Origin of the sequence: Neisseria dentiae (assembly GCF_024580525.1) — a bacterium.
In the GTDB taxonomy this organism is placed as follows: domain Bacteria; phylum Pseudomonadota; class Gammaproteobacteria; order Burkholderiales; family Neisseriaceae; genus Neisseria; species Neisseria dentiae_A.
On the sequence record NZ_JANIKQ010000008.1, the window covers coordinates 1 to 57205 of the forward strand.

51 protein-coding genes and 2 pseudogenes are annotated in these 57205 nt (G+C 56.1%); 27 read left to right on the forward strand and 26 right to left on the reverse strand.

All coding sequences use genetic code 11. The features are described 5' to 3' along the window. The coding region (locus NQ012_RS06180) for a DUF3458 domain-containing protein (RefSeq protein ID WP_257066738.1) at nucleotides 1-1574 on the forward strand (1574 nt) is incomplete at its 5' end. Nucleotides 1575-1846: 272 nt separating this feature from the next. Here the strand turns inward: NQ012_RS06180 and ileS are convergent. From ileS to fdhD, 5 genes are all read right to left on the reverse strand, one after another. Further along, entirely contained in the window at nucleotides 1847-4633 is a 2787-nt protein-coding gene (gene ileS / locus NQ012_RS06185; protein WP_257066740.1) for an isoleucine--tRNA ligase, read from the reverse strand. A 255-nt stretch (nucleotides 4634-4888) separates the two neighbouring features. Then, a complete protein-coding gene (rbsK, locus tag NQ012_RS06190) occupies nucleotides 4889-5794 on the reverse strand; it encodes a ribokinase (RefSeq protein ID WP_257066741.1) in 906 nt (301 codons plus the stop codon). Between the two features lie 279 nt (nucleotides 5795-6073). After that, nucleotides 6074-6331, reverse strand: coding sequence for a GNAT family N-acetyltransferase (locus NQ012_RS06195; RefSeq protein WP_257066742.1), 258 nt, complete (start codon nucleotides 6329-6331; stop codon nucleotides 6074-6076). 239 nt (nucleotides 6332-6570) lie between these two features. Next, the gene (locus NQ012_RS06200; protein WP_257066743.1) at nucleotides 6571-7479 is read right to left on the reverse strand and encodes a formate dehydrogenase accessory protein FdhE; all 909 of its coding nucleotides are present in this window, start codon (nucleotides 7477-7479) and stop codon (nucleotides 6571-6573) included. Nucleotides 7480-7503: 24 nt separating this feature from the next. Continuing rightward, nucleotides 7504-8307 carry a formate dehydrogenase accessory sulfurtransferase FdhD gene (fdhD, locus tag NQ012_RS06205; protein WP_257066744.1) on the reverse strand — a complete coding sequence of 268 codons (804 nt, stop codon included), beginning with the start codon at nucleotides 8305-8307 and terminating at the stop codon, nucleotides 7504-7506. Between the two features lie 174 nt (nucleotides 8308-8481). Between fdhD and NQ012_RS06210 the strand changes: the two genes are divergently transcribed. Both NQ012_RS06210 and NQ012_RS06215 read left to right on the forward strand, forming a co-directional pair. Then, nucleotides 8482-9963, forward strand: a complete 1482-nt coding sequence (locus NQ012_RS06210) for a subtype B tannase (protein WP_257066745.1) — start codon at nucleotides 8482-8484, stop codon at nucleotides 9961-9963. Nucleotides 9964-10118: 155 nt separating this feature from the next. Next, nucleotides 10119-10772 (forward strand): FABP family protein, encoded by a 654-nt coding sequence (locus NQ012_RS06215; protein ID WP_257066746.1) that lies wholly within the window; start codon nucleotides 10119-10121, stop codon nucleotides 10770-10772. A 422-nt stretch (nucleotides 10773-11194) separates the two neighbouring features. Here the strand turns inward: NQ012_RS06215 and NQ012_RS06220 are convergent, their stop codons facing one another. Beyond that, on the reverse strand, nucleotides 11195-11884 hold the full coding sequence (locus NQ012_RS06220; RefSeq protein ID WP_257066747.1) for a S24 family peptidase: 690 nt from the start codon (nucleotides 11882-11884) through the stop codon (nucleotides 11195-11197). A gap of 302 nt (nucleotides 11885-12186) precedes the next feature. Between NQ012_RS06220 and NQ012_RS06225 the strand changes: the two genes are divergently transcribed. Next, a complete protein-coding gene (locus NQ012_RS06225; RefSeq protein ID WP_257066749.1) occupies nucleotides 12187-12462 on the forward strand; it encodes a hypothetical protein in 276 nt (91 codons plus the stop codon). Between the two features lie 102 nt (nucleotides 12463-12564). Here NQ012_RS06225 and NQ012_RS06230 read toward each other — a convergent pair whose 3' ends face one another. Continuing rightward, on the reverse strand, nucleotides 12565-13089 hold the full coding sequence (locus NQ012_RS06230) for a thioredoxin family protein (RefSeq protein WP_257066750.1): 525 nt from the start codon (nucleotides 13087-13089) through the stop codon (nucleotides 12565-12567). A gap of 392 nt (nucleotides 13090-13481) precedes the next feature. Between NQ012_RS06230 and NQ012_RS06235 the strand changes: the two genes are divergently transcribed. From NQ012_RS06235 to NQ012_RS06245, 3 genes are all read left to right on the forward strand, one after another. Beyond that, nucleotides 13482-14219: a methionine ABC transporter ATP-binding protein gene (locus NQ012_RS06235; RefSeq protein WP_257066751.1), complete on the forward strand. Its 738-nt coding sequence runs from the start codon at nucleotides 13482-13484 to the stop codon at nucleotides 14217-14219. A gap of 1 nt (nucleotide 14220) precedes the next feature. Then, nucleotides 14221-14907, forward strand: coding sequence for a methionine ABC transporter permease (locus NQ012_RS06240; protein WP_257066752.1), 687 nt, complete (start codon nucleotides 14221-14223; stop codon nucleotides 14905-14907). A gap of 104 nt (nucleotides 14908-15011) precedes the next feature. Further along, nucleotides 15012-15929 (forward strand): MetQ/NlpA family ABC transporter substrate-binding protein, encoded by a 918-nt coding sequence (locus NQ012_RS06245; protein ID WP_257066753.1) that lies wholly within the window; start codon nucleotides 15012-15014, stop codon nucleotides 15927-15929. A 135-nt stretch (nucleotides 15930-16064) separates the two neighbouring features. Here NQ012_RS06245 and NQ012_RS06250 read toward each other — a convergent pair whose 3' ends face one another. Together NQ012_RS06250 and NQ012_RS06255 are read right to left on the reverse strand one after the other, a co-directional pair. Next, nucleotides 16065-17240 (reverse strand): LD-carboxypeptidase, encoded by a 1176-nt coding sequence (locus tag NQ012_RS06250; RefSeq protein WP_257066754.1) that lies wholly within the window; start codon nucleotides 17238-17240, stop codon nucleotides 16065-16067. A gap of 133 nt (nucleotides 17241-17373) precedes the next feature. Then, nucleotides 17374-17769, reverse strand: a complete 396-nt coding sequence (locus NQ012_RS06255) for an HIT family protein (protein WP_257066755.1) — start codon at nucleotides 17767-17769, stop codon at nucleotides 17374-17376. Nucleotides 17770-18049: 280 nt separating this feature from the next. On the opposite strand from NQ012_RS06255, the gene NQ012_RS06260 reads away from it, so the two are divergent. Beyond that, complete coding sequence (locus NQ012_RS06260) at nucleotides 18050-20140, forward strand: calcium-binding protein (RefSeq protein WP_257066756.1); 2091 nt, start codon at nucleotides 18050-18052, stop codon at nucleotides 20138-20140. A gap of 316 nt (nucleotides 20141-20456) precedes the next feature. Here the strand turns inward: NQ012_RS06260 and NQ012_RS06265 are convergent, their stop codons facing one another. Beyond that, the gene (locus tag NQ012_RS06265) at nucleotides 20457-21992 is read right to left on the reverse strand and encodes an AmpG family muropeptide MFS transporter (protein ID WP_257066758.1); all 1536 of its coding nucleotides are present in this window, start codon (nucleotides 21990-21992) and stop codon (nucleotides 20457-20459) included. Nucleotides 21993-22200: 208 nt separating this feature from the next. Between NQ012_RS06265 and NQ012_RS06270 the strand changes: the two genes are divergently transcribed. Together NQ012_RS06270 and argA are read left to right on the forward strand one after the other, a co-directional pair. Next, a complete protein-coding gene (locus tag NQ012_RS06270; RefSeq protein ID WP_257066759.1) occupies nucleotides 22201-22626 on the forward strand; it encodes an MJ0042-type zinc finger domain-containing protein in 426 nt (141 codons plus the stop codon). Nucleotide 22627: 1 nt separating this feature from the next. Beyond that, entirely contained in the window at nucleotides 22628-23953 is a 1326-nt protein-coding gene (gene argA, locus NQ012_RS06275) for an amino-acid N-acetyltransferase (RefSeq protein WP_257066760.1), read from the forward strand. A 142-nt stretch (nucleotides 23954-24095) separates the two neighbouring features. On the opposite strand, the gene hemL is transcribed toward argA, so the two are convergent. Then, on the reverse strand, nucleotides 24096-25385 hold the full coding sequence (hemL, locus tag NQ012_RS06280; RefSeq protein WP_257066761.1) for a glutamate-1-semialdehyde 2,1-aminomutase: 1290 nt from the start codon (nucleotides 25383-25385) through the stop codon (nucleotides 24096-24098). A gap of 363 nt (nucleotides 25386-25748) precedes the next feature. On the opposite strand from hemL, the gene NQ012_RS06285 reads away from it, so the two are divergent. Next, a complete protein-coding gene (locus NQ012_RS06285) occupies nucleotides 25749-26606 on the forward strand; it encodes a mechanosensitive ion channel family protein (RefSeq protein WP_257066762.1) in 858 nt (285 codons plus the stop codon). After that, complete coding sequence (locus tag NQ012_RS06290) at nucleotides 26599-27108, forward strand: protein disulfide oxidoreductase (RefSeq protein ID WP_373566643.1); 510 nt, start codon at nucleotides 26599-26601, stop codon at nucleotides 27106-27108. The genes NQ012_RS06285 and NQ012_RS06290 overlap by 8 nt, the downstream gene beginning before the upstream one ends. 183 nt (nucleotides 27109-27291) lie before the next feature. On the opposite strand, the gene ribF is transcribed toward NQ012_RS06290, so the two are convergent. Together ribF and tal are read right to left on the reverse strand one after the other, a co-directional pair. Beyond that, nucleotides 27292-28221 carry a bifunctional riboflavin kinase/FAD synthetase gene (gene ribF, locus NQ012_RS06295; protein ID WP_257066765.1) on the reverse strand — a complete coding sequence of 310 codons (930 nt, stop codon included), beginning with the start codon at nucleotides 28219-28221 and terminating at the stop codon, nucleotides 27292-27294. Nucleotides 28222-28463: 242 nt separating this feature from the next. Then, entirely contained in the window at nucleotides 28464-29519 is a 1056-nt protein-coding gene (tal, locus tag NQ012_RS06300) for a transaldolase (protein ID WP_257066767.1), read from the reverse strand. A gap of 83 nt (nucleotides 29520-29602) precedes the next feature. Here tal and NQ012_RS06305 point away from each other — a divergent pair, with 83 nt between their 5' ends. Next, nucleotides 29603-30577: a KpsF/GutQ family sugar-phosphate isomerase gene (locus NQ012_RS06305; protein ID WP_257066768.1), complete on the forward strand. Its 975-nt coding sequence runs from the start codon at nucleotides 29603-29605 to the stop codon at nucleotides 30575-30577. 32 nt (nucleotides 30578-30609) lie between these two features. On the opposite strand, the pseudogene NQ012_RS06310 reads toward NQ012_RS06305, so the two are convergent. Beyond that, nucleotides 30610-30756 (reverse strand): annotated as a pseudogene (locus NQ012_RS06310) (lipoprotein signal peptidase). Between the two features lie 55 nt (nucleotides 30757-30811). On the opposite strand from NQ012_RS06310, the gene NQ012_RS06315 reads away from it, so the two are divergent. From NQ012_RS06315 to hpf, 7 genes are all read left to right on the forward strand, one after another. Beyond that, a complete protein-coding gene (locus tag NQ012_RS06315; RefSeq protein ID WP_257066769.1) occupies nucleotides 30812-31564 on the forward strand; it encodes a hypothetical protein in 753 nt (250 codons plus the stop codon). Nucleotides 31565-31684: 120 nt separating this feature from the next. After that, nucleotides 31685-32221: a KdsC family phosphatase gene (locus NQ012_RS06320; RefSeq protein WP_257066770.1), complete on the forward strand. Its 537-nt coding sequence runs from the start codon at nucleotides 31685-31687 to the stop codon at nucleotides 32219-32221. Next, nucleotides 32218-32796, forward strand: a complete 579-nt coding sequence (lptC, locus tag NQ012_RS06325; protein ID WP_257066771.1) for an LPS export ABC transporter periplasmic protein LptC — start codon at nucleotides 32218-32220, stop codon at nucleotides 32794-32796. The genes NQ012_RS06320 and lptC overlap by 4 nt, the downstream gene beginning before the upstream one ends. Further along, entirely contained in the window at nucleotides 32777-33313 is a 537-nt protein-coding gene (gene lptA, locus NQ012_RS06330) for a lipopolysaccharide transport periplasmic protein LptA (RefSeq protein ID WP_257066773.1), read from the forward strand. Before lptC ends, lptA begins: the two co-directional genes overlap by 20 nt. A gap of 226 nt (nucleotides 33314-33539) precedes the next feature. Then, nucleotides 33540-34268: an LPS export ABC transporter ATP-binding protein gene (gene lptB, locus NQ012_RS06335; protein ID WP_257066774.1), complete on the forward strand. Its 729-nt coding sequence runs from the start codon at nucleotides 33540-33542 to the stop codon at nucleotides 34266-34268. Between the two features lie 78 nt (nucleotides 34269-34346). Then, the gene (gene rpoN / locus NQ012_RS06340; protein WP_257066775.1) at nucleotides 34347-35696 is read left to right on the forward strand and encodes an RNA polymerase factor sigma-54; all 1350 of its coding nucleotides are present in this window, start codon (nucleotides 34347-34349) and stop codon (nucleotides 35694-35696) included. Between the two features lie 256 nt (nucleotides 35697-35952). Beyond that, nucleotides 35953-36273 (forward strand): ribosome hibernation-promoting factor, HPF/YfiA family, encoded by a 321-nt coding sequence (hpf, locus tag NQ012_RS06345; RefSeq protein WP_257066776.1) that lies wholly within the window; start codon nucleotides 35953-35955, stop codon nucleotides 36271-36273. Between the two features lie 440 nt (nucleotides 36274-36713). Here hpf and clpA read toward each other — a convergent pair whose 3' ends face one another. Both clpA and clpS read right to left on the reverse strand, forming a co-directional pair. Then, nucleotides 36714-38993, reverse strand: a complete 2280-nt coding sequence (gene clpA, locus NQ012_RS06350; RefSeq protein ID WP_257066777.1) for an ATP-dependent Clp protease ATP-binding subunit ClpA — start codon at nucleotides 38991-38993, stop codon at nucleotides 36714-36716. Then, nucleotides 38994-39308 (reverse strand): ATP-dependent Clp protease adapter ClpS, encoded by a 315-nt coding sequence (gene clpS / locus NQ012_RS06355; RefSeq protein WP_257066778.1) that lies wholly within the window; start codon nucleotides 39306-39308, stop codon nucleotides 38994-38996. A 241-nt stretch (nucleotides 39309-39549) separates the two neighbouring features. On the opposite strand from clpS, the gene NQ012_RS06360 reads away from it, so the two are divergent. Both NQ012_RS06360 and NQ012_RS06365 read left to right on the forward strand, forming a co-directional pair. Continuing rightward, nucleotides 39550-39753, forward strand: coding sequence for a cold-shock protein (locus NQ012_RS06360; protein WP_002217533.1), 204 nt, complete (start codon nucleotides 39550-39552; stop codon nucleotides 39751-39753). Nucleotides 39754-39849: 96 nt separating this feature from the next. Further along, the gene (locus NQ012_RS06365; protein WP_257066779.1) at nucleotides 39850-40056 is read left to right on the forward strand and encodes a DUF1653 domain-containing protein; all 207 of its coding nucleotides are present in this window, start codon (nucleotides 39850-39852) and stop codon (nucleotides 40054-40056) included. Here the strand turns inward: NQ012_RS06365 and NQ012_RS06370 are convergent. Continuing rightward, a pseudogene (locus tag NQ012_RS06370) lies at nucleotides 40034-40208 on the reverse strand (lipoprotein signal peptidase). The gene NQ012_RS06365 and the pseudogene NQ012_RS06370 sit on opposite strands and share 23 nt — an antisense overlap. Between NQ012_RS06370 and smpB the strand changes: the two are divergent. The 3 genes from smpB (at nucleotide 40185) to guaA (ending at nucleotide 43052) form a co-directional block, all read left to right on the forward strand. Beyond that, nucleotides 40185-40724 carry an SsrA-binding protein SmpB gene (gene smpB, locus NQ012_RS06375; RefSeq protein WP_257066780.1) on the forward strand — a complete coding sequence of 180 codons (540 nt, stop codon included), beginning with the start codon at nucleotides 40185-40187 and terminating at the stop codon, nucleotides 40722-40724. The pseudogene NQ012_RS06370 and the gene smpB sit on opposite strands and share 24 nt — an antisense overlap. 318 nt (nucleotides 40725-41042) lie before the next feature. Then, nucleotides 41043-41384, forward strand: coding sequence for a hypothetical protein (locus NQ012_RS06380; protein WP_257066781.1), 342 nt, complete (start codon nucleotides 41043-41045; stop codon nucleotides 41382-41384). Nucleotides 41385-41486: 102 nt separating this feature from the next. Further along, entirely contained in the window at nucleotides 41487-43052 is a 1566-nt protein-coding gene (gene guaA / locus NQ012_RS06385; RefSeq protein ID WP_257066782.1) for a glutamine-hydrolyzing GMP synthase, read from the forward strand. A 114-nt stretch (nucleotides 43053-43166) separates the two neighbouring features. Here the strand turns inward: guaA and uhpT are convergent, their stop codons facing one another. From uhpT to NQ012_RS06420, 6 genes are all read right to left on the reverse strand, one after another. Next, nucleotides 43167-44561 carry a hexose-6-phosphate:phosphate antiporter gene (gene uhpT / locus NQ012_RS06390; protein ID WP_257066783.1) on the reverse strand — a complete coding sequence of 465 codons (1395 nt, stop codon included), beginning with the start codon at nucleotides 44559-44561 and terminating at the stop codon, nucleotides 43167-43169. A gap of 321 nt (nucleotides 44562-44882) precedes the next feature. After that, a complete protein-coding gene (gene kdsA, locus NQ012_RS06395) occupies nucleotides 44883-45725 on the reverse strand; it encodes a 3-deoxy-8-phosphooctulonate synthase (RefSeq protein ID WP_257066784.1) in 843 nt (280 codons plus the stop codon). Between the two features lie 61 nt (nucleotides 45726-45786). Next, nucleotides 45787-46170 carry an aspartate 1-decarboxylase gene (gene panD / locus NQ012_RS06400; protein ID WP_257066785.1) on the reverse strand — a complete coding sequence of 128 codons (384 nt, stop codon included), beginning with the start codon at nucleotides 46168-46170 and terminating at the stop codon, nucleotides 45787-45789. Nucleotides 46171-46465: 295 nt separating this feature from the next. Beyond that, nucleotides 46466-47590 (reverse strand): aminotransferase class V-fold PLP-dependent enzyme, encoded by a 1125-nt coding sequence (locus tag NQ012_RS06410; RefSeq protein WP_257066786.1) that lies wholly within the window; start codon nucleotides 47588-47590, stop codon nucleotides 46466-46468. Nucleotides 47591-47793: 203 nt separating this feature from the next. Beyond that, nucleotides 47794-48216, reverse strand: coding sequence for a DUF721 domain-containing protein (locus NQ012_RS06415; RefSeq protein WP_257066787.1), 423 nt, complete (start codon nucleotides 48214-48216; stop codon nucleotides 47794-47796). Continuing rightward, nucleotides 48207-48437, reverse strand: coding sequence for a hypothetical protein (locus NQ012_RS06420; protein WP_257066788.1), 231 nt, complete (start codon nucleotides 48435-48437; stop codon nucleotides 48207-48209). The genes NQ012_RS06415 and NQ012_RS06420 overlap by 10 nt, the downstream gene beginning before the upstream one ends. Nucleotides 48438-48561: 124 nt before the next feature. Between NQ012_RS06420 and secA the strand changes: the two genes are divergently transcribed. Further along, the gene (gene secA, locus NQ012_RS06425; protein ID WP_257066789.1) at nucleotides 48562-51318 is read left to right on the forward strand and encodes a preprotein translocase subunit SecA; all 2757 of its coding nucleotides are present in this window, start codon (nucleotides 48562-48564) and stop codon (nucleotides 51316-51318) included. A gap of 395 nt (nucleotides 51319-51713) precedes the next feature. On the opposite strand, the gene NQ012_RS06430 is transcribed toward secA, so the two are convergent. Beyond that, a complete protein-coding gene (locus tag NQ012_RS06430) occupies nucleotides 51714-53012 on the reverse strand; it encodes a M23 family metallopeptidase (protein WP_257066829.1) in 1299 nt (432 codons plus the stop codon). A gap of 1628 nt (nucleotides 53013-54640) precedes the next feature. Between NQ012_RS06430 and NQ012_RS06435 the strand changes: the two genes are divergently transcribed. After that, nucleotides 54641-55630: a hypothetical protein gene (locus tag NQ012_RS06435; protein WP_257066790.1), complete on the forward strand. Its 990-nt coding sequence runs from the start codon at nucleotides 54641-54643 to the stop codon at nucleotides 55628-55630. A 150-nt stretch (nucleotides 55631-55780) separates the two neighbouring features. Here NQ012_RS06435 and orn read toward each other — a convergent pair whose 3' ends face one another. Together orn and NQ012_RS06445 are read right to left on the reverse strand one after the other, a co-directional pair. After that, nucleotides 55781-56338 carry an oligoribonuclease gene (gene orn / locus NQ012_RS06440; RefSeq protein ID WP_257066791.1) on the reverse strand — a complete coding sequence of 186 codons (558 nt, stop codon included), beginning with the start codon at nucleotides 56336-56338 and terminating at the stop codon, nucleotides 55781-55783. A 126-nt stretch (nucleotides 56339-56464) separates the two neighbouring features. Then, nucleotides 56465-57094, reverse strand: a complete 630-nt coding sequence (locus tag NQ012_RS06445) for a hypothetical protein (RefSeq protein ID WP_085367112.1) — start codon at nucleotides 57092-57094, stop codon at nucleotides 56465-56467. Between the last annotated feature and the right edge of the window lie 111 nt (nucleotides 57095-57205).

The following is a 57205-nucleotide window of genomic DNA, read 5'->3' on the forward strand; positions in this document are numbered from 1 at the left end:
AGATGTATATAAGAGACAGCATCCGCCCCGCCTCATACGAAGAAATGAACAACTTCTACACCATGACCGTGTATGAAAAAGGCGCCGAAGTGGTGCGGATGTATCACACCCTGCTGGGCGAAGCCGGTTTCCAAAAAGGCATGAAGCTCTATTTCGAACGCCACGACGGCCAAGCCGTTACCTGCGACGACTTCCGCGCCGCCATGGCCGACGCCAACGACACCAATCTCGACCGCTTCGCCCTGTGGTACAGCCAGGCCGGCACGCCCGTGTTAGACGTGAAAGGCCGTCTGAACGGCAGCGGCGGCTACGAATTAACCGTTAAACAAACCGTGCCGCCCACGCCCGACATGGCCGAAAAACAACCCATGACCATGCCGCTGAAAGTTGCCCTGTTCGATGCAGAAAACGGCCGCCAAATTGCTTTCAGACGGCCCGGCAGCAGCGAAGAAATTATCGAAACCGTGCTGCTGCTCACCGAAGCCGAGCAAACCTTCACACTGGAAAACGTGCGGCAAAACGCCGTGCCCTCGCTGCTGCGCGGCTTTTCCGCCCCCGTGCACCTCAATTATCCCTACACCGACGCAGAGCTGGCCGTGCTGCTGGCCGCCGACACCGACCCCTTCGCCCGCTGGGAAGCCGGCCAAACCCTCTACCGCCGCGCCATCGCCGCCAACGAAACCGCACTCGCGCAAGGCCTGCCGCTGCCCGAACACCAAGGGCTGCTCGAAGCCGTGGCATACGTGCTGGCCGCAGACGGCATCGACGCCGAATTCCAAGCCATGCTGCTGGCCGTGCCCGCCGAAGCCGAACTGTGGGCAGAGCGCGACAACATCGACCCGCTGCAAGTCCACCGCGCCCGCGAAGCCCTGCTCGACTTAATCGCCACCCGCTTTAAAGCGCAATTTCTGGCGCTCAACCAAAAAGCCGCCCAAGCCGAGCAACAGGCCGATCCCGCCACCCGCTACGAATACAGCCCCGAAACCGCAGGCTGGCGCACCCTGCGCAACACCTGCCGTGCCTTCGTATTGCGCGCCAACCCCGCCCACATCAATACCGTTGCCGAAAAATATGCCGAAATGGCACAAAACATGACCCACGAATGGGGCATTTTGTCGGCCGTCAACCACAACGAAAGCAACAAACGCAACGAAATGCTGGAACAGTTTGCCGAAAAATTCCGCAACGACGCGCTGGTGATGGACAAATACTTCACCCTAATCGCCTCCAGCCGCCGCGCCGACACGCCCGCACAAGTTCAAGCGGCCTTAAACCACCCCGCCTTCAGCCTCGAAAACCCCAACAAAGCCCGCTCCCTGCTCGGCGCTTTCAGCCGCAACGTGCCGCATTTCCACGCCGAAAGCGGTGCGGGTTACGCCTTCGTCGCCGACAAAGTGATGGAAATCGACCGCTTCAACCCGCAAGTGGCTTCCCGGCTGGTGCAGGCGTTCAACCTCTGCAACAAACTCGAACCGCACCGCAAAAACCTGATGCAGGCCCAATTGCAGCGGATTCAAGCCCAAAGCGGTTTATCGAAAGACGTTGCCGAAATCGTGGGCAAGATTTTGGCGTGATAAACGGGGTGATTTAAAAGCTTGAGGCCGTCTGAAAAGTTTTCAGACGGCCTCAAGCTTTTGCAAGTTGTTTTAGCACCTTAACAACCTACGTCATGCTCGGGCTTAATCCGAGCATCTTGCTGCTTATAAAGAACTGGCAGATACTCGGGTCAAGCCCGAGTATGACGGGAATCGGTTTTTTAGCCGGCAGTTTGATTTTTGCAAAGGTAACGGGCCGTCTGAAAAGTTTTCAGACGGCCCGTTACCTTACCTTACAACATAATCCGTTATCAGGCGTAGTGGCGCTCTTCGCCTTTGCCGCCGATATTTTCCGCGCAGCGTTTGCAGATACCGGGGTGGGCGGCAACGGCACCGATGTCGTCGGTGTAGTGCCAGCAGCGTTCGCATTTTTCGCCGCCGCTCACTTTGGCGGTTACGGCCAGTTCGCTGCCTTTGGCAACCGTGGCTTTAGACACCAAGAGGGCGAAGCGTAACTCGTCGCCGAGCATTTTCAGGTAGCCTGCCAATTCTTCGGGGGCGGTGATGTCCGCTTCGGCCTGCAAAGAAGAGCCTACGGTTTTGTCGGCGCGCAAAGGCTCGATGGCGGCAGTAACGGCTTCGCGCACTTGGCGCACGGCCTGCCATTTTTCCATCAGGGCGGCTTCGCTCTTTTCGTTGATGGGCGGGAACTCGTGCCAGGTGTGGAACAGCACGCTGTCTTCCTCACCGCCGCCGATGATGTCCCACGCTTCTTCGGCGGTGAAACACAGTATCGGCGAAATCAGCAGCACCAGGCTGCGGGTGATGTGGTAGAGCGCGGTTTGGGCGCTGCGGCGGGCGTGGCTGTCGGTTTGGGTGGTGTAGAGGCGGTCTTTCAGGATATCGAGGTAAAACGCGCCCAAATCTTCCGAGCAGAAGGCGGCGATATCTTTCACGGCGAAGTGGAAGGCGTAGCGCGGGTAGTAGTCGCCCGCCAAACGTTCTTGCAGGCGGCGCGCCAGCACGAGGGCGTAGCGGTCGATTTCCACCATCTGGTCTTGCGGCACGGCGTGTTCGATGGGGCGGAAGTCGCTCAGGTTGGCGAATAAGAAGCTCAGGGTGTTGCGAATGCGGCGGTAGCTTTCGGTAACGCGCTTGAGGATTTCTTTGGATATCGCCAGCTCGCCGCTGTAATCGGTGGAAGCCGTCCACAGGCGCAGGATGTCGGCGCCGAATTCGTTATACACCTCTTGCGGGGCGACAACGTTGCCCAGCGATTTCGACATTTTTCTGCCGTTTTGGTCGACCACGAAGCCGTGGGTGAGCAGTTGTTTGTAGGGCGCGCGCTCCATCGAGGCGCAGCCGGTGAGCATGGACGATTGGAACCAGCCGCGGTGCTGGTCGCTGCCTTCGAGGTAGAGATCGGCGGGCCAGGCCAATTCTTCGCGCTGTTTGAGCACGGAAAAGTGGGTGCTGCCCGAGTCGAACCATACGTCCATGGTGTCTTTCAGTTTTTCGTATTGTGCGGCTTCTGCGCCCAGCAGTTCGGCGGCATCGAGCGCGAACCAGGCTTCGATGCCTTTTTGCTCGATGCGCTGCGCCACTTCTTCCAACAATTCGGCGGTACGCGGGTGCAGTTCGCCGGTTTCTTTGTGCACGAAGAAGGTCATCGGTGTGCCCCAATAACGCTGGCGCGACACCACCCAGTCGGGACGGCCTTCGATCATGGCCTGCAGGCGGGCGCGGCCCCACGAGGGGAAGAATTCGGTGTCGTCCACCGCTTTGAGGGCGTTGTTGCGCAGGGTTTTGCCGTTGGTGCCGGCTTTGTCCATGCCGATAAACCATTGGCCGGTGGCGCGGTAAATCAGCGGGGTTTTGTGGCGCCAGCAGTGGGCATAGCTGTGTTCGATTTTGTTGTGCGCCAAGAGTTTGCCTTCCTCTTGCAGCCATTCGATAATCACGGGGTTGGCTTCCCACACGGTTAAACCGGCCACGCGCGGCACATCGGCCATATAGCGGCCTTCGCCGTTAACGGGGTTGTAGAGTTTGATGCCGTATTTGAGGCAGACGAAATAGTCTTCCAAACCGTGCGCGGGCGCGCTGTGCACGAGGCCGGTGCCGGCATCGGTGGTAACGTGGTCGCCGTTGAGCATCAGAATGTCGCGCTCAATGAACGGATGGGCAAGATGCAGGTTTTCGAGCCTGCTGCCGGCGGCTTCGGCCAGCACGGTTGTTTGGCCGTCTGAAAAGCCGTAGCGTTCCAATGCGTCTGCGGCCAGCTCTTTGGCCAGCACCAGCTTGCCTTTGGGTGTGTCGATGAGTTGGTAGGCCACGTCTGCGCCGGCGGCGATGGCTTGGCTGGCGGGCAGCGTCCACGGAGTGGTCGTCCAAATCACGGCAAAGGCCGGGCCTTCGATTTGCGGCAGGCCGAAAGCGGCGGCCAGTGCGGCATTGTCTTTAAACAAATAGGCTACATCGATGGCATCGGAAATTTTGTCTTTGTATTCCACTTCGGCTTCGGCCAGCGACGAGCCGCAGTCCAAACAGAACTGCACAGGTTTTTCGCCGCGGTAGAGATAGCCTGCTTTATAGATTTCGCCCAGCGTGCGCACGGTGTCGGCTTCGGTTTTGAAGTCCATGGTGAGATAGGGGTTGCCCCAGTCGCCCAGCACGCCCAGGCGGATGAAGTCTTTTTTCTGGCGCGCGATCTGCTCGGCGGCGTATTCGCGGCAGAGTTCGCGGAACTTGGCATCGGGCATGTTTTTGCCGTGCAGTTTTTCCACCATCACTTCAATCGGCAGGCCGTGGCAGTCCCAGCCCGGCACATAGGGGGCGTCGAAACCGGCCAGCGTTTTGCTGCGGATAATGATGTCTTTGAGAATTTTGTTGACCGCATGGCCGATATGGATGTCGCCGTTGGCATAGGGCGGGCCGTCGTGCAGCACGAATTTGGGGCGGCCTTTGGCTTTGGCGCGCAGTTTTTGGTAGCGTTGCTGCTCCTGCCAGCTTTTCACCCATGCCGGTTCGCGCTTGGCCAGGTTGCCGCGCATGGGAAAGGGCGATTCGTAGAGATTGACGGTTTTGCTGTAATCGGTCATGGTTTTCTCGTGGTTGCGGATTTTTCAGACGGCCTCAGAAGCGTTGTGGCTTCTGAGGCCGTCTGAATAAAAATAGAGATTCTTTAGAAATGCTATTGTAGCCTAATTACGTTGTTTTTATAAGGGTAACGGGCTGTTTGGCCGTCTGAACTCCGTTATAGTGAATCCACTTACTCCGTTACGGCGTTGCCGCGCCTTGCCGTACTATCTGTACTGTCTGCGGCTTGCTGCCTTGTACCGAAGTAATTGGATTCACTATAGTTTTTGCGCAGCCAGAAACGCTTCCAACTCTGCCGACACGGGCATACCGCCCTGCGCACCCGCTTTGGTTACCGACAATGCGGCGGCGGCGTTGGCCTTGCGTACGGCTGTTTCCATACCTTCGGCACGGAACACGGCGAAGGCACCGTTAAACGTGTCGCCCGCACCGGTTGTGTCCACGGGGGCAACTTTGAAGCCGCCCTGCCGGTGCAGCGCGCCCTGCCCGTCGTTATACAGCGCACCTTCGCTGCCGCGCGTCATCAGCACCGGGCAGGGGGTGCGGGCGATTAATTCTTCCGCCGGCGTGTTTTCGGGCAAACCCAAGCTGATGGCCAGCTCGTGGGCGTTGGGCGTGAGCAGCGTAACCAGCTCCAGCAGTTCGGCGGGCAGCTTCTGTGCGGGCGCGGGGTTGAGCACGAACGGTTTGCCGTGTTTGTGCGCCAGCTTGGCGGCGGCAATCACGCACGCCATGGGGATTTCCAATTGCGCCAACACCACGTCGGCACCGGCGATTTGCTTTTCGCAGGCTTCGATATGCTCGGGCGTGATGCCGAAATTAGCGCCGGAAACCACGATGATGTGGTTGTCGCCTTCGGCCACGGTGATGTTGGCCATGCCGGTCGGCACATCTTCCAACACGCGCACGCCCGCAATATCGACGCCTTCCCGCTTCAGATTTTCCAGCGCTTCGCTGCCGAAACCGTCGTCGCCCACCGCGCCCACCATGCTGACATCGGCACCCAAACGTGCCGCCGCCACCGCCTGGTTGGCACCTTTGCCGCCCATAAAACGCCGGAACGATGTGCCCAGCAGGGTTTCGCCCGGCTGCGGAAACCGGGGCGACGATGTAACCAAATCCATATTGATGCTGCCGACTACGGCGATTTTCGGTGTTTGCATGGCGGTTTTCCTTTAACGGGTTGCTCCATCGGAATAGGTTTGCGTTTTTCAGACGGCCTACAATTTGAACGGAAAGGCCGTCTGAAAAACCTAGGGAGTGTAGTCAGAAGGCTTGTGAGGCGGTTTTTTTGAGGCAAAAAGCACGTTTGCAAGGCAAAAAGCGCAGCAAGGCTGAATACCTTGCGGGCATTTTAACTTCGCAAGTCCGCTACGCTACCTAACGCCGCAGATGCGGATTTTGACCAAAAATACCGCCGCAACGCTTTCTGACTACACTCCCTAAGGCTGCCGTTTGGCCAACACCGCCGCCGCATAATCGCAGCTGGCGGTTAAGGCAACGTTTTGTTTGGCCGCTTCGGTTGCGGCGGCTTCCACCAACACCCGCGCCAGCCCCTTGCCGCGATGGGCCGGGTTAATAACGGTGTGGTCGATATCCCATGCGCCGTTTTCGATGCGGTAGGTGAGATAACCCGCTTCGTCGAAATCTTGCAGCAGGGAGAATTTCTGTTGGTCGGGAAAATATTTAACGGTGCTCATTGTGATGCCTGCCTTTTGAAAATGGCGAACGGTGCGGTTTCATTGTACCAGCAAGCGGGGCGGCCGGCGGTTTTTCAAACGGTTACAGTGAATCCACTTACTCCGTTACGGCGTTGCTGCGCCTTAGCTCAAAGAGAACGATTTTGTAAGCCGCTGAAGCGGCAACAGAATCGGTTCCGTACTATCTGTACTGTCTGCGGCTTGCTGCCTTGTACCGAAGCAAGTGGATTCACTTATAGCTAGCCGTGCAGCAGAAACGGGTTGGCGCCGCCGCGTTCGTAGCCGGCCTCGCCCACGGCGATGTCCAAGCCCAGCGTGGCCAAATCGTCGGCAACGGGGTCGGCGTATTGCTGTTTGTCTTGGCGGTAGAGTTTGCGGTAGGTGCGGCAGGCTTCGCAGCTTTCGGCATGGGCGCCGCTGAAAACGGCTGGCAGCCCGGGGGCGGATGCGCCGTCAACCTGCTGGATGCGGATGCCGCCGCTGTCGCCGCAAGAAGTGCATTTGGCGCGCAGGGCGTTCCAGCGGCTGTTGCACAGCGGGCAATGCATATAGCGGAAGCCGCTCAAGTCGCTCTGAATCAGCACCACGCTGCCGACGGCTTCGGTGCCGCAACACGGACAGTGCACGCGCTCTTCAACGGGCGGCACGTCGTCTTCGGCCAGCTGCGCGGCCCATGCCGTCCAAACGATTTGCAGCGCGGCCTGTACCCAGATTTCTGCGGAACGGTCGGCTTCTTCTCCGGCTTGGGTAAGCACGCGCCGTGCCAGTGCTTCGGCTTCGGGCTTATCCAACACAGCCAGCCGTTGGGTTTCGGCGGCGGCGGTGTGCGTGATGTTGCCGCGCACTTCGTTTAACAAGTCTTGAAACACATCATAGAAAGCGGCGGGTACTTCCCCTGCCGCCGCTTCGGGCAACACGGTGGCGCCGCTGTGCTTTTCGGGCAACGGAAAGGTGTGCCTGAGTGCTACCTTATGCTGGGCGACGCAAACGGCAGCCAGCAGTTCCAGATAAAGGCGCCATTCGCCCGGCTCGGCCGCCGCCAGCTCTTGAAAGCGTACACTGCGGTTTTCAAAGGTGTTTTTCTCGGGCGCAAGCCAAAACGGGGTGTGAAACAGGCCTTTTTTAATCGGCTCGGCGGTGGTGTTCATTGTGTTTCCTTGTGTGTGTTTTTTTCAGACGGCCTCCAGCCAGTTGCGGTGGCTGTATACCGTAAATTGCTGCGGTTTGGCAAAACCGATTAAGGTGATGCCCGCCTGCTCGGCCAGCCGCACGGCCAGCGCGGTGGGAGCGGATACGGCGACCACTGCGCCGATGCCGAGCATGGCGGCTTTGGCCACCATTTCGTAGCTGGCGCGGCTGGAAATCAACACGAAGCCCTGCTGCGGGTCGGTTTCCTGCCTTGCCATAAAGCCTAATAATTTGTCCAGCGCGTTATGGCGGCCGACATCTTCAAACAGGCGCACGATACGGCCGTTTTCCACCCAAGCGGCGCCGTGCACCGAGCCGGTGAGGTTGCGCAGGGTTTGGTGTGCTTCCAGCCCGTTTAAGGCCGTCTGAATGTCCGTGCTGCGTATGGTTCGGCTTCTGGTTACGGCGGGCAGGTCGGGCTGCACGGCGGCTAGGCTGTCGATGCCGCACAATCCGCAGCCGCTGCGGCCGCCCATATTGCGGCGGCGCGCCTTGAGCGCATGAAAACGGGCGGCGGCGATTTCCAAATGAACTTCTATACCGTTGCAGGAAGGCTTGGTTTCAATATCGTAAAGTTCGCCCGCTTTCGTGAGAATGCCTTCGCTCAGGCTGAAGCCCAACGCCAGCGCTTCCAAATCGGCCGGCGTGGCCATTAAAACAACGTGGGAAATGCCGTTATAAACCAGTGCGACTGCGGTTTCTTCGGCCAAAACGTCGGCGGTTTCCGCCACTTCGGCTGTGCCGCTGCGGATATGGTAAACGGTGTGTGTAATGTGGGTGTTGTTCATTTATAGAGTAATAACCGTTATTCCGAGGCCGTCTGAAACAGGCGGCAAAGGCGGCTATTATAAACTTTTTAACTGCCGCAGGCATACCGTTCGGATTGGAACTTTCAGACGGCCACGCACGTCTTAAATAAGATTTCCAACCTTCATCCAATCTTGTTTCCAACGGAAAAAATCATGAAAAAAACCACCCCCGCCCTGATTGCCGCTTCGCTTGCCTTCGGCCTGGCCGCCTGCTCGTCGCCCAAAACCGGCACCGCGCAAAACGGCGATTTGGATTTTGCCAAGCAAACGTCCACCAAACAAAGCGCCGAAGTTAACGGCCAAACCGTGCGCTACCGCGCTTTCGAAGGCATCGTTTATGTGAAAAACCCGGCCGATGCCAAATACGAAACCATCAATATTTATGTGCCCGAAGCCTATTATGCGGGCGGCAGCATCGAAGGCTACACCGCCGACACCGCGCCGATTTTCTTCCCCAACCAAATCGGCGGCTATATGCCCGCCGAAGCGGGCAAACCCGGCTTGGACAAGCGCAACAACAACCAGCCCAATGCCATGCTGGTGGCTCTGTCTAAAGGTTATGTGGTTGCCTCGGCCGGCGCACGCGGCCGCACCGCCGCCAACGGCAAAGCGCCCGCTGCGATTGTCGATTTGAAAGCCGCCGTCCGCTACCTGAAAGCCAACGACCGGGCCATGCCGGGTGATGCTGGTAAAATCATCTCCAACGGCACCAGCGCCGGCGGTGCCTTATCCGCCCTGCTCGGCGCCAGCGGCAACAGCAAAGATTACGAAGGCCATCTGAAAGCCTTGGGCGCAGCCGACGCGCCCGACGATATTTTCGCCGTTTCCGCCTATTGCCCGATTACCGACCTCGACCACGCCGACATGGCCTACGAGTGGCAGTTCAACGGCGTGAACGACTACAAAAAAATGAACATCACCATGCTCGACTACAACGTGAAACGCGAGCTGGTGCCCGGCACGCTCACTGCCGCCGAAATCAAACTTTCCAATCAGCTCAAGCCGCTCTACCCCGCCTACATCAACAGCCTCAAGCTCAAAGACGCGCAAGGCCGCCTGCTCACGCTTGATAAAAACGGCAACGGCAGCTTCAAAAACCATGTGGCCGGCCTCTTGGCCGCATCCGCCCAAAAACAGCTTGATGCAGGCAAAAACCTCAACGACCGCAACTGGCTGACCATTAAAAACGGCAAAGTAACCGCCGTGGATTTCGATAAATACGCCAAAGCCGCCGGCCGCCAGAAAACCCCGCCCGCTTTCGACGCGGTGGATTTAAGCGCCGGCGAAAACCAGCTTTTCGGCACCGCAACCGTTGATAAACAGCACTTCACCGATTTCAGTATGCAGCACAACACCGCCGAAGGTGCCACCCAGGCCGATGCGCAAACCGTGAAAATCATGAACCCGCTCAACTATATCGGCAGCTCTGAAGCCAAAGCGCCGAAGCACTGGCGCATCCGCGTCGGCACCACCGACCGCGACACATCGTTGGCCGTATCCGCCGTTTTGGCGGCCAAACTGCAAAACCACGGCCACAGCGTCGATTACTTCCTGCCGTGGGACGTACCGCACAGCGGCGATTACGACTTGGACGAACTGTTTGCCTGGATGAAACAGGTTGCCGCCGCCAAATAACGGCGGGCAAATATTTTGCGGTAAAAAGGCAGCAAGCCGGATACCCCGCACGGATTGATGCAGCACAAACACAGGCCGTCTGAAAACCGTTTTTTCAAACGACCTGTTTATAATCGAACATCTTATAATCGAACATTCCTACCGAAAGGAAAATCATGGAACACTTCCCGAAAGACATCTATACCGAACCCGATCCCGACACCAACACCCTAGCCAATCTCGGCCCGCTCGCGCCGATGGCCGGCATCTGGCAGGGCGCACGCGGCACCGATGTCAACCCCAAAGCCGACGGTCCCGAAACCGATGCCTATATCGAACATTACGAGCTGCAACCGATAGATGCGCAAACCAACGGCCCGCAATTGTTTTACGGCCTGCGTTACCACACCCGCATTGTTCAGCCCGACGAAGTGGAAACGTTTCACGACCAAGTCGGTTATTGGCTGTGGGAACCGGCTACCGGCAACATTATCCTCACCTTAACCATTCCGCGCGGACAAACCGTGATGGCCGTAGGCAAAGCCGCTCCTAACGATAAAACCTTCACGCTTAAAGCAGAGCGCGGCTCGACGGTAAGCGGCATTTTATCGAACCCTTTTCTCGAATACGCCTTCCGCACCGAAAGCTACACCATTACCGTTACCCTCAACGACGACGGCACATGGTCATACGAACAAGACACCGTGCTGGTGATTCCCGGGCAAGAACAACCTTTCCACCACACAGACCGGAACACGCTGCATAAAATCGGCGAAGCCACACCCAACCCGACTGCCCAGGCGGCTGCAAAAGCTGCACAATCGAAATAAACGGCAGAACCTGCAGCCAAACCGTTGCCAAGCCAAAAAGTCATTGGAAATCTGCCATTACAGCCATTCCGAGACCTTTGTAAAACTCCTTTCAACCTCTTAAAACCTCTGCGTCATGCTCGGGCTTGACCCGAGCATCTTGTTGTTTTAAAAGAAATAACAGCCACTCGAATCCAGCCCGAGTATGACGGAATAAAAACATTTTCAGAAGAAAACCGGCTTTTTACGAAAGTCTCAGGCCGTCTGAAAACACCCGTCAGCCGTCATCTCCACCTACGCAGGAAAGACGGCATATGAATGTTTCAGACGGCCTAAACGAATTTTGCAAAGATCTGGGTTTATTTTTGTGACACCTGTTGGATTTGGCACACTCTCAGGCCGCACAAACCAAGAGTTCAAGCCGGTGCTTCAAGCGCTATCTTTTAAATATTCCGCCCGAACCACTCCACCCTGCCGATAATGGCCACATCGTCGGTCATATTGTTGAGATTGATTTCAAACGTGGGGTAAGCCTCGTTGGCGGAAATCACGTTCACGATTCCGCCCGGCATCAACTGCAAACGCTTCACCAATAGGTTTTCGTTCAAGCGCAACACATAAAGGCCGTCGCGCGGGGTGGTTTCGCCGTGGTTGATCAGAATCGAATCGCCGTCGTTCAACACGCCCTCCATCGAATCGCCTTTTACCGAAATCACCGAAAGGTTTTTGGTGTCGCGGGTTACATAATTCTCTATCCAATACCGGCGGAAAGCCATGGTAAACACAGGCGTCTCGTCGCCCACCAAACGGCCGTGCCCCGCCGCCGCCTGAATATCGTAACGGGGCACGAACACAAATTCGTCGATATCCACAGGGTTGCCCAGCGTATCTTCCGCCGTTGCCGCCGAAGGTGCGGCGGCGTTCGGAAACGGCTCGCCTTCGCCCGTTAGCAGCCAATCAATGCTGCAACCTTTCAATTGTTTGATTTTTTTCAGTGTTTCCGCCTTCGGCAAACCGCCCTCGTTCCAAATGCGGCTGAAGCCCGCAATCGTCATGTCGATATCCGCCGCGATTTTGGCCTGCTTGGCTTCATTTTTCCAAAGAAAAGCTAATCTGTCTTTAAACGTGTTCATATATGTTCCTTTTTCAGGTGTGGTTTTGCATACCATCCTGCAATTCAGCTTTATTTTACTTTAGTTTTATTCAAAAAGTAAGATAAATTTTAAAAATAAATAAGAAAAAGTATTGCAATTTCAGATTTAGATAAGTAATATTCGCTTAAGCTTAGATTTTTCATCATCTTCTTTATTTAATCAAAATATTATTTTATGAATTGAAACGGCTATTCGGTTTTATTTAGCTGCCTTTTATATAAAGCATCAAATAACTAAATAAAATCTTAGCAAGCCTGGTTAACCGAGAAAGGAACGAAATCATGCAAAGCAAGCAACGCAAAGGTTTGGTGTTATTCAGCACATTGGCTGCGATGGCGGTGATATTCTCTTCCGGCTACACCGAAGCCCAATCGGCTCAAATGCCGCTGTCGGAATTAGGCTGCGACAAACTGAATACATTGCGGATAACGCAAATGAACGGCAAACAACAGGCTTTTGCACACGAATGCGCCGCCGCAGAAGCCGCCCAAGCATGGGAGCAGTCTTACGGCACATTGAATTCCGAAAGCCTGATTGCCGGTGTGGTATATGAGTAATAAATGACGGATAAAACCGCCGGATTGGAACGATACCCTGCGGTTGTTGGTAATACCCATGAAAGCAAAAATCGGAAGGGCTGATCCGGCTGCTTCGGCAGTCTATAATTTATTCAATGCCAGCCATTTTTCCAAATCTTCGGCACTAATGCCTTTGTTGTCTTCAAAGTCCAGCTCATTAACTTGGCGGCCTTTTGAATATTTCGCCAACACCGGCGTGCCGCTCAAACCGTATTGCTGTTTGAATGCCGCCCAAGCGGGTTTATCTTGGTGTAGGCGGTGCACGTTTACAAAATAAATCTTGTCGTGCAGCTTATGCGAAGCGATATAACGTTTGAACATCGGCTCGAACGCATTGCAGTCGCCGCAGCTCGGGCGGCCGATATAGGCGTAAAACGTATCACCCCGCGCCACTTTGGCTTTAAAATTCTCAACGGTTAGGCTGTTGAGTTCAAAATAAATATCGGAATACGTATTTTCCAAGCGCTTGCTGTTTTCGGCAGAGAGCTTCACCGCCGTTTCCGCTTCGGCCAGTTTGTCTTTCAACATTTGCGTTTCGCGGTGCGGGCTGCTGCAAGCTGCCAGCAAGCAAACCAGCGCGGTAGAAATCAAAATTTTGGCAGACATCGCAAACTCCTTATATTTAAAAGATTGGCAATAGTCGGATTATAAAACCGCCAGCGCACACCGAAGCAGCCAACCCGCTCTTTATTTGCTTATGCTCAAACCGTTTTGTGCGCCGGCAAACCGAACAAGGCACGGCCGACGGTCGGATTTGCCGAACAACTACCCTATCCCACTAAATTAAAAAGCTTTAGTTTCCGCCTTTGCCGCCACCGGCATTTACAAAACTTGACCCTGAAAACGGTTTGCAGTATATTTGCACGCAAAATTTGCCGCCGATTTGACACAGCTTGCGGGCGTTAAACAGCTAAAGCGTAGGTTGCACTTTGCAGCCCATCTGTTTGCATTCCGGCCCGCTGTGTTACACATCGGGCTTTGTTGTTTTGGATAAACTTATGATTACTTTGGACAATGTTTCCAAGCGCTATCAAAACCGCGATAAAACGTGGTTTACCGCCGTGGAGCCGACTTCGCTGCAAATCGAAGCGGGCGAAATTTTCGGTCTGATGGGCTATTCGGGTGCAGGAAAATCCACGCTGCTGCGCCTGATCAACCTGCTCGAGCGCCCAGACACCGGCACGGTAACGGTGGCCGGGCAGGAGCTGACTTCGTTAAACGCCGCCCAACTGCGCCATGCGCGGCAAAACATCGGCATGGTGTTCCAGCAGTTTAACCTGCTTTCCAACCGCACCGTGGCCGGCAATGTGGCGTTCCCGCTGGAAATCGCCGGTTGGCCGTCTGAAAAAATCCAAGCGCGGGTGGCGGAATGTCTGGAAATCGTGGGGCTGGAAAACCGTGCAGCCCACTATCCCGCCCAACTTTCGGGCGGCCAGAAACAGCGTGTGGGCATCGCCCGCGCCCTCGCCCCCAACCCGCAGGTGATACTGGCCGACGAGCCTACCTCCGCGCTCGATCCGGCGACCACCCGCAGCGTGTTGGAATGTTTGGAAGACATCAACAAACGCTTCAACGTAACCATCGTTATCGTTACCCACGAGATGAGCGTGCTGCGCCGCCTGTGCGACCGCGCCGCGCTGCTGCATCAGGGCAAACTGGTGGAAACCGTGTGCGTTAACAACAACCGAATCCACGCCCAATCCGAAATCGGGCGCGAGCTGGTGCGGGAGGACTGACATGGCAGGCTTAACCTTTTCGCAAGCCTTGGAAACCATCGGCCGTATGCGCGGCGAAATCGTACAGGCTTTATGGGAAACCTTCGTGATGGTGGGCTTGTCGACCGCATTCGCCACCGTATTCGGCACCCTGCTGGGCGTGCTGCTGTTCGTTACCGCCAACCGCCAACTGCACTACAACCGCCCCGTCAATCTGGTGTTGGACAATCTGGTTAACCTGATGCGTGCGTTTCCGTTTGTGATTCTGATGATTGCGATGATTCCCGCCACCCGCGCCATTGTCGGCAGCACCATCGGCCCGGTTGCGGCTTCGCTGGTGCTGAGCGTTTCCGGCCTGTTTTACTTTGCCCGCCTGGTCGAACAAAACCTGCGCGAAGTGCCGCGCGGCGTGATTGAGGCCGCCATCAGCATGGGCGCCGCACCGATGACGGTTATCCGCAAAGTGCTGCTCAACGAAGCCCGTGCGGGCATGGTGTCGAGCATTACCGTGCTGGCCATCGGCCTGCTGTCATACAGCGCGGCGGCCGGCATGATCGGCGGCGGCGGCTTGGGCGACTTGGCCATCCGCTACGGCTATTACCGCTACCAAACCGAAGTTATCATTTTTATCGTGACCATTTTGGTTTTATTGGTGGTGGTGATTCAGAGTTTGGGCAACTTTATTTCACGCAAACTGGATAAACGCTGATAAACTTTTCAGACGGCCTTTCTTTCAGACGGCCTTTTATTCATATGAAAGGCCGTCTGAAACCTATTTTAAATTTTAAACCGACTTAATTTTGGAGTTCCAACATGCAAGCATCCGCTTTATTCAAAACCTTCTCGGCCGGCGCGCTGGCTTTCGCATTGGCAGCCTGCGGCGGCCAGAAAGAAACTGCTCCCGCAGCCGCTTCCGCTGCATCACAACCTGCCGCAGCCGGCGCTGAAAAACAAGAAATCGTGTTCGGCACCACCGTCGGCGATTTCGGTGATATGGTGAAAGAGCAAATCCAACCCGCGTTGGAGAAAAAAGGCTATAAAGTCAAGCTAATCGAATTTACCGACTATGTACGCCCCAATCTGGCGCTGGCCGAAGGCGAGCTGGACATCAATATCTTCCAACACAAGCCCTATCTGGACGACTTCAAAAAAGAACACAAACTCGATATTACCGAAGTGTTCCAAGTGCCGACCGCGCCGTTGGGCCTCTACCCCGGCAAGCTCAAATCGCTGGATGAAGTGAAAGACGGCAGCAGCGTTTCCGCCCCCAACGATCCTTCCAACTTCGCCCGCGCCCTGGTGATGCTCAACGAATTGGGCTGGATCAAGCTGAAAGACGGCATCAACCCGTTGACCGCGTCTAAAAACGACATCGCCGAAAACCTGAAAAACATCAATATCGTCGAGCTGGAAGCCGCCCAACTGCCGCGCAGCCGCGCCGACGTTGACTTCGCCATCGTTAACGGCAACTACGCCATGAGCAGCGGCATGAAGCTGACCGAAACCCTGTTCCAAGAGCCGAGCTTCGCTTATGTGAACTGGTCTGCCGTGAAAACCGCCGACAAAGACAGCCAATGGGTGAAAGACGTAACCGACGCGTATAACTCTGACGAATTCAAAACCTACGCCAAACAGCGTTTCGCCGGCTACAAATACCCCGCATCATGGGGCGAGCAAGCCGCTGCCGGCGCCAAAGCCGAAGCAGCTTCCACCGCATCGGCCGCCAAATAATTCCGAAATTTGAAATACCGAACGCCTTCCCTGCTACGGGGGGCGTTTTTTTATGCAGGCAAAGGCCTTTGCAAAATTCAGGCCGTCTGAAAATTTTCAGACGGCCTTTGTAACAGGCGTTAAAACCACCTTAATTTATTCCTGCACCGGGTCTTCCACAATATTCACGGGCTGGTAGGCGGGAACGGGCGGGGGCAACAGGGTGTCGAGCATCAGGCCGGCGGCGTTGAGGGTGGGGTAGCCGCTGAACGTTACCGAGTAGCCGCCGTTGGATTCGCTGCGTATTTTGGCGTGCGCGCCCAGCGGGAAGGTGGCTTTGTTGGTGATGTGGCCGAACGGGAAGCCGGTGAGCACGGGCACTTTGGCGATGCGGCTGATGTTGTTGACCACGGCGCTGAAGTCGTAGCTGCTGTCGTACACGTCGCGGATGGTGCCCATGCGGAAATCGCCGAGCACCACGGCCTGCTGTTTCGACAAAATACCGGCCAGATGCAGGGTTTGCAGCATGCGCTCGATGCGGTAGGGCTGTTCGCCCACGTCTTCGAGAAACAGGATGCCGCCCTGAATGTCGGGCATATAGGGGCTGCCGGCGAGCGAGGCCAGCACGCTTAGGTTGCCGCCCCAAAACGTGCCTTCGGCGTTTACGCTGCGGCGCTGCACGTTATACACGCTGACGGTGTTGGCGGCATTGGTGGCGCCGCGTATAAACGATTCCATGGTGTAGGTGCTGGGGGCGGGTTTGCCGAATTCGCTGTACACCATCGGCCCGGCGAAGCTGGCCATATTGCCTTTGGCCAACAGGGCGAGCTGCACGGCGCATAAGTCGCTGAAGCCGAAAAACAGCGTGCCGCGTTCGCGCATACGGGCGCCGAGACCGGCAAAGTCGATATGCGGCAGAATGCGCACGGCACCGTAACCGCCGCGCAGCCCCATCAGCACTTTCGGGGTGGCGACGCGGCCGGTGGCAACGTCTTGGAAGTCGGCGATGCGTTCGCTGTCGGTGCCGGCGAAACGCTGGTAGCGGCGGAAAGCGGCCTGCTGGTTGGTTACGGCAAAACCGGCGTTATGGAGGCGGGCGAGGCCGGCTTCGGAGCGGGCGGCGCTGTCGGCAAAACCGGAAGGGGCGACAACGCGCAGAATGTTGTCGCCGCTGCGGCTGGGTTGGGTGGTTTTCGGTGGCACGGTTTGGGCTTTGCTGGATTGGGTGGAGGGCTGGGTGGTGCCGCCGCTGCCGCAGGCGGCAAGCATGCCTGCGCCGGCTGCGGCAGCGGATGCTTTCAGAAAGTTGCGGCGGGAAGGTTGCCAGGTCATAAAGATTCCTTGTGTGTGCCGCCCTTTCAGACGGCCTGATAAAGGCGTGTATTTTAAAGGTGTTGCGCCGCATCACACAATGCAGGCCGTCTGAAAGGCGGCAAACGGTTTTCAGACGGCCTGTGCGGTTGCATTACAGCAGCGCTTTTACCTGCTGCGGCCAGTTTTCCGGCAAAACCGCCTGTGACTCCCGCACGGCGGGCGCCCAAATGGGGGCGGGAAAATTGGCATCGTTACCGAAGCGGGCAATCACGTGCCAATGCAGGTGCGGCACCACGTTGCCCAAGCTGGCCAAGTTGATTTTGGCCGGCCGGAACACTTGGCGCATGGCAGCCTCCACGCGGTAAACCGCATCCATCAGCTCTTGGCGTTCTGTGGGTTGCAGGTCGGTCATTTCGGCAACATGGCGCTGCCAGATTACGCGGCAGAACGCGGGGGCATTGGCTTCGTTGTGAACGGCAATCACACGCAGGTTTTCGGTTTGCAGCAGCACATCTTCGCCGGCGGGGGCGCACAAAGGGCAGGTCATGGTCGGCTCCTTCAAAGTTGGCCTGATATTCTAACAGAGTTTGCCGCAAGGGGCTTTCAGACGGCCTTGACCGAACAGGAATCCAAACAAACATTCAAATCGAAACAAATTAACGCGGCGGATATGACCGTGGTTTTCACGTTAATAATAATTTTGTTTAAAATATTGTATATAATCAATTTTTGTAATACATTCCCACCTTCGGCAACCAAAACAAAACCACACGCCGGCGTCTTACCCGAATATCATCATTAATATCCATTCAAATAAGGAAGCTATCATGAGCAGCCAACAATCCGGCACACCGGGCGTGTTTTACGGCGACAGTTCCGACAACGTGTTCCACATCGACCACCCGCAAGACCGCATCATCGAGAAAGCCAACCAGGGAACGGACACGGCATACAGCCGCGTGAACTACACCCTGCCCGATTATGTGGAAAACCTCACGTTGGTGGGCAACGGCGCCATCAACGCCACCGGCAACACCCAAAACAACGTGCTCACGGGCAACAACAACCGTAACCAACTGCTCGGTTTGGCCGGCAACGACACCCTTTACGGCCACGGCGGCAACGACACGCTCGACGGCGGCAGCGGTGCCGACGCCATGCACGGCGGCAACGGAAACGACGTGTATTATGTAGACAACATCAGCGATACGGTAACCGAGCTGCAAAACCACGGCACCGACACCGTGCACAGCAGCGTGAACTACACCCTGCGGGCCTATGTGGAAAACCTCACGCTCACCGGCAGCGGCAACATCAACGGCAGCGGCAACCATGCCGACAACACCCTGCACGGCAACCACGGTAACAACCATCTTTCCGGCAACAACGGCAACGACTCGATGTTCGGCCACGGCGGCAACGACACGCTGACCGGCGGCAACGACAGCGACAAACTCTACGGCGGCGCAGGCAACGACCGGTTAATCGGCGGCAAAACCGTCGGCCTGATTGAAAACAGCTTGGGCGAACTCTATTACCCCGACTTCGGCGACGGCGGCGACTATCTCGACGGCGGCGCAGGTAACGATGTGCTGATGGGCGGCTACGGCGACGACACCTATTTCTTCGCCCGCGGCTACGGCCACGACACCATCATCGACTACCGCACGCCCGGCGTAGAAACCGTTTCCGACCCCGAAGGCACCAACACCGTGCGCTTCGGCGCAGGCATCCGCCCCGAAGATTTAACCATCACCGCCGCCGTTCAGGCCGACGGCAACATCGCCAACGTTTGGCAGATCGCCCTCAAAGGCAGCAACGACAAACTCACCATCCGCAACCAAAGCGCCGACGAAGAAGCCAACCTCGCCATCACCCGCTTCGAGTTCGCCAACGAAACCCTCAGCCCGTGGCAGCTGGCCGACCGTATCGGCATCATCGGTAACAGTAAAACCATCGCCATCGGCAATCAAAGCGGCTACCGCATGAGCAGGGCTGATTTCGGCGTAGGGCCGGACAACGAGCTGGCCGAATACCGTTTCGATATCGAAAAAGTAACCGGCGGGCGTTTGGCCTATCTTTCTTCAGACGGCCACGTTATCGAATGGGTGAAAAAAGGCCAGTTCCATTATTCCGATGCCGAAAACCTGGTGTTTATCCCCAACCGCGGCGCCACCGAAGCCGCCGTCGAATTTAAGTTTGACGACAGCACCGCCGCCCGCAGCGGCCGCACCGACGACGCGACCCACACCATCAAATTCGATGTGCACGACACATCCGGCAACGGCGGCCGTATCCTGTTCGGCGACGTCAACGGCAACACCATCAACGGCGGCAGCGGCAACGATTTAATCGACGGCTGGACGGGTAACGACCGGCTCAACGGCCTCGGCGGCAACGACACCCTGCACGGCAGCTCAGGCAACGACATACTCGACGGCGGCAGCGGCAACGACAAGCTCTACGGCGGCGCAGGCAACGACACGTTTATGTTTGCCAAAGGCAGCGGCCAAGACACCGTTTCCGACACCGAAGGCAGCAACACCGTGCGCTTCGGCAAAGGCATCGCCCCCGAAGACCTAACCGTTACCCGCACCGCCCACCCGTGGTTTTCAACCGAAACCAACTGGGAAATCAGCATCGACGGCAGCAGCGACAAACTGATTATCGAACGGCAGAACACCGGCAAAAGCGCCGCCGTTACCCGCTTCGTTTTCGACTCGGGCACTTTCGGCAACGACGTGCTCGAAGGGAAAATCTCCGAAGCCAAACTGGCCGCCGCGCTGGAAAAAACAGACGGTGCCGCAACCGCCGCTTCCGCTGCGCAAAACACCCCCGCCGCAGCTTATGCGTATAACGCCGCACCTTCGGCACCGGCCAAGCCCGACGAATCCACACCGGTTAATTTAATCGGCTGACGGCAGGGGTTGCCGGGAAACAGCCCGCCGATTTCAGGAAACCTCTGCAAAACCATCTTGAGGCCGTCTGAAATGCTCAGGCTCCGTTATTGGCTTCGCAAGCCCGCTGCGCTACCCCCGCGTAGGCAGGAATAACGATAATCGGATGTTTCAGACGGCCTAAACCGACTTGCAAAGATTTCAGGTTGGTTAAAACATTCCGTCGGCAAAACCACAGGCCGTCTGAAAACCCGTTTTAAAAACAGGTTTTCAGACGGCCTCAATTTTTAACAAACCAATAAAGCGGAAAAGTTTATGTCCGCACAAAACAGCAGCCCTACCCTGCTCCGCCGTTTTTGCCGAACAGCTTTTTCTCGGCCAGATACACCAGCAGCAACACCGGCAAGCCCAAGAGCGCGGTCAGCGTAAAGAAACCCGGATAACCGATTTTATCGACCATCGCCCCCGAATAGCCGCCCAAAGTTTTAGGCAGCAGCGTCATCAGCGAGCTGAAAATCGCATATTGCACGGCGGTGAAGCGGATATTGGTTAAAGCCGACAAAAAGGCGATAAACACCGCGCCCGCCAAACCCGCGGCGAGATTGTCGAACCCCACCGCCAAATACATAAACGCCACATCGTGCCCGCGGTAGGCCAGCGCCACAAACAGCAGGTTGGTTAACGCCGCCAGCACCGCACCGGTCATCATCATTTTCATCAGGGCGAATTTCTGCGACAGCAACCCGCCGAGAAAACCGCCGGCCACCGCCATCACCACGCCGAAAGTTTTCACCGCTGCGGCGATTTCTTCTTTGCTGAAGCCCATGTCCTGATAAAACACATTGGAAATCACGCCCGCCACAATGTCGGAAATACGGTAAACGCCGATTAAGGCCAACAGCAGCAGCGCCGATTTGCCGTAACGCTCGAAAAAATCGGTAACGGGGTGTATCCAAGTGTCCACCGCCAGTTGTTTGGGCACCAAACCGCTTTTCACGGTCAGCGCGCCCACCGCTGAGGCGGCTGCTGCGGAAAACAACAGGCGCACGGCTTCCCAACCGAACGCAGCCAGCGGGCCGCCGCCCTGCGGCAACACCTTGCCCAGTTGCGAAAACGCCGCCACAAACGCCGCCACCGACACCAAAAACAGCAGCAGCAGGCGCAGGTTGTCGGCCGTGGAACGCGAAGCGGTGTGGTGTTCGGACGCGGCAGGCTCGCGCATCAGCAGCGTCGTCGCCACCCCCACGCCCATCACGGCGGCCATAATGAAATAGGTTTGCTGCCAGGCCGCATACACATAAGCGTTTTCGTGCGAACCGAGTTTCGCCGCCAAAAACAGCGCACCCGCGCCCGCCACAATCATCCCCACGCGGTAGCCGGCGTTATAAGTGGCGGCCGTTACCGACTGCATCGCCACATTGTCTGCCGCCGATTCGATGCGGTAGGCATCGATCACCACGTCTTGCGTGGCCGACGAAAAACCCAGCAACACCGCACCTGCGGCCATATAAGTTAACGCCGTGCCGCTGACGGGGTTGACCATGGCCATACTGCACACCGCCGCAATCACCAGCAGTTGCGACAACAACAGCCAGCCGCGTCGTTTGCCCAGCAGGCGGGTCAGCAGCGGCAGCGGCAAAGAATCGATCAGCGGCGCCCACACGAATTTGAACGAATAAGCCAGCGCCGCCCAACTGAACATGGTAACCGTGCTGCGGTCCACCCCAGCTTCGCGCAGCCACAGCGACAGGCTCGAGAAAATCAGCAAAATCGGCACACCTGCCGAAAAGCCGAGAAAAAACAGCGTAATGGCGCGGCGGTCTGTGTAGGCAGCCGCCGCAGCCAGCCAATTTTTAGAAGAAGTTTGCTGCATATCAAGCACTTAAACCGCAAACACACGGTTGCATAAAAATAAAACGGCTATTGTATCAACGAAGCATACAGGCCGTCTGAAAAGATTTGTTTCAGACGGCCTGTTTCCGTTTAACCCAAAAAACCGCCGAACTCCCGCGCAAACTTCCCATGCCGTCTGAAAAACCTTAAAATACCGTCTTCTATAATAAACGTCTTAAATCACTATTATGCCCATCTGCGTCTGCCCCCACTGCAAAGCACGGCTTGCCGTTAAAGATACCCAACTGAACCTGGCGCAAGGTTTTGTGGTCTGCACCAAATGCGAAGGCCTGTTCCAAGCCAAGCACCACATCAGCAACACCCCGCACAAAGCCTCGCCCGAGCAGCTGCCCGGCGCCGCCACCGATACCAAACTGGTGCGCTCCATCGGCCCCGCCGTGCGCAACCACAAGGCCTTGTCGAAAAACGAAATCGCCGACCTGCTCGACAGCATGATTCCCGCCGAAGCCAAAAACAAGCCCGCCGCCAAAGCGCAGGCCGCCGCAGCCAACACCGCCGAACCCGCAAAAGACGGCTTCAACTGGACTTTGGCCGCACTCACCGCGCTCACCGTGCTGATCATGCAGCTTTTTTATTTGATATTAATGCTTTGAGATGACCGCCCCTGTTGATTTTATCCGCGACTTCCGGGAAGCCGCCCCCTATATCCACTACCTGCGCGGCAAAACGCTGGTAATCGGCATCGCGGGCAGCCTGCTCTCCGGCCCCACCCTCCAAACGCTCGCCGCCGATTTAAACCTGCTCGCCAGCCTCGGCGTGCGCCTGGTTGTGGTGCACGGTTCGCGCACACAAATCAACACCCTGGCAGAAGCGCACGGCCTTACCCCGCAATACCACAACGGCCGCCGCATCACCGACGAAACCACACTCACCCACGCCAAACAAGCCTGCGGCATGGTGCGCAGCGACATCGAAGCCGCCCTTTCGTTCGGCCTGTCCCAAACCCCGCTGCGCGGCAAGCCCCTGAGCATTGCCGGCGGTAATCTCGTTTCCGCCCGCCCGCTCGGCATTATCGACGGCATCGACATGGGCTACACCGGCATCGTGCGCAAAATCGACACCGAAGCCGTGCGCCAGCGCCTCAACGACGGCGCCTTAGTGTTAATCAGCCCGCTCGGCCATTCGCTCAGCGGCAAAACCTTCAATCTCAGCATGGGCGACATCGCCGAAGCCGCCGCCGTTGCCCTTCAGGCCGAAAAACTGATTTATCTGGTTGAACAAGAAGGAATTTTAAACGAACAAGGGCAGGTTCTGCCCAACCTTTCCGGCCAAGAGGCCCGCGCCCTGCTCACCGGCGGACGGGTGCAGAGCAACCAGCAAAGGCTGCTGCAATCGGCCGTAAACGCCGTGGAAAACGGCGTGCAGCGCACCCAGATTCTCAGCGGCCGCCAAAACGGCAGCCTGATTGCCGAACTGTTTACCCGCCACGGCGTCGGCACTTCCGTGGCGCGCAACGCCTTTATGAACATCCGGCAGGCCCAAACCGGCGACATTCCCGACATCACCGCCCTTATCCGCCCGCTCGAAGAACAGGGCATCCTGCTGCGCCGCAGCCGCGAATACCTTGAAAACCACATCGGTGAGTTTTCCGTGTTGGAACACGACCGCCGCATTTACGGCTGCGTCGCCCTCAAAACCTTTACCGACCCCGACATCGGCGAACTGGCCTGCTTGGTGGTCTCTCCCGAAGCGCAAGACAGCGGCTACGGCGAACTGTTGCTCGAACACCTGCTCGAACAAGCCCGCAGCCGCAACATCCGCACCCTCTACGCCCTTTCCACCCACACCGGCGAATGGTTTCTCGAACGCGGCTTTCAAACGGCACCATCCGAAGCCCTCCCGCCCGAACGCCTGAGCGAATACCACGAAAGCGGGCGCAAATCGAAAGTTTTTGCGTATAACGTGGGTGCAAACGGTTGAGGCCGTCTGAAACATTCAAAAAAGCATTACAAAACTTAGGGGCTGATTTATTTCAGCACCTAAGTTTTGTGCCGTCATACTCGGGCTTGACCCGAGTATGACGTACGTACTTTTTCTTAAGTTGATGGACTATATTATCCGGTCAAACTTCCGCCGCCATTTGCGCAAACACTTTCCGTGCCGCCGCCACGGTTTCTTCCACCAATTCCGGTGTGTGCGCGGCCGACATGAAGCAGGCTTCGTAGGCGGAGGGGCCGAATGCCACGCCGTTGTCGAGCATGCCGTGGAAGAATTTTTTGAAGCCGTCGGTATTGGAAGCGGCCATATCGGCATAACTCTGCGGCAGGGTGTCTGAAAAATACAGGCCGAACATGCCACCCACATAATCTGCACTGAACGTGATGCCCGCAGCTTTGGCGGCCGTCTGAAAACCGTCGGTCAAACGTTCGTTGAGCGCGGCAAGGTTTTCGTAAAAGCCCGGCCGTTGGATGATTTCGAGCGTTTTGAGGCCGGCGGCCACGGCCACGGGGTTGCCCGACAACGTGCCGGCCTGATACACGCCGCCGAGCGGAGAAATACAGGCCATAATGTCTTTGCGGCCGCCGAATGCGGCCAGCGGCATGCCGCCGCCGATAACTTTGCCCATCGTTGTCAAATCGGGTTTGATGCCGTGCAGCGACTGCGCGCCGCCGAGCGCGACGCGGAAACCCGTCATCACTTCGTCGTAAATCAGCACCGCGCCGTGTTGTTCGGTGAGCGTGCGCAAAGCCTTGATAAAGCTTTCAGACGGCCTGACCAGATTCATGTTGCCGGCGAACGGCTCCAAAATCACGCAGGCGATTTCGCCGCCGATTCGGGCGAAAGTTTCTTCGAGCTGTGCGGTATTGTTGTATTCCAACACCAGCGTGTGTTGGGTAAAATCGGCGGGCACGCCGGCGGAGCTGGGATTGCCGAAGGTGAGCAGGCCGCTGCCGGCTTTAACCAGCAGGCTGTCGGAATGGCCGTGGTAGCAGCCCTCGAATTTGATGATTTTGTCGCGGCCGGTGAAACCGCGTGCCAAACGGATGGCGCTCATGGTGGCCTCGGTGCCGGAGCTGACCAGACGCACCTGCTCGACGCTGGGCACGAGTTTGGCGATTTCTTCGGCCATCACGATTTCGCCTTCGGTGGGCGCGCCGAACGACAAACCGCCCAACGCCGCTTCGCGCACGGCTTCCACCACTTCGGGGTGGGCATGGCCGACGATGGCCGGCCCCCACGAGCCGACATAATCGATATAGCGCGTGCCGTTTTCGTCCCAAACATAAGCGCCTTGGGCTTTTTTGATAAAGCGCGGCACGCCGCCGACGCTGCCGAATGCGCGCACGGGCGAATTCACGCCGCCGGGAATGATGTTTTTGGCACGGTTGAATAATTGTTCGTTGCGGTTCATGGGGAATCCTTGCTGAATATATGGCTGCGTTTCAGACGGCCCCGGAAGGAAATGCTGCCGAAAAGGCCGTCTGAAAAAATAGAAAGCCGTATTTTAGCAGCTTTAGGGCGTGCAGCCGGAAGGCTTGTGAAGCGGTTTCTTGAGGAAAATCCGCAGATGCTGGGCAAAAATCGCAGCAAGATAAACATCTTGCGGGCATTTTAGCTTCGCAAATCCGCTACGCTACCTGATGCCGCAGGTGCCGATTTTAACCGAAAATACCGCCGCAACGCTGTCAATGGCACGCCCCCGGGCGCGCCGTTGCAAACGGCCGGATGTGATATATTTCAGACGGCCTTCCAACCAACCGCACCCGATTTTTTTATGGACACACTCAACCAACTCAACCACGGCATCCGCCAAAGCCTCAGCCACTACGAAGCCATGACCAACAGCGTTCAGGGCATGATAGAAGCCTTTTGGCTGCGCGTGCCTTATCTGGTGGTGGCCTTGCTGGCGTTTATCTTGTTTTGGCTGGCGGCCCGGCTGTTTAAAACTTTGTCGGTAAAGCTCTTGTCGCGCCGCCTGAGCAACCGCATGAACCTGCTCTTGGTGTTGCAGCGCATCGGCAGCGCGCTGATTGTTTTCGGCGGCTTTCTGGTGGCAATGATGATCGCCATTCCCGATTTCACGCCCGCGCAGCTTATCAGCACGCTCGGCATCGGCTCGGTGGCCGTCGGCTTTGCCTTCAAAGATATTTTCCAAAACCTGCTGTCGGGCATTCTGCTGCTGCTCAACGAGCCGTTTAAAATCGGCGACCGCATTATTTCGGGCACGTTTGAGGGCGAAGTGGAAAACATCGAAATCCGCGCCACCACGCTGCGCACCTACGACGGCAGGCGCATCGTTATCCCCAATTCGCAGCTCTTTACCTCGCCCGTTACCGTTAACACGCGCGGCGGCCTGTACCGCCAAAGCACCGTGCTGACTCTGCCTGCCGATTTGAACGCCGATGCAGTGAAGCAGCAGATTATCCGCGCGCTGCAACAACAGTGCGGCGACATCGTTTCCCAGCCCGAAATCGCCGTTACCGCGCTTTCCGACACCACCGGCACGCTCGAATTGCGCTGGTGGGCGCAGGGGCACACCGACAACAACCTGATTCTCGACCGCGTGCTGACGTGCGTGCAGCCGCTGCTGGCGCAGGACGACAAGCAAAGCGGGGAGGAAAACGGTGTGTAAACCGGCCTTGTATTGGCTCAGGCAGGCGTTTCAGACGGCCTTATTGCTGTTGCTGGTGTCGCTGGCCGCCGATTGGTGGCGCAAACCCGCCGAGCCGGCACGGTTTGCCGGCTTGCCCCTAGCCACATTAAGCGGCGGGCAAACCACTTTGGCGGCGCTCAGCCACGGGCGTACCGCTGTTGTGTATTTTTGGGGAAGCTGGTGCGGCATCTGCAAGCACACCTCCCCCGCCATACAGCGCCTGCACGAAGCGGGCGTGCCCGTGTTGGGTGTGGCGCTGCAATCGGGCGGCGCAGAAGAAGTGGCCGCCTATATGCGGGCGCACGGTTTGTCGTTCGACACGGCAAACGACCCGCAGGGGGAAATATCGCGGCAGTGGCGGGTGGCGGTTACACCGACGGTGGTGTTGGTGAAAAACGGCAAAACGGTGCACAGCACCACCGGCATCAGCAGCTATTGGGGTTTGCGCGGGCGCGTTTGGCTGGCGGACAGAGTGTATTGAAACGGATGCGTGGTTTTCAGACGGCCGGATTTGTTCCGTCATACCCGGATTCAACCCAAATGTCTCCCGTTTTCCCTGCAACAAAAAGATACTCGGGCCAAGCCCGAGTATGACGCAAATGTTGTGCAAAGAAACTGCGATGCGGGCCGTGCCGTTTTTGAAAACCGGCGCGAGCCGCTGCTCTTAGGCCTTCACCCAGTTTTTCGCCGCATCCATATCCGCCCAAATCTGGTGTTTCAAATCTTCGATATTGTCGAATTTTTTTTCGTCGCGCAGTTTGTGCAGAAAGCGCACGGTCAAACGTTGGCCGTAAAGGTTTCCTTGAAAATCAAAAAGATGCACTTCCAGCTTTTGGCGGCGCGACTTCGATACGCTGGGGTTGAAGCCGAAACTGGCCACTCCCCGCCGTTTGCCGAAGCTGCCTTCGGCCTCCACCACAAACACGCCGCTCAAGGGGTAGTGGTGCTGCGGAAGCTGCACGTTGGCGGTGGGGCAGCCTATGGTGCGGCCGAGCTTGGTGCCGTGTTTAACGTGGCCGCTGAGCGTGTAGTCGTGGCCGAGCAGTTTGCAGGCGTGTTCCAATTGGCCGTCTGAAAGGGCTTGGCGCACGGCGGTGCTGCTGGCGCGGATGTTTTCCACCAGCACCGAGGGCGTGCGCTCGGTTACCATGCCGGGTTGGTTTTGCAGCAGCTCGAAGCTGCCTTCGCGGCCGGCGCCGAAACGGAAATCGTCGCCGATCAGCAGATATTTGGTGTTGAGGGTTTCGCGCAAGAGGCTGTCGATAAAGGTTTGCGCACCCATATCGGCAAAGGCTTGGTTGAAGCGCAGCACCCACACCGCATCAACACAGCCGGTTTCCCGCAAAAGTTGCAGTTTGCTGCGCAGGGGCGAAATGCGGTAAGGCAGCTCGCGGCCGCTTTTGCGGGCGAAAAATTCTTGCGGCTGCGGCTCGAAAACCACTACCACCACAGGCAGGCCGCGGCTGCGGGCTTCTTGCTTGAGCCGTTGCAGAATGTGGCGGTGGCCGAGGTGGACGCCGTCGAAGTTGCCGATGGTAACGGCGCTGCCGTGGGGAAAGTCGGGGCTGATGCGCCGACCGAACCAGATTTTCATAGGGGTTGTTCTGTGCGGTGTGTGTCAAACGGGCGGTATTGTAAGCCGATTCGGCGGCTTGCGGAATATGCGGCGGGAAAACTTATTCGGGTGCAGCATTGCCCTTCTTGCGGTTTGACAGATTGAGGCCGTCTGAAAAAAAGTTTTTCAGACGGCCTCGGTGCAAACCGGCCTATATTATCTCGGCAAAACCTGTGCTTTCTGCCGAACGGAATATCCGCATCATACTTGGAACACTTCCGTTAAGCCAAAGGCTCGAGCAGTTTGGCAAATGCGTCTTCAAACTGTTTCAGGCCGTCTTCCTGCAAGCGCAGAGCGAGGGCTTCGAGGTCGATGCCGAGCTTTTCGGTTTCGGCCAAAACGGCAAGCGCTCCGGCCTGGCCTTCGGTGAGCGTGGTTGCGGCGCTGCCGTGGTCGATAAAGGCTTTCAGCGTGGCATCGGGCACGGTGTTGACGGTGTCGGGGCCGATCAGGCTGTCAACATAAAGCGTGTCGGGATAAGCGGGGTTTTTCACGCCGGTGGAAGCCCACAAGAGCTGTACGGGGTTGGCGTCGGCGGCTTTGGCGGCGGCAAATGCTTCGCCGCCGAAAAACTGCTGCCAATCCTGATAAGCGGCTTTGGCCAGCGCAATGGCCACTTTGCCTTGCAGGTGTTGCGGCAGCGTGGTGTCGAGCGCGCCGTCCACGCGCGAAATGAAGAAGCTGGCCACCACGCGGATATGGTTTACGGGCAGGCCGGCCGCCAAGCGTTTTTCAATGCCTTTCACATAAGTGGCATAGGCTTTGAGGGTTTGTTGGCGCGAAAACAACAGCGTGAGGTTGATGCTGAGGCCGTCTGAAACCAATTGCCCCAATGCGGCCACGCCCTCATCGGTGGTGGGCACTTTAATCATCACGTTGGGGCGGTTGATGGCGGCGTGCAGGCGTTTGGCTTCGGCCACGGTGCCGGCGGTGTCGTGCGACAAATCGGGGGCAACTTCCAAACTCACAAAGCCGATTTTACCGCCGCTTTTTTCATATTCGGGAAGAAACACATCGCAGGCGGCCTGCACATCGGCAATAGCCAGCGTTTCGTAGATGGCTTTCGGGTTGCGGTTTTGCTGTTTCAGCGCAGCGATTTCGCCGGCATACAAAGCATCGCCTGCAAACGCTTTCTGGAAAATGGCGGGGTTGGAAGTAACGCCGCACACGCCCTGCCGCATCATTTCGGCCAGCTCTCCGCTCTGCACCAGCGAGCGCGATAAATTGTCGAGCCAGATTTGTTGGCCTAATGCTTTAACGTCCGATAAAATAGTCATCTCTGAAATCCTTGTTATTTATTGAGAAAGTAATGATGCTAACCCGATTCTCCATATTTGGGTAGCCCTGCGGGAAAACAAGCATGGAAAATTCCGAACAATATCTGAACTGGGCGCGCGAGGTTTTGCGCATCGAAGCCGAGAGCCTGCACGAAATCGCCGCCGAACTCGACGGCGGCTTTACCCGCGCCGCCGCCGCCCTGCTGCAATGCCGGGGGCGCGTGGTGATTATGGGCATGGGCAAATCGGGGCATATCGGCCGCAAGATTGCCGCCACCATGGCTTCCACCGGCACGCCCGCGTTTTTCGTCCACCCCGCCGAAGCCGCCCACGGCGACTTGGGCATGATAGTCGACGGCGACGCGGTTATCGCCATTTCCAACTCGGGCGAGAGCGACGAAATCGCCGCCATTATCCCCGCGCTCAAGCGCAAACACATTACCCTGATTTCGATTACCGCGCGCCCGCAGTCCACCATGGCACGCCATGCCGACATCCACATCACCGCCGCCGTGTCGCACGAAGCCTGTCCGCTGGGGCTGGCGCCCACTTCCAGCACCACCGCCGTGATGGCGCTGGGCGACGCGCTGGCGGTGGTGCTGCTCAAAGCGCGCGAGTTCACGCCCGACGATTTCGCCCTCAGCCACCCCGCCGGCAGCCTCGGCAAACGCCTGCTGCTGCGCGTGGCCGACATCATGCACGGCGGCGAAGGGCTGCCCGCCGTGGCGAGCGGCACTTTGCTGAAAGACGCCATCGTTATCATGAGCGAAAAAGGCTTGGGCATGCTGGCCGTTACCGACGGCACAGGCCGTCTGAAAGGCGTGTTTACCGACGGCGACCTGCGCCGGCTGTTCCAACAGCGCGACAACTTCGCCGGGCTGACGGTTGACGAAATCATGCACGCCAACCCCAAAACCATCACCGCCGACAAACTCGCCACCGAAGCCCTGAAACAGATGCAGCAAAACCACATCAACGGCCTCTTGGTGGTGGAAGAAGGCGGTTTGGTTGTAGGCGCGCTGAATATGCACGACCTGCTGAAAGCGCGTATCGTCTGACCGGCGGCACACCGTTTTCAGACGGCCCGAATTCAAGCCTGAGACCTTTGCAAAACCCTCAGATACGGATGCAGTTCAAGGCGTAGCAGCGCAGCGAGCGCAGACATAACATGAAGTTAGGCAAGCGGGCGAGCAGTACCCTAAAGGGCATAAACACACAACGCAGAAATGCGCCGCAGATGGGGTTTTGCAAAGGTCTCAGCCCATCGTTTTTAACCCGCCGGAGTGCATGGCATGAAACCCCACTGGCTTTTAACCGGCTGTATGCTGGCCGCCGCCGCGCAGGCACAGCCCCTGAACCAACAAACACAGGCGCACTACCAAGCGCAAACGGCCGCCGTGCAGCCGTATCTGCCGATCAAACTCAACAGGTTTTTAACCATTAAGGCCGTGTCGTTCCACAACGGCGGCACGCACGTTTTATATGAAACAGCGGCGGCCGAACCGGGCGCCGAAGTGCAGAATGCGGTGGATACGGTGCGGCAAAACTCGCGGCTGGCATATTATCTGGACGTGTGCGGCAGCCGGCCGCCGCTGCAAATCATCAGCAACAGCTATTGGGTGCAGGATGCCGCCGGCAGGCTGGTGGCGCGCTGGGCAAACACGCCCGAAATGTGCGGCAGAAAAGAAGCCCGCGAAAAAAGCACGCAACAGGGCCGCATGGTCAGAAAAAACGTGCGGCTCGATGAAAGCAGCGTTAAAAACGGCGTGATGACCGCGGCCTACACCCTAACCGACCGCGATTTCAACGACATCGCCACCATGCTGCCGTTTGCAGTCAACGCCATGAAAAAGCAGGTAAGCGCCATCGTGTGCCGCCCCGAAGGCGGCATGCTGTCCGGTTTGCAGGCCGCAAGGTTTATCGTGCGCGACAAACACGGCAAAGCCCTGCCGCCGGTGGATATTTCGCCGATAGACTGCACGCCGCAGCCCGCCGCCCAACCGCAGGAGGGCGAAGACAGACCGCGCCGCAAAGCCAAAGGCTGAACCGCGTACCCAGCCCATTTACATTTTCAGACGGCGTTTAAACTTTACGGTGCTACAATAAACCGTTGATATTCGCCCAAGCCGTCTGAAAACCGTTTATTTTTAAAGAACACAACCCGAATGCAAACCCTAACCCCCGAACTTCAGGCGCGCGCCGCCGCCGTTAAACTGCTGATTATGGACGTGGACGGCGTGCTCACCGACGGCCGCATCTTCATCCGCGACAACGGCGAAGAAATCAAATCGTTCCACACGCTCGACGGCCACGGCCTGAAAATGCTGCAAGCCACCGGCGTGCAAACGGCCATCATCACCGGCCGCGACGCCCCGTCGGTGGGCGTGCGCGTCAGGCAGCTCGGCATCGGCCACTACTATAAAGGCATACACGACAAACGCGCCGCCTATGCGCAGTTGCGCGCCGAAGCGGGCGTGGAAGAACACGAATGCGCCTTTATCGGCGACGACGTGGTCGACCTGCCGGTGATGGTGCGCTGCGGCCTGCCCGTTGCCGTGCCCGAAGCGCACTGGTTTACCCTGCAACACGCCGCCTACGTTACGCAGAAAAGCGCGGGCAACGGCGCGGTGCGCGAATTGTGCGACCTGATTATGCAGGCTCAGGGCACGCTCGAAGCCGCTTTACAGGAGTATGTAAAATGACCAGATGGCGCTACGGCTGGCTGTTTCCGCTGGTGCTGGCGGTTTGCCTGGGCGGCCTTTCCGCCTGGCTCGGGCGCATCAGCCAGGTTGACGTGGAAGAAACCGCCCTCAACCCCAACGAACCGCAATATTCGATGACAGGCATCAGCGGCAAGCGTTTCGACGAACAAGGCCGTCTGAAAGAAAGCCTCGGCGCCGAAACTGCCTGGCAACTGCCCAAAAGCGACGACGTAACCTTTGAAAAACCCGAGCTTGCCATGTATAACGGCGGCAAACTGCTCTACACGGTGAACAGCAACGAAGCGCACTACAACACCGACAACCGTAAAGTACAGTTTCAAAACAACGTGGTATTAACCAAAAACGCCGACGCACAACGCCCCGCCGGCATCTTGAAAACCAACAGCCTAACCATAGATACGCAAACCGAAACCGCCGAAACCCAAGATGCCGTCGAATATCAATACGGCGATTCCCACGGCACGGCAAACGGTTTGGTGTACGACCACAAAAAAGGTTTTTTAAACCTGCCCTCCCGCGTGAAAGCCATTATTTATGACCCGAAAAATCTATAAAGCCGCCCTACTGGCCGCCTTAACCGCCGTTTCCGCCGCCCCCGCCCTCGCGCTCGAAAGCGACCGGCAGCAGCCGATTCAAATCGAAGCCGACCAAGGCTCGCTCGACCAGGCCAACCAAGTAACCACGTTCAGCGGCAACGTGATTATCAAACAAGGCACACTCAACATCAGCGCCGGCAGCGTGCGCGTGTCGCGCAACAGCAAAGGCGAGCAGCAGATGAACGCCAGCGGCAGCCCCGTGCGCTTCAGCCAAACGCTCGACGGCGGCAAAGGCATTGTGAAAGGCCAAGCCAACAACATCGATTACTCGTCGGCCACCAACATCGTGAAGTTGATCGGCAACGCCAAAGTAGAACGCGGCGGCGACCTGGCCGAAGGCGCCGTCATCACCTACAACACCCGCACCGAAGTTTATACCGTGCAAGGCAGCAAGGCCTCCGGCGGCAAAAGCGGCAAGCGCGTAACCGTGGTTATCCAGCCTTCCAGCACCCAATCGCAAGGTAAGAAAAAATAACCCGCAGGCCGTCTGAAACAACCGGCAATAACGCCGCACCGCTTTTCAGACGGCCTGATACCTTTGCAAAAATGCCGGATGCGGATGCAGTTCAAAGTGCCGCACACATTTGCCACGGTGTGCGCAAACAAGAATTAAGCTATACAAATCTTCACAAAGGTTAAAAAAACCTTTCAGACGGCCTAAAAACCGATTACAATAGTAACCATCACCAAAGAGCACGCATATGAGCCAAAGCCGCTTAAACGTACAAAACCTGCAAAAAACCTTCAAAAAGCGCCAAGTGGTGAAAAACTTTTCGCTGGAAATCGAAAGCGGCGAAGTGGTCGGCCTGCTCGGCCCCAACGGCGCCGGCAAAACCACCAGCTTTTATATGATTGTAGGGCTGATTGCCGCCGATGCAGGCAGCGTAGAGTTGGACGGCCAAGAAATCCGCCATCTGCCGATACACGAGCGCGCCCGTTTGGGTTTGGGCTACCTGCCGCAGGAAGCGTCGATTTTCCGCAAAATGACGGTGGAACAGAATATCCGCGCCATTTTGGAAATCCGCCTGAAAGACAAAAGCGAAATCGATGCCGAGCTTGAAAAACTCTTGGCCGATCTGAATATCGAGCGCCTGCGCAACAACCCCGCGCCGTCGCTCTCGGGCGGCGAACGCCGCCGCGTGGAAATCGCCCGCGTATTGGCCATGCAGCCGCGTTTCATCCTGCTCGACGAACCCTTTGCCGGCGTTGATCCGATTGCCGTTATCGACATTCAGAAAATCATCGGTTTTCTGAAAACACGCGGCATCGGCGTGCTGATAACCGATCACAACGTGCGCGAAACCCTGCGTATCTGCGACCGCGCCTACATTATCAGCGACGGTACCGTGCTGGCCTCGGGCCATCCCGAAGAACTGGTTAACAACGAGCAGGTGCGCGCGGTGTATTTGGGCGAAAACTTCAACTATTAACAGCCGGCAATTGGGGGGGGGTAATCCGGTCCGGCGCAAACCGCACATTACGCTTTTACTCAAGAAGAAAATAACAACATGAGTCAAAACATAGGATTAAAACTCAGGCAAACCCAGCAGCTCAACCAGCGGCTGCAACAGTCGCTGCGCATACTGCAAATGTCGGGGCTGGAACTCGACCGCGAAGTCGACGACTGGCTGCAAGACAACCCGCTTTTGGAACGCGCCGAATACGACGAAGCGGCAGAAGCCGAATTCGAGCGCATTTCCGCCGCACCGCCCAAAACCAACCAAATCGGCGGCGACGATGCCGAAGACGTTTGGGCCACCATCGCCGAAGAAGACGACTTCAACGCCTATCTGCACAAACAAGTGTGCGAACACCCCTTAAGCGAAGCCGAAGCCGCGCGGGTGCATATCCTGATTGATTTTCTCGACGAACAAGGCTACTTCACCGACAGCATCACCGATGTGCTCGACCAAACGCCGTTAGAGTGGATGCTGGAAGAAGAAGATATGCAGAACGCACTCGATCTGCTGCAAACCTTCGACCCCCCGGGCGTGGGCGCTGCCGACCTCACCGAATCGCTGCTGCTGCAACTGATGCGCCTGCCTGCATCGCCCGAGCGCCAGCTTGCCGCCAAAATCGTGCAGCTGCATCTTGATGATTTGAGCCGCAGCCGCCAGCAGAACACCGCCAAATTCCGCAAATATTTTCCCGATGCCGAAGCCGAAACCCTTCAGACGGCCTTAGACCTGATCGCCAAACTCAACCCCTATCCCGCCTACGGTTTCGCTTCCGCCGAGCCTACCGCCTATGTGCAGCCCGATATTTGGGTGAAAGAAACCAAAAGCGGCTGGTCGGTCAGCAGCAACGAGCGCGTGTGGCCGAAAGTGCAGCTCAACAGCGAATATTGCGAACTGCTCAAACAAGCGGGCGACATCAGCCCCGAATGGAAAGAAAAACTCAGCGAAGCACGACAAAAAATCGACAGCCTCGAGCTGCGCAAAAGCACCGTGATGCGGCTGGCCGAATATATCGTGGAAAAACAGGAAGATTTTTTCGTGTTCGGCGAAATCGGCCTCACACCCATGCTGGTGAAAGATGCCGCCGCCGCACTGGGCGTGGCCGAAAGCACCGTGTCGCGCGCCGTCAACCACAAATATTTGGCTTGCCCGCGCGGGGTGTTTGCGTTACGCTATTTCTTCACACAGGCCGTTGCCGCCGAAGACGGTGAAGGCGTGAGCCAGAGCGCGGTGAAAGCCGTTATCGCCCAACTGGTTGAAAGCGAAAACAAACACAAACCTTATTCCGACGATGCGCTGAGCAGGTTGCTGAAACAGCAGGGCATCGACATTGCCCGCCGCACCGTGGCCAAATACCGCGAATCGCTGAATATTCCGAACGCACACCAACGCAGGCCTTAATACCTAACCGGAAGTAAGCAGGCCGTCTGAAAAATTTAATCTGCATCAGCAAAACCTTTCAGACGGCCTGTTATAGTGAAAACCCTAAAAATTGATTTTTTCTACGGTTGCCTAGGATCTGTTGACGATTGACCGGCGAAGCTGTTTTTTTAACCAACCATACCACCGTTGCGTTAATTATCAACAGACCCCAACCGCAAACACACTAATTTCCGCCGCCGACACGGGCGGCACAACCCAACCGAAGGAGTAAGCCATGAATCTGAAAATTACCGGCCTCAATTTCGACGTAACCGAAGCCATCAAAAACCATGTGGCCGCCAAGCTCGAGCGCATCAACCGCCACGCCGCCAACGTGATTTCGGTAGCCATTACCCTCTCGGTGGAAAAGGTCAACAACAAGGCCGAAGCCGATGTGCACTTGGCCGGTAAGGATCTGCATGTGGAAACCATTGAGTCGGATATGTATGCCGCCATCGACGTGCTGATGGACAAACTTGACCGCGCCGTACTGAAACACAAAGAAAAAAGCAACGACGTGCGCGCCACCCCCAAACCCGCACCTGCCGACGAATAACCGTTTGGCCGTGCCCCGCAATACCAAATATCAAACGCCCCGTTTTACGGGGCGTTTTTTTATGCTCAACGACGTTCAAATCCGCTTTGGCGAAGCTTTTGCAAAACTCTTTCAGGCCGTCTGAAATGCTTAAATCCCACAACCTTTGCACAAACACTTAGCGCCGTCTGAAAAACGGTTAGAGACCTTTGCAAAAATACCTTGAAGCCGTCTGAAATGCTTAGATTCCGTCATTCCCGCGTAGGCGGGAATCCAGCTTTAAAACCATCAAATATTTTATTTCAATAACTTATAAAAAATGACTGGATTCCCGCCTACGCGGGAATGACGATGGTTGAATATTTCAGGCGGCTTAAACGAATTTTGCAAAGGTCTCGGTTATTTTGTTTTCAGACGGCCTTTGCTTCCGGCTGCCGCCTTTAGCAATCTGCCGTATCTGTTCACACCGCCGCATCCGCCGCTTTTTTCGGTGCGGCTTTCTTAAACTTCAACACGGCTTCTTCTTTGGCCGCATCCCAGTCTATGCGCACGAAACCGCCGTCGGCAAGACGGCCGAACAGCAGCTCGTCGGCCAGAGCCTTGCGGATTTTTTCCTGAATCAGGCGGTTCATCGGGCGGGCGCCCATCTGCGGGTCGAAACCTTTTTCGGCCAGATATTTGCGCAGCGCCGGCGTAAACTCGGCCTCCACTTTTTTATCAAGCAGCTGCTGTTCCAGTTGCAGCAGGAATTTATCCACCACTCTGGCAATCACGGCTTCGTTCAACGGCGCAAACGGAATAATGGCATCCAAACGGTTGCGGAATTCGGGCGTAAACAGCTTGTTGATGGCTTGCATTTCGTCGCCGCGCTCGCGCTTGCCGGCAAAACCGATGGTGGGCTTGCTCAGGCTTTCCGCGCCCGCGTTGGTGGTCATGATGATAACCACATTGCGGAAATCGGCACTCTTGCCGTTGTTGTCGGTGAGCTTGCCGTGGTCCATCACTTGCAGCAGCACATTGAAAATATCGGGGTGGGCTTTTTCGATTTCGTCGAGCAGCAGCACGCAAAACGGTTGTTTGTTAACCGCTTCGGTCAGCAGCCCGCCCTGCTCGAAGCCCACATAGCCCGGCGGCGCGCCGATCAGGCGCGAAACGGCATGGCGTTCCATATATTCCGACATATCGAAGCGTTGCAGCGGCACACCGAGCGAGAAGGCGAGCTGGCGCGCCACTTCGGTTTTGCCCACGCCGGTGGGACCGGAAAACAGAAAGCTGCCGATGGGTTTGTCGGGCTGCCCCAAGCCGGAGCGCGCCATTTTCACGGCGGCCACCAAGGCTTCGATGGCGGCATCCTGCCCGAATACCATGTTTTTCAAATCACGGCCCAGATATTGCAGCACTTGTTTGTCGTCGTGCGACACGGTTTTCTCGGGAATACGCGCCACTTTGGCCACCACCGCTTCGATTTGGGCTTTGCCGATAACCTTTTTCTGCTTGGATTTGGGCAGAATCCGCTGGGCGGCACCGGCTTCGTCCATCACGTCGATGGCCTTGTCGGGCAGGAACCGCTCGTTGATGTAGCGGGCAGACAGCTCGGCGGCGGCCTCCAGCGCGCCGGCGGTATAGCGCACTTGGTGGAAATCTTCAAAGGCGCTCTTCAGGCCGCGCAGAATCTGCACGGTTTCGGCGATGCTCGGCTCGACGATGTCGATTTTCTGAAAACGGCGGCTTAAGGCATGATCTTTATCGAAGATGGTGCGGTATTCGTTGTAGGTGGTGGCGCCGATGCAGCGCAACTGCCCTTTCGCCAGCGCGGGCTTGAGCAGGTTGGAAGCGTCCATCGTGCCGCCCGATGTACTGCCCGCCCCGATGATGGTGTGGATTTCGTCCACAAACAGCACGGCGTTGGGGATTTTCGCCAGCGCTTTTAAAACGGCTTTGATGCGCGCCTCGAAATCGCCGCGGTATTTGGTGCCGGCCAGCAGTGCGCCCATATCGAGCGAAAACACGGCGGCGCCGCGCAGCGTGTCGGGCACTTCGCCTTTCACGATCAAATGCGCCAAACCTTCGGCCAGCGCGGTTTTGCCCACGCCGGCTTCGCCCACCAGCAGGGGGTTGTTTTTGCGGCGGCGGCAAAGGGTTTGCACCAAACGCTCCATCTCGTGTTTGCGGCCGATTAGGGGATCGATGCGGCCGGCCAGCACTTCGGCGTTGAGGTTGACGGTGTAGTCGGCCAGCGCATCGCCGCTGCCGGCGGCCCGGTTGCCGTCGTCTTCTTCACGGCTGCTGCCGTTGCTGCCTTCGGGCGTGATGCCGTGGGCGAGGCAGCGCAGCAAATCGTAGCGCGTAACCGATTGCAGTTGCAGGAAATACACCGCATGGCTATCGGTTTCGCTCATCAGCGCCACCAGCACGTCCACCGGTTTCACCTCTTTTTTGCCGGCCGACTGCGCGTGCACCATCGCCCGCTGCAATACGCGCTGGAAGCCGAGGGTGGGCTGGGTTTCGGTGCTGTCGAACAGGTGCGGCGGCAAGGTCGGGGTGTTGTCGACCATGCTGCTGATCAGCTGTTCGGTGAGCACACCGCAATCCGCGCCGCAACGTGCCAATATGTTGGCCACGTCTTCGCTCTGTTCGATGAGCGCCAAAAGCAGGTGCTCCAAGCTGATCAGCTCGTATTTGTGCCTGCGCGCATCGGTGTAAATCTGTTGCAGAATCTGTTCGAGTTCGGTTGAAATCATTTAAACCTCCTCAACAATACATTGCAGCGGGTGGCCTTCCTGCCGTGCGCGCTGCAAAACCTGTTGCTGTTTGGTATCGGCTATATCGCGGGTGTAAACGCCGCACAGCCCTTTGCCTTCGTGATGCACCAGCAGCATCACGGCCACCGCCCGCTCTTCGGGCAGCATGAAAATTTCGGTGAGCACTTCCACCACGAAATCCATGGTCGTGTAATCGTCGTTGAGCAGATAAACGCCGTACCGTTTGGGTGGAGTGGTTTTGCTGCGGTTCAACAGTTCGGTTTCTGCGTCGCGGCGGGTTTGGTTTTGACTCATATTAATCTTTAAAATGCGGTTTCGGGGTGGTATTGATGTTGTTTTTTGCTTTATTTTAATAAATTTCGATATTTTTCCCAATCTCCCCTTGACTGGACCATACAACATAGGTAAAAAGCCTTCTTAGCAGAGCTTGGCATCTAAAAAAGCATAATGGTTTGGGAGAAACTCGAAACTTTTGGTTTTTACATGTTGCCTGAATTTTGCTGTTTTTGTTAATTTTTTTAGTATAGGAAGTTCAATGGCAACCGGTATTGTTAAATGGTTTAACGACGCTAAAGGTTTTGGTTTTATCACCCCCGACGAAGGCGGCGAAGATTTGTTTGCTCACTTCTCTGCCATCAATATGGAAGGTTTCAAAACCCTGAAAGAAGGCCAACGCGTTTCTTTCGACGTAACCACCGGCCCTAAAGGCAAACAAGCCGCCAACATTCAGGCTGCTTAATCAAATTGGGCCGGAGTGTTCCGGTTTCAATTCCCAAAGTATGGCGGGTTGCAAAACCTGCCATTTATTTTTTGTTTTTTCAGACGGCCGATTACGATGAACACAGTCAAACCCGGCATCTACCGCCACTATAAAGGCAATTTATACGAAGTGCTCGGCACTGCCCGCCACAGCGAAACCGAAGAACCCTTAGTGGTTTACCGCGCCCTCTACGGCGATTACGGCCTGTGGGTGCGCCCCGCCGCCATGTTTGCCGAAAGCGTCGGCGGCGTTTTGCGCTTTACCTGCATACGCGAATTTTAAGATGTTGAGACCTTTGCAAAAAAGTCAGATGTGGATGCAGTTCAAGGCGTAGACCACGCCGCGAGTGCAGACATAACATAGAGTTAGGCAAGCGAGCGAGCAGCGCACAACGCAGAAATGCGCCGCAGATGGCTTTTTTGCAAAGGTCTCACGTTTTCAGACGGCCTTTTGCTACAATAGGCCGTCTGAAAAAAAGCAACCGAACCGAAATATCGAATACCATGAGCATCGCCAACAACCGCAAAGCCTTTCACGACTATTTTATCGAAGACCAAATCGAAGCCGGTTTGGTGCTAGACGGCTGGGAAGTGAAAGCCGTGCGCGCCGGCCGCGTGCAGCTGAAAGAGAGCTATATCCACTGGAAGAAAGACGCGTTTTATCTGGTGGGCTGCCACATCACCGCACTGCCCACCGCCTCCACCCATGTGAAGCCCGACCCGGTGCGCCAGCGCAAGCTGCTGCTGAAACAGTCGGAAATCAACAAATTAATCGGCAAAACCGAGCGGGCGGGCTACACCATCGTACCGTTAAACCTGCATTACAGCCGCGGCTACATCAAAATGGACATCGGCCTGGCCAAAGGTAAAAAGCAGCACGACAAACGCCAGAGCATGAAAGAAGCCGATTGGAAGCGCGAGAAACAGCGTTTGATGAAAAACGCGGGTTAACGGCCTGAAATTTTTGAAAAAAACCAATTCAACCCTGAAAAGGTTGGTGCCTCGTCATTCCCGCGCAGGCGGGAATCCGGCCCCAAAATCATCAAGTATTTTATTTCAATAACTTACGAAAAAACGACTGGATTCCCGCCTGCGCGGGAATGGCGATGGTTGAATATTTCAGACGGCCTAAACGACTTGCAAAGGCCTCGGCCTATATGTTTTTTACAACCGGTTTGCGTAAAAAAGCGCAAGAACCCTTTTCAGACGGCCTGCATAACCCAATAATGCAGGCCGTCTGAACACATTCGCAACCACGGAGTTTGCACCATGCCCCAAGCCTCGCTCGCCCTGCCGCTGTTTCTGATTATCGCCGGCGCCGTGTGGTTTCTCAAAGCCACCGGCATCCTGCCCGCCACCGCCACGCTGATTGCCATCGGCCTGGCCGTTGCCGGTGTGGCCGTGCTGGTGATGGACGGCATCAACAAACAGTCGGTCGTATCCGGCCCGCTCTTGATTTACATCGGCGCGGCGGTTTACCTGAAAAGCCAATATCTGATGGGCATGTCGCCGCTGGTGGCTTTGGGCATGATGGTTCTCGGCTGCCTGTTGCTGCTTTCGCGCAGCAATATCGTACCGCACAAACGGGTGAAACTGCCCGGCGGCGAATAATCCGCCGCACGCATCAGGCCGTCTGAAAAATGATACAATAGCGCATTTTTCAGACGGCCTTTTTGCCGGCCTGCCGTTTCCCTTTTCCCATCGAAGACCATCATGACCCAAGACAAAATCCTCATTCTCGATTTCGGCTCGCAAGTTACCCAGCTTATCGCCCGCCGCGTGCGCGAAGCCCATGTTTACTGCGAACTGCATTCTTTCGATATGCCTTTGGCCGACATCAAAGCCTTCAACCCCAAAGCGATTATCCTTTCCGGCGGCCCCAACTCGGTTTACAACTCCGATTATCAGGCCGACACCGGCATCTTCGATTTGGGCGTGCCCGTGCTCGGCATCTGCTACGGCATGCAGTTTATGGCACACCATTTGGGCGGCGAAGTGTCGCCGGGCGACCAGCGCGAATTCGGTTATGCGCAAGTGAAAACCATCGATTGCGAATTAACGCGCGGCATTTCAGACGGCCAGGCCAACACGCTCGATGTGTGGATGAGCCACGGCGACAAAGTGTCGAAACTGCCCGAAGGCTTCGTGGTGATCGGCGACACGCCGAGCTGCCCGATTGCGATGATGGAACACGCCGAAAAACAATTCTACGGCATCCAGTTCCACCCCGAAGTTACCCACACCAAACAGGGCCGCGCCCTCTTAAACCGCTTTGTTTTGGACATCGCCGGTGCCAAACCGAGCTGGACCATGCCCAACTACATCGACGAAGCCGTCGCCAAAATCCGCGAACAAGTAGGCGGCGACGAAGTGATTTTGGGCTTGTCGGGCGGCGTCGATTCCAGCGTGGCCGCCGCGCTGATCCACCGCGCCATCGGCGACCAACTCACCTGCGTGTTTGTCGATCACGGCCTGCTGCGTCTCAATGAAGGCAAAATGGTGATGGATATGTTTGCACGCAATCTGGGCGTAAACGTGATTCATGTGGACGCTACCGAACAGTTTATGGGCAAACTCGCCGGCGTAACCGACCCCGAGCAAAAGCGCAAAATCATCGGCGGCGAGTTTGTGGAAGTGTTTGATGACGAAGCCAAAAAACGCGTTAACGCCAAATGGCTGGCACAGGGCACGATCTACCCCGACGTTATCGAAAGCGCGGGCGCGAAAACCAAAAAAGCACACGCCATCAAAAGCCACCACAACGTCGGCGGCCTGCCCGAAAACATGAATCTGAAACTGCTCGAGCCTTTGCGCGACCTGTTTAAAGACGAAGTGCGCGAACTGGGCGTGGCGCTCGGCCTGCCGCGCGAAATGGTGTACCGCCACCCCTTCCCCGGCCCGGGCTTGGGCGTGCGCATTTTGGGCGAAGTGAAGAAAAATTACGCCGACCTCTTGCGTCAGGCCGACGATATTTTCATTCAAGAGCTGCGCAACACTTTCGATGAAAACGGTACCTCGTGGTACGACCTCACCAGCCAAGCCTTCGCCGTGTTCCTGCCGGTGAAGTCGGTGGGCGTAATGGGCGACGGCCGCACTTACGAATACGTGGTCGCCCTGCGCGCGGTCATCACCAGCGACTTTATGACCGCGCATTGGGCGGAGCTGCCTTATTCGCTGCTGGGCAAAGTGTCCAACCGCATCATCAACGAAGTGCGCGGCATCAACCGCGTGGTGTACGATGTGAGCGGCAAACCGCCCTCTACGATCGAGTGGGAATAATCGATAACCGTTTGGTTTGATTCAAACATCTTAAGGCCTCAAACTGCCTTAATAACTTGCAAATACTCTGGCTTAAACAAATTTTGCGATGATTTTCCTGCTTTTGGGCGAATGTTAATGCCCCAACTGCCTGTTCACTTCGCGGATACGTTTTTCTTCGCCATAGGCCACCACCATCAGCAGCACAATGCCGACAAACAAAGCGATATAAAACACAATAAACACGTCAGACCAACCGTGTAACGTATATCCGAACAGGCTCAAACCGCCGCTTTTCGGATCGGCAATGGCAGCCAGCCCGACCTTCGCTATAGAATCGCCGAACAGATAACCGAAGGTACCGGTCATGCCGTTGGCTACGCTGATGCCTTTTTTCGGCACAAACCCCACCAAAGAAATACCGATCAGCAGTTGCGGTCCGAAAATCAGTGCGCCAAGCAGAAAAAGAGAAACATTCACCATCATCACGCTGGTGGCGTGCCGATACATCATCACCACGAAAATAATCGCCACCATACAGCCTACCGCCACGGCTGCCCGGCGGCCGTTAAGCAGGTCGGAAATATAACCCCAGCTCATACTGGCAAGAATCGCGCCCACCTCGAAATAAAAAATCGTGTTGACGGCATCCAGCTTGCCGAAACCCAGCACCTCGGTTACATAAAGCGGCGCCCAGTTGTCTATCCCGATGCGGACGATATAAACGAACACATTGGCCACGCACAGCATCCAAATCCAGGGGTTACGCAATACAAACTGCTTGAACGCCTGCCACATGGGCATTTCTTCGGCCTCGGTGTTTTCCGATTCCACCGGTTCGCCGAAAATTTCTTCGCAGCGGTTCCAGCCCAGTTCTTCGGGGTCGTCTTTGCCGACAAAGAAGCTGGCAATGCCGATGGCCAGAGCAATCAGGGCGGGAAAAACAAACATACCGTAAACATTGCCGCCGAAAAACACGTTTGCGCCCCACAGCGCCAGCATACCGGCCACCGCGCCGCCGACATTGTGCGACATATTCCAAAAGCCGAGATAACGCCCGCGCTCTTTACGCGGCGCCCAGCGTGAAATCGTGGAATAAGAAGCCGGCCCGCCCGCCGCCTGAAACACGCCGTTCAAGCCCCACAACACGATAAACAAACCGATTACCGAACCGGAGGCGCTCATCACCAAGCCCATCAGCAGCACCGCTATCGATGCGAGCACCAACATCACCGACAGGGATTTTTTGGTGTTTTTATCGCTGATGTAATAGCCGACGGCGGTTTTGCCCAAGCCGTAAGTGATGCTGAAAGCCAAGCCGATATAGCCGAGTTGGAGCGTGGTCAGGCCGAGTTGCTCTTTCATCATCGGCTGCGCGGCCTTAAAATTATTTCTAATTAAATACATGCACATATAAGTGGTAAACACCACCAAAAAGGCTTTTAAAAACTGCCGCAGCCACATCCTGCGCTGTTCGGCGATGGGAATACCTTTATTCGGTATTTTGTTGATGGCTAAAAATCCGGACATGGCAACACTCCTTTCACAGAAAAAGTTCGAGCCGGTTGAGCCGATACTATAAGTGGCTTAAATTCAAAATAGGACAAGGTGCCGAGCCGCAGACAGTACAGGTAGTACGGCAAGGCGAGGCAACGCTGTACTATTTTGAATTTAAGCCACTATACTCCCACCTCAAACCGCCCTGCCGTTCATTGTCTGCGCCAAATCAAACAAGCGGTCATTAATTTAGGTAAATTTACCTTTCTCAGACTTTGAAAAATATCCTGTCATATCAAATACAAAGGCCGTCTGAAAAATTTTCAGACGGCCTGTTGCCATGCTTTTAACCGTTTAATCAATCGCCAGCGCAGGGAACGATTTCACCGTTTCGTCCACCGCTTTCACGCGCAGCAGAAAATCTTCGAGTTTGGCCAGCGGCAGCGCGCTGGGGCCGTCGCACTTGGCTTCATCGGGGTTGGCGTGCGATTCGAGAAACAAACCGGCCAGGCGGGTGGCCATGCCGGCCAGCGCCAAATCCAGCACTTGGCTGCGGCGCCCGCCCGATGCGGCGGCACCGGCTTCGCGCTGTTGCAGCGAGTGGGTAACGTCGAAAATCACCGGCAGGTTGCCGCAGGTTTTTTTCATCACGCCGAAGCCGAGCATATCGACCACCAGATTGTCGTAGCCGAACTGTGCGCCGCGTTCGCACAAAATCACTTGTTCGTTGCCTGCTTCGGCGAATTTTTCAACGATGTTTTTCATTTGCGAAGGGCTTAAAAACTGCGGCTTTTTCACGTTAATCACATTGCCCGTTTTCGCCATCGCCACCACCAAATCGGTTTGGCGCGCGAGAAAGGCGGGCAGCTGGATCACGTCGCACACTTCAGCCACGGGCGCGCATTGGTAAGGCTCGTGCACGTCGGTAATCACGGGCACGCCGAATTCTTTTTTCACGGCGGCGAAGATTTTCAGCCCTTCTTCCAACCCCACGCCGCGAAACGAGTGGATAGACGAGCGGTTGGCCTTGTCGAACGAGGCTTTGAACACATAAGGAATGCCGAGTTTGTCGGTTACTTTCACATAATGTTCGCAGGCTTTGAGGGTGGAATCGAGGTCTTCCAGCACGTTGATGCCGCCGAACAGAGTAAACGGGGCGTCGTTGGCGACGGTGATATGGTTGATTTTAACGTTCATGGCTGATTTTCCGGTGGGTTGAAGGCCGTCTGAAAAATGGTTTCAGACGGCCTTTGATGGTTTATAAAACGGTGTGCGGCGGTTCGTAACGGATAACGTCGCGGATTTTGTTTTGCCCGTCCACCAGCACCACGTTCGGCTCGTGGGCGGCAATTTCCGGCTCGGAGAGCATCACGTAAGACATAATAATCACGATGTCGCCTTTCTGCACCAGCCGCGCGGCGGCGCCGTTGAGGCACACCACGCCGCTGCCGCGTTCGCCGGGAATGGTGTAGGTTTCAAAGCGCTCGCCGTTGTTGTTGTTGACGATTTGCACTTTTTCGTTAACGCAGATACCCGCCGCGTCGAGCAGGTCTTGGTCGATGGTGATGCTGCCGACGTAGTTCAAATCGGCTTCGGTAACGGTGGCACGGTGGATTTTGCCGCCGAGCATGGTGCGGAACATTAAGGTCTCCATTTCCGGTTAAGCGTTTTTCAGACGGCCTGCCGCAGCAGGCGCAAACGGCAGGCCGAGACCTTTGCAAAACCCCCTGATGTGGATGCAGTTCAAGGCGTAGCAGCGCAGCGAGTGCAGACATATCAAACAGATAGGCAAGCGAGCGAGCAGCGCACAACGCAGAAATGCACCGCAGATGGGGGTTTTGCAAAGGTCTCAAACCGTCTGAAAAAGGCGCTATTGTACACCTTTTGCCGCTTTGCCAAGCGTTATCCGCCGGTTTTTGCCGAACCTTACCTGCCGGCTACACCCTGCCCAACACCCGGGCAAACGTTTCTACCGTGCGGTCGATATTTTGCAGCTTGTCCAAACCGAACAGTCCGAGGCGGAAGGTTTGGAAATCGCTGCGCTCGCCGCATTGCAGCGGCACGCCGGCGGCAATCTGCATTCCTTGTGCGATAAAGGCTTTGCCGTTTTGGATATCGGGGTTAACCGTGTAGGAAACCACCACTCCGGGGGCTTCGAAACCTGCCGCAGCCACGCTGGGATAGCCCGCACCGGCCAGCAGCGCGCGTATTTTCGCGCCCAACTCGGTTTGCGCTGCCTGTAAACGCCCGAAACCGACGGCTTCGGCCTCTTTCATCACATCGTGCAGCTTCATCAGCGCATCGGTGGGCGGCGTGGCGTGATAGGCATGGCCGCCGTTTTCAAAGGCTTCCATAATTTGCAGCCATTTTTTCAAATCGAGCGCGAAGCTGTCGGATTCGGTTTGCTGCACCTTTTGGTAAGCCGCGTCGTTCAGCATCACCAAACCGCAGCAGGGCGAGCCGCTCCAGCCTTTTTGCGGGGCGGAAACCAACACGTCGATGCCGAGTTTTTCCATATCCAACCAAATGCAGCCCGAAGCGATGCCGTCGATGACCAGCAGGCCGCCGACGGCGTGCACGGCTTCGGCCAGTTGTCGGATATAGCCGTCGGGCAGCATGATGCCCGATGCGGTTTCCACGTGCGGCGCAAACACTACGGCGGGGCGGCAGGCGGCGATTTCGGCGCACACTTCTTCAATCGGCGCAGGCGCAAACGGGGCTTGCGCTTCGTCGGCCTGGCGGGCGGTGAACACTTTGCTGTCGGCGGCGATGGTGCCTTTTTCGAGAATCTGCGTCCAGCGGTAACTGAAAAAGCCGTTGCGCACAATCAGGCATTTTTCGCCCCGTGCAAGCTGGCGAGCCACGGCCTCCATGCCCGATGTGCCGCTGCCGGGAATCACGGCGGCGTGTTGTGCGCCGTAAACTTTTTTCAACGTGGCCGAAATATAGCGCAAGGCCGTCTGAAATTTTTGCGACATATGGTTCAGCGCACGGTCGGTGTAAACCACCGAATATTCCAGCAGGCCGTCTGAATCGATTTCGGGGCGGGGCAAAGTGCTCATTATGTTTTTCTCCTTTGAATTAAAGCCTTGCAAAGGGCTTGAAAGCGGTTTTTGATGTTAGCATTATCAGCGGCGGGTGTAAAAGGTAAAAGGTTAGAGGCCGTCTGAAAATGTTTTCAGACGGCCTCTATACGTCATACCCGGGCTTGGCCCGAGTATCTTGCGTTTCAACAACATGAAATACACAGGCCTAACCCGAATATTCAGCCTTTCCCGTGCTTTTCCGCCAACCTTTGCAGCGCTTGCGCCAGCTCGGGGTGGTGCTGCAACTGCCCGGCGGTGTGCCTGAAGCCCTCCAGCGCGGCATCGCTCATTTTCAGGCTGTTAACGCGGGGCGTTTGCGGCGGCTTGGGCAAAACCTTCACGCGCACACCGGCGATGTCGGGGTGCAGCGCCTGCAAACGCGGCAACAGGCCAGGGGCAATCATGCGCAGGCGCGAAGAAACCATATTGTTGTCGGCCAGCACAACCAATACGCCGTTTTCCACACAGGCCGTCTGAAAATGCGCGCGCAGGTTGGCGGGCATCATCTGCTTGACTTGGGCATCCAGCCTGCGCCATTGCTGCGAACGCTGCAACAGGGCCAGCAAGTGCCCGTCGCGCCCGCCTAACCGGTTCAAATCCATGATAACCACCTTGAGTGTTGTTTTGGTAAAAGCTGCCGAACATATTCCGCTACGCTCATTTTTTCAGGCATTTTATGCCATCCGCAGCCGATTTGAAGCATAACACCCGCCAGACCAACCAACAATTTCAGAAAAGTTTGGCAGAAAAAAGCGGCGGCAAAACCGCAACGCAGCATTTTCAAAACCGCCCTTAAAGTAAAGGGAAGTTGAAATTTGGTCAAACTGCCGCTATTTCAGACGGCATTGTAACCCTGCCAAACGGCTTGTGTTAAAATTCAGGTTTGATTTTATGACCCGTCTGTTTCAGCCGGAATGCCGCAAACGCATTCCGCCACAGGAAATTTCATGCTTACCAACTTAGCCAAAAAAGTATTTGGCAGCCGCAACGACCGCCTGCTCAAACAATACCGCAAAACCGTCGCCAAAATCAACGAATTAGAGCCGCAAATGCAGGCTTTGAGCGATGAAGAACTGCAAGCCAAAACCCCCGAGTTCAAACAGCGCCTCACCGAAGGCGCAAGCTTAAACGACATTCTGCCCGAAGCTTTCGCCGTTTGCCGCGAAGCCGGCCGCCGCGTGCTGAACATGCGCCATTTCGACGTGCAACTCATCGGCGGCATGGTATTGCACGACGGCAATATCGCCGAAATGCGCACCGGCGAAGGCAAAACGCTGGTCGCCACCCTGCCTGTTTACCTTAATGCGCTGGCGGGCAAAGGCGTGCATGTGGTTACCGTCAACGATTATCTGGCCGCGCGCGATGCGGGCATTATGGAGCCGCTGTATAACTTCCTCGGCCTGACCGTGGGCGTGATCGTGAGCGATATGCAGCCTTTCTACCGCCAAACCGCCTACAACGCCGACATCACCTACGGCACCAACAACGAATTCGGCTTCGACTACCTGCGCGACAACATGGTAACCGACCAATACGACAAAGTGCAGCGCGATTTGAATTTCGCCGTGGTCGATGAAGTCGATTCGATTCTGATCGACGAAGCGCGCACTCCGCTGATTATTTCCGGCCAGGCCGACGACAACGTGCAGCTCTACCAAGTGATGGACAAAGTGCCCGCACGCCTTATCCGCCAAGAAACCGAAGAAGGCGCGGGCGATTATTGGGTCGACGAAAAAGCCCATCAGGTGATTTTGAGCGAATCCGGCCACGAACACGCCGAAGAAATTCTGGCTGACATGGGCCTGCTGCAAGAGGGCGATTCACTCTATTCGGCCGCCAACATCATGCTGATGCACCATCTGATGGCCGCATTGCGCGCCCATACCCTGTTTCACAAAGACCAACACTATGTGATTCAGGAAGGCGAAATCGTGATTGTCGACGAATTCACAGGCCGTCTGATGGCGGGCCGCCGCTGGTCGGAAGGCCTGCACCAGGCCGTGGAAGCCAAAGAAGGCGTCGAAATCAAACGCGAAAACCAAACGCTGGCGTCAATCACCTTCCAAAACTACTTCCGTCTGTATAAAAAACTCGCCGGCATGACCGGCACAGCCGACACCGAAGCCTTTGAGTTCCAAAGCATTTACGGCTTGGAAACCGTGATTATCCCTACCAACCGCCCGATGCAGCGCAAAGACTTCAACGACCAAATCTTCCGCACCGCCGAAGAAAAATACGAAGCCGTCGTCAACGACATCCAAGCCTGTTTCGACAAAGGCCAGCCCGTGTTGGTGGGCACCACCAGCATCGAAAACTCGGAGCTGGTGTCGCGCCTGCTCACCCAAGCCGGCCTGCCGCACAACGTGCTCAATGCCAAAGAACACGAACGCGAAGCCCTGATTGTGGCGCAGGCGGGCAAACCCAGCATGATTACCGTGGCCACCAACATGGCCGGCCGCGGCACCGACATCGTTTTGGGCGGCAACGTCAAACACCAGAGCGACGCCATCCGCGCTGACGAAACCCTGAGCGACGAAGAAAAGCAAGACCGCATCTCCAAACTCGAAAACAGTTGGGAAGCCGACCACCAGCGCGTTATCAACGCCGGCGGCCTGCACATTATCGGCACCGAGCGCCACGAAAGCCGCCGCATCGACAACCAGTTGCGCGGCCGTGCGGGGCGTCAGGGCGACCCTGGTTCCAGCCGTTTCTACCTCTCGTTTGAAGACCCGCTCCTGCGCCTGTTCGCCCTCGACCGCGCCGCCGCCATCCTCAACCGCCTTGCGCCCGAGCGCGGCGTCGCCATCGAACACGGCATGCTCACCCGCCAAATCGAAGGCGCGCAACGCAAAGTGGAAGGCCGCAACTTCGATATGCGCAAACAGGTTTTGGAATACGACGACGTCGCCAACGACCAGCGCAAAGTGATTTACCACTACCGTAACGAAATCCTCACCAACCAAGACGTGAGCGATTTGGCCAAGAGCATCCGCGAAGAAGTTATCGGCGATTTGGTCGACATCCACATGCCGCCCGACAGCATGGAAGAGCAATGGGACCTGCCCGCGCTCGAATCCCAACTGGCAGGCGAATTCCGCGTTCATGCCGATGTGCGCGGCTGGCTGAAGGAAAACAACACGCTCGACAACCAAGACGTTAAAGAGCGCCTGATTGCCCAAGTGGAACAAGAATACGCCGACAAAACCGAGCTGGTCGGCAAACAAAACATGACCAACTTCGAACGCAACGTATTGCTGCAAGTTATCGACAACAACTGGCGCGAACACCTCGCCGCCATGGACTACCTGCGTCAGGGCATCCACCTGCGCAGCTACGCCCAGAAAAACCCCAAACAGGAATACAAGCGCGAAGCCTTCATCATGTTCCAGCATCTGTGGAACGGCATCAAACAAAACGTCGCCTCATTGCTGACTTCGGTGCAGATCGAACAGGCCGACGATATGATTGCCGACAGCGAGCCGCAAGAACCCGCCGCCGTGCAGGCCATCCACTCCGGCGCCCCCGCCATGGAAGACGTGTTGGGCGAATCGCGCGATAATCTTGCCACCGAAGCTTTCGACCCCACCGGCAACGACTTCAGCCCCGAAACGCTTGCCAAACAAGGCCACGTCGTCCACCGCAACGACCTCTGCCCCTGCGGCAGCGGCCTGAAATACAAGCATTGCCACGGCAAATTGAGCTAATCACTTCCAACATAAAAACCTGCTTCATTGAAGCAGGTTTTTCTTATGGCAGATGGAGTTGATTAAGGTTGCTGGAGGTTTTGCAGAATCTTTGCAGAATCTATTGAGGCCGAGCCCTTTGCAACATCCCTTGAAGGCCGTCTGAAACGCCATTTTTCGTCATTCCCGCGTAGGCGGGAATCCGGCCTTTTAAAATACTGATACTGGATTTCAATGGCTTGTGAAAATTTCACTACGGGAATGACGGGATTTTAAGCATTTCAGACGGCCTTCAAGAGATTTTGCAAAGGTCTCGGGCCGTCTGAAAAATCAAAACACTTGTTTTTTCAGACGGCCTCAGTCCATAAAAAACAACCGCCCGTTTATAACAACGGGCGGTTTTCTCTAAGCAAACATCAATCTAACTGCGTTACTGTTACCGGCAGATTGCGCACCGCAGCCATGGTTGCAGTATGCGCCTGTTGCTGCCTGCGGAACTCGGCCATATTGGTGGGCGTGAGTTTCGGTGTCGGCAGAGCGATGGCCGTCGGGTTCATATGCTGGCCGTTTTTACGCACTTCATAGTGCAGGTGCGGGCCGGTCGAGCGGCCGGTGCTGCCCACATAACCGATTACGTCACCGGCTTTAACCTGACCGCCGGCCGATGAGAATGCGCTCATATGGGCATACAGGGTTTCGATACCGTTGCTGTGTTGCAGAATCACGGTATTGCCGTAACCGCCCTGCCAGCCTTTAAACGTCAGCACACCGTCGGCAGTAGCGCGGATGGGCGTGCCTGTGGGTGCGGCATAATCAATGCCCGTGTGCATTTTCACGGTGCGTAAAACGGGGTGGATGCGCACACCGTAGGGGGATGAAACGCGCATATAGTCAACCGGCTTCACGTTAAAACCTTCGTGCAAACGCAGCGATTTGCCGTTTTGGTCGTAATAGCTGCCGCTCTCTTCATCGCCCTTACCTTGGCTGTAATAATAAGCCTGATAGGTTTTACCGTCTTTCACCACTTCGGCAGCCAAAATATCGCCGGTTGCCATTTCCTGACCGCGGAAATACATACTGTTATACAGCAGGCGGATGGAATCACCGCTGGTGAGTTCGTCGACATTAACAATATCGTGGAAAATCTCGTTCAGCGATTCCCGCACTTCAACCGGCACGCCGGCCTGCGCCATCGCACCGCGTGCGGAAGTACGCACCTGCACGGCCCGCAGGGTGGGCATGGTTTCCATTTCAACGGCGGAAGTGGAAGTACGCCATTTGCCGTTTACTTTTTCCAAAGCCACCAAGTCGCGGAAACCGTTGTCGTCGTCGTTAAAGAACTGCACGTCGGTGATATTGCCCGAAGCATCGAAGCGCACGTTTACTGATTGGCCTGCACGCAGCTGAATCATGCTGCGGTCAACCGAATTGCGCGCCAGCACTTCGCGGATTTCCTCGTCCGACACGCCCATGCGCTGCAACACATCAGTGAGCGAATCGCCCGGCTCCACCGCTTCCTGCGCCCAATAACTGCCTTGGAACGTGCCGCTTTCCACATAAACGGCCGGCAACTCTTCCATCACCCGCTCCGTGCGGTAAAGCTCCGGCTGGGGCTGCGGATCGGTTACGGCATACGCGGCCACCACACCGGAAACGGGCAGCAGCACGCCCAAAATCGACCAGCGGACAGGTTTGTTTTGCCAAAAACGACCCACCGCCGCCACGGCAGGCACGCCGGAAATGGCTGATACTGCCGCACGGATGGGTTTGACTGCGGTTTTAAATGCCGCCTGGGATTGGGTAACTTTCGGCACCGAAATCTTGGGCATACTGATTTTGGGCATGGAAATTTTCGGCAGTTTCGGCAAAGCAATCTTGCCGCGCGGCGCACCGGCAGCCGCTTCCTGACCTGCCGCATAAGCGGCAGCGGCAACGGCCAGTTTTTCTGCCGCACGCTCCGAAACAGAAAGGGCTTCGGATTCGGCAACGGGTTGCGCCGCTTCAAGCGCAGCAACAGCAGGCTGTTCTTCGGTTTCCGCAACGGAAGCAACAGCAGCTTGTTCCACTTCTGCCGCAACAGCCTCAACCGCCTCGGGTTGCACCGCTTCAAGCTCAGCAACAGCAGGCTGTTCTTCGGTTTCTGCAACGGAAGCCACGGCAGCTTGTTCCGCTTCCGCCGCAACAGCCTCAACCACCTCGGGCTGCACCGCTTCAAGCTCAGCAACAGCAGGCTGTTCTTCGGTTTCTGCAACGGAAGCCACGGCAGCTTGTTCCGCTTCCGCCGCAACAGCCTCAACCACCTCGGGCTGCACCGCTTCAAGCGCAGCAACAGCAGGCTGTTCTTCGGTTTCTGCAACGGAAGCCACGGCAACTTGTTCCGTCTCTGCGACAACAGTTTCAACCGCTTCGGCTTCCACCACTTCCGCCACAGAAGCAACGGCGGCTTGCTCCATTTCTGCCGCAACGGTTTCAACAACCGGCACATTGGTTTCTGCAACGGTTTCGGCTATATCTACCGTTTCAAACGTTTCAAAGGCCGTCTGAACGGTTTGCTCCGCTACATTTTCAGTTTCTGCAACCGCAACGGGTTCCGGCGTAACTTGTGCCTTCTGCTTGATAAACAGCGAAGGCTTCACATTGATGGCGGGTTTAAACAAGCCCGACAAAGGTTTGTTGGCGGTGATTTTCGCCGTCGCCACCATTTTTTTGGCAGCCGTAACGGCAACGGTTTCAGGCTGCGTTCCGGCCACGGCCTCCGCCGCAACGGCAACTTCCGGCGCGGCTTGTGCGGCAGGTTCTTCATGACGGGCAGCCACAGGTTTCACCAACACAGGCTCAACCGGCACCGATTTCATTGCAAACGGCGTGGTCATCATCGGTTCGGCGGCCAACAGCGCAGGCTCTACCACCGGGCTGACCAAATTGGGCGCATCCTCAAACAGGGCGGCTGCCGCTGTTTCGCGCGCAGACGCGGGCGCGGTAGTGTTTTCTACGGGCGCAACCGTGCGCTCCGGTTCGGTGTGTGCACGCTGAACGGGTTCGGGTTCGATGGGGCGCGCAACAGGCGCGGCAGGTTCTGCCTTAGCCTCGTCGCTTTGCGCCAACGATTTTAAAAACATACTCAGGGGCTTTGTCATATCAGGCCTCTTATCTTGCTTGTGCGGCGGGATTTTCCGCCATTATTCTGCTACTGCGTTGATTTTCACAAAATTTATATCTTTTCGGTTCACCTAAAGTGTACCACAAAACCGCCTCCCCTGCTTTAAGGGGAAGTTTCGCTGCGTGAAAAATCCGCACAATAGCGTAAAATATGTATAGTTTTTTTATCTACACATATCCTCCCATGTATCTTACTTTAGCCCTCCCGGCCCTGAACCGCAACACTTCCGACACCCTGCCCGAAACCGTTTTGCCCTCGCTCAATAAAATGATGCGTTTCGGTGTGCATACTGCAACACCTGCGCGGCCGTCTGAATTTTACGGCCGTTTTTTGTGGCGCGGCAGCCTGCTGGAAAACGCCAAATCGGCTTTGGGCATAGGCTCCGACCGTGCGGCGGTGTTTGCCAGCCCGGTTTGGCAGCAGATGGGGATGCACCATATGGATATGCTCGGTGGCGGCGATATTCAAATTCAGGCACACGAAGCCGAAACACTCTGCCGCGGCCTGAACGGTTTTCTGCAAGACGACGGCTGGCACTTCAGCCCGCTGCGCCCCGATTTGTGGCTGGTGCTCCTGCCCGAACAGCCAAACTGGCAGGCTGCGCCGGTTTTAGACGTGCTCGGCAGAATCGACGGCTCAATCCGCGCAGAAGGCGCCGGCAGCCGCGCATGGCTGCAAAAGCAAACCGAAATCCAGATGTGGCTGCACGCCCACCCGATTAACGCCGAACGCGCCGCCGCGCAGGCGCCCGCCGTTAACGGCGTGTGGCTGTGGCGGGATATGGCGGGCGGCCAAAGCGGCGAACCTTTCTTAGGCAGCAGCAGCCCGTGGGCGCAGTTTTATCCGGGCAGCCGCACCGATGCGCCTTATGATTTCGACGCTTGGATGGAAATGGTGCGCGAACACGGCCGCCCCGTTTCAGACGGCCTGCTGTTTTTAGACGACTTGGCCGTTACCCTGCACACCGACGATGTGTGGGCATATAAAGATATTTTGGAAAGCTGGGAACAACGCTGGTTCGCCCCGTTGTGGCAGGCTTTGCAGCAAGGCCGTCTGAACGGCCTCACCATCGCCACCGATGGCGGACAGGGCGGCAGCCTCACGCTCAAACCCAAGTCGGCGCGGGCGTTTTGGAAGAAAAAGAAAGTGTTTGCGGGAAACTTGGGCGGCTAGGCCGTCTGAAATATCCCACTCCATCATACTCGGGCTTGACCCGAGTATCCCGTCTTATTTAGAAGTTATTAAAAACAAAAAGATACTCGGGTCAAGCCCGAGTATGACAAAAATTCTTTAAAAGCCCGCGCGGGCTTTGCAAAACGCTTTTCAGACGGCCTCGGGCAGCTTGAGAAAGCTGTTGCGGTAGTAGCGCATTTCTTCGATGCTTTCGAGAATATCGTCCAAAGCCTGATGCGAGCCTTTTTTTATCACGCCTTTATACACAGGCGGGTTCCAGCGGCGGGCAAGTTCCTTCAAGGTGGACACATCCAGATTGCGGTAGTGGAAATAGGCTTCCAAGCGCGGCATATAGCGCACCATAAAGCGGCGGTCTTGATGGATGGTGTTGCCGCACATCGGCGTGGTTTTTTCGGGAACCCACTGTGCCATAAAGTCTAACAGCCGCTGCTCCACTTCGGCTTCGGTGAAACGCGATTCGCGCACGCGCTGCGTGAGGCCGGTGCGCGCGTGGGTGGCGGTGTTCCATTCATCCATATTGTCCAGCACCTCGTCGCTTTGGTGCACGGCATACACTTCCGACTGCGCCAGCACGTTCAAATCCTGATCGGTGATAATCATCGCCACTTCGATAATGCGGTCGGTGTCGGGGTTCAGGCCCGTCATTTCCATATCGAGCCAGCAGAGGTTGTTTGCGTTTTGGGTCATTTTTTCAGACGGCCTTGTTGCTGTTGACTGGGGCATGATTATAAAGCATCTGATCGACACAAAGCTGTCTGAAAATGATTTTTCAGACAGCCCGCTTCCTTGGAATAAAAATATTATTTTTAATAATTATTCCTTTTTCTCTATTTCATCCAATATTTTTTCACCATCTGTGATGCGTGATAAAGTTGCTGCAAACGGAAAAGATCTGCTCAAAATACGCTTTACTTCACTAGCTTTAATGGGTTTAGGTAATACTTGAAAATCATCCAGCTTTTGAAAAAAAGTTTTATCCGCCCTACCATAATGTTCGGTTTTTTCCAGCACACCCGAAGCCTTACCCAAAGCAACAATACCCTGTCCTGATTCGTAGAGAAATATCCAATCACCTTTTCTAAATTTTTGAATTTTTTCTTTATAACCATCTTCAAAAGCTGCGGCAACTCCATTTGACAACATCCATTTATGATCATCAACATCGTTGATTTTATTTGTATTTAATAAAAAGTAGTTAACTGATTTTGTTTCTTCAATCACCAGTTCTTCTTCCGCCTGTTCTTTATGCCTTTGTTTCCAAGGTTCGATAATCTGTTCTGTAATCAAACGATGAATCAGCTCTTGCCTAGAGAACTCAAAACTATCAGCCACCTCCTGCAAAATCAGATCTTCTTTGATAGAAAGACGAATACTGAACGTCGTCTTTTCTTGATTACGCTCTACAAACTCATTAGATAAGCTGTCTAAAAAATTTATTGCCATTTTTATTCCTTTTTAGATTGTTAAAAATAATTTCACTATCTGGTCTTATATGACTATACAGTAAAATAATTATAAATAATTTTATGGAAAAATAAAACACAAATTTATTAA

Excerpts from the sequence above, each read along its gene's own strand:
- NQ012_RS06230 (WP_257066750.1), bottom strand. The coding sequence starts at position 13,089 with ATGTCTGCCAAAATTTTGATTTCTACCGCGCTGGTTTGCTTGCTGGCA.
- NQ012_RS06220 (WP_257066747.1), bottom strand. The coding sequence starts at position 11,884 with ATGAACACGTTTAAAGACAGATTAGCTTTTCTTTGGAAAAATGAAGCC.
- hpf (WP_257066776.1), top strand. The coding sequence starts at position 35,953 with ATGAATCTGAAAATTACCGGCCTCAATTTCGACGTAACCGAAGCCATC.
- kdsA (WP_257066784.1), bottom strand. The coding sequence starts at position 45,725 with ATGAACGTTAAAATCAACCATATCACCGTCGCCAACGACGCCCCGTTT.
- ileS (WP_257066740.1), bottom strand. The coding sequence starts at position 4,633 with ATGACCGATTACAGCAAAACCGTCAATCTCTACGAATCGCCCTTTCCC.
- lptB (WP_257066774.1), top strand. The coding sequence starts at position 33,540 with ATGAGCCAAAGCCGCTTAAACGTACAAAACCTGCAAAAAACCTTCAAA.
- lptA (WP_257066773.1), top strand. The coding sequence starts at position 32,777 with ATGACCCGAAAAATCTATAAAGCCGCCCTACTGGCCGCCTTAACCGCC.
- NQ012_RS06215 (WP_257066746.1), top strand. The coding sequence starts at position 10,119 with ATGGAACACTTCCCGAAAGACATCTATACCGAACCCGATCCCGACACC.
- NQ012_RS06195 (WP_257066742.1), bottom strand. The coding sequence starts at position 6,331 with ATGAGCACCGTTAAATATTTTCCCGACCAACAGAAATTCTCCCTGCTG.
- rbsK (WP_257066741.1), bottom strand. The coding sequence starts at position 5,794 with ATGCAAACACCGAAAATCGCCGTAGTCGGCAGCATCAATATGGATTTG.
- NQ012_RS06260 (WP_257066756.1), top strand. The coding sequence starts at position 18,050 with ATGAGCAGCCAACAATCCGGCACACCGGGCGTGTTTTACGGCGACAGT.
- NQ012_RS06315 (WP_257066769.1), top strand. The coding sequence starts at position 30,812 with ATGAAACCCCACTGGCTTTTAACCGGCTGTATGCTGGCCGCCGCCGCG.
- argA (WP_257066760.1), top strand. The coding sequence starts at position 22,628 with ATGACCGCCCCTGTTGATTTTATCCGCGACTTCCGGGAAGCCGCCCCC.
- uhpT (WP_257066783.1), bottom strand. The coding sequence starts at position 44,561 with ATGTCCGGATTTTTAGCCATCAACAAAATACCGAATAAAGGTATTCCC.
- NQ012_RS06445 (WP_085367112.1), bottom strand. The coding sequence starts at position 57,094 with ATGGCAATAAATTTTTTAGACAGCTTATCTAATGAGTTTGTAGAGCGT.
- NQ012_RS06255 (WP_257066755.1), bottom strand. The coding sequence starts at position 17,769 with ATGACCTGCCCTTTGTGCGCCCCCGCCGGCGAAGATGTGCTGCTGCAA.
- lptC (WP_257066771.1), top strand. The coding sequence starts at position 32,218 with ATGACCAGATGGCGCTACGGCTGGCTGTTTCCGCTGGTGCTGGCGGTT.
- NQ012_RS06270 (WP_257066759.1), top strand. The coding sequence starts at position 22,201 with ATGCCCATCTGCGTCTGCCCCCACTGCAAAGCACGGCTTGCCGTTAAA.
- panD (WP_257066785.1), bottom strand. The coding sequence starts at position 46,170 with ATGTTCCGCACCATGCTCGGCGGCAAAATCCACCGTGCCACCGTTACC.
- NQ012_RS06285 (WP_257066762.1), top strand. The coding sequence starts at position 25,749 with ATGGACACACTCAACCAACTCAACCACGGCATCCGCCAAAGCCTCAGC.
- NQ012_RS06250 (WP_257066754.1), bottom strand. The coding sequence starts at position 17,240 with ATGACCTGGCAACCTTCCCGCCGCAACTTTCTGAAAGCATCCGCTGCC.
- smpB (WP_257066780.1), top strand. The coding sequence starts at position 40,185 with ATGGCTTTTTTGCAAAGGTCTCACGTTTTCAGACGGCCTTTTGCTACA.
- NQ012_RS06380 (WP_257066781.1), top strand. The coding sequence starts at position 41,043 with ATGCCCCAAGCCTCGCTCGCCCTGCCGCTGTTTCTGATTATCGCCGGC.
- NQ012_RS06320 (WP_257066770.1), top strand. The coding sequence starts at position 31,685 with ATGCAAACCCTAACCCCCGAACTTCAGGCGCGCGCCGCCGCCGTTAAA.
- ribF (WP_257066765.1), bottom strand. The coding sequence starts at position 28,221 with ATGAAAATCTGGTTCGGTCGGCGCATCAGCCCCGACTTTCCCCACGGC.
- NQ012_RS06240 (WP_257066752.1), top strand. The coding sequence starts at position 14,221 with ATGGCAGGCTTAACCTTTTCGCAAGCCTTGGAAACCATCGGCCGTATG.
- orn (WP_257066791.1), bottom strand. The coding sequence starts at position 56,338 with ATGACCCAAAACGCAAACAACCTCTGCTGGCTCGATATGGAAATGACG.
- fdhD (WP_257066744.1), bottom strand. The coding sequence starts at position 8,307 with ATGAACAACACCCACATTACACACACCGTTTACCATATCCGCAGCGGC.
- NQ012_RS06360 (WP_002217533.1), top strand. The coding sequence starts at position 39,550 with ATGGCAACCGGTATTGTTAAATGGTTTAACGACGCTAAAGGTTTTGGT.
- NQ012_RS06410 (WP_257066786.1), bottom strand. The coding sequence starts at position 47,590 with ATGAGCACTTTGCCCCGCCCCGAAATCGATTCAGACGGCCTGCTGGAA.
- secA (WP_257066789.1), top strand. The coding sequence starts at position 48,562 with ATGCTTACCAACTTAGCCAAAAAAGTATTTGGCAGCCGCAACGACCGC.
- NQ012_RS06245 (WP_257066753.1), top strand. The coding sequence starts at position 15,012 with ATGCAAGCATCCGCTTTATTCAAAACCTTCTCGGCCGGCGCGCTGGCT.
- NQ012_RS06235 (WP_257066751.1), top strand. The coding sequence starts at position 13,482 with ATGATTACTTTGGACAATGTTTCCAAGCGCTATCAAAACCGCGATAAA.
- clpA (WP_257066777.1), bottom strand. The coding sequence starts at position 38,993 with ATGATTTCAACCGAACTCGAACAGATTCTGCAACAGATTTACACCGAT.
- guaA (WP_257066782.1), top strand. The coding sequence starts at position 41,487 with ATGACCCAAGACAAAATCCTCATTCTCGATTTCGGCTCGCAAGTTACC.
- NQ012_RS06200 (WP_257066743.1), bottom strand. The coding sequence starts at position 7,479 with ATGAACACCACCGCCGAGCCGATTAAAAAAGGCCTGTTTCACACCCCG.
- NQ012_RS06305 (WP_257066768.1), top strand. The coding sequence starts at position 29,603 with ATGGAAAATTCCGAACAATATCTGAACTGGGCGCGCGAGGTTTTGCGC.
- tal (WP_257066767.1), bottom strand. The coding sequence starts at position 29,519 with ATGACTATTTTATCGGACGTTAAAGCATTAGGCCAACAAATCTGGCTC.
- NQ012_RS06365 (WP_257066779.1), top strand. The coding sequence starts at position 39,850 with ATGAACACAGTCAAACCCGGCATCTACCGCCACTATAAAGGCAATTTA.
- rpoN (WP_257066775.1), top strand. The coding sequence starts at position 34,347 with ATGAGTCAAAACATAGGATTAAAACTCAGGCAAACCCAGCAGCTCAAC.
- clpS (WP_257066778.1), bottom strand. The coding sequence starts at position 39,308 with ATGAGTCAAAACCAAACCCGCCGCGACGCAGAAACCGAACTGTTGAAC.
- NQ012_RS06210 (WP_257066745.1), top strand. The coding sequence starts at position 8,482 with ATGAAAAAAACCACCCCCGCCCTGATTGCCGCTTCGCTTGCCTTCGGC.
- hemL (WP_257066761.1), bottom strand. The coding sequence starts at position 25,385 with ATGAACCGCAACGAACAATTATTCAACCGTGCCAAAAACATCATTCCC.
- NQ012_RS06225 (WP_257066749.1), top strand. The coding sequence starts at position 12,187 with ATGCAAAGCAAGCAACGCAAAGGTTTGGTGTTATTCAGCACATTGGCT.
- NQ012_RS06435 (WP_257066790.1), top strand. The coding sequence starts at position 54,641 with ATGTATCTTACTTTAGCCCTCCCGGCCCTGAACCGCAACACTTCCGAC.
- NQ012_RS06415 (WP_257066787.1), bottom strand. The coding sequence starts at position 48,216 with ATGGATTTGAACCGGTTAGGCGGGCGCGACGGGCACTTGCTGGCCCTG.
- NQ012_RS06265 (WP_257066758.1), bottom strand. The coding sequence starts at position 21,992 with ATGCAGCAAACTTCTTCTAAAAATTGGCTGGCTGCGGCGGCTGCCTAC.